The sequence below is a fragment of the Comamonas sp. GCA5 genome, from assembly GCF_036541385.1.
GTDB classification, from domain to species: Bacteria; Pseudomonadota; Gammaproteobacteria; order Burkholderiales; family Burkholderiaceae_C; genus Comamonas; species Comamonas aquatica.
This window is the reverse complement of sequence record NZ_JAZHFR010000014.1, coordinates 1-56,511: the sequence shown is the minus strand read 5'-3', so window position 1 is coordinate 56,511 and position 56,511 is coordinate 1. Positions and strand designations below refer to the sequence as shown.

General features: G+C 63.3%; 53 protein-coding genes and 3 pseudogenes (1 of these 56 only partly in view). 43 read left to right on the top strand and 13 right to left on the bottom strand.

What is annotated here, in order from left to right; translation table 11 throughout:
• The 9 genes from SJH88_RS05675 to SJH88_RS05635 form a co-directional block, all read left to right on the top strand.
• Positions 1-445 carry the 3' portion of a GNAT family N-acetyltransferase gene (locus tag SJH88_RS05675; protein WP_274753853.1) on the top strand. Its footprint begins 266 nt before the window's first position, so only the last 445 of its 711 coding nucleotides appear in the window; the start codon falls outside the window, past its left edge; the stop codon is at positions 443-445.
• Between the two features lie 115 nt (positions 446-560).
• Positions 561-1,445, top strand: coding sequence for an HlyC/CorC family transporter (locus SJH88_RS05670; RefSeq protein WP_274753852.1), 885 nt, complete (start codon positions 561-563; stop codon positions 1,443-1,445).
• Between the two features lie 2 nt (positions 1,446-1,447).
• Entirely contained in the window at positions 1,448-3,013 is a 1,566-nt protein-coding gene (gene lnt / locus SJH88_RS05665; RefSeq protein ID WP_274753859.1) for an apolipoprotein N-acyltransferase, read from the top strand.
• A 172-nt stretch (positions 3,014-3,185) separates the two neighbouring features.
• Complete coding sequence (gene fabA / locus SJH88_RS05660; RefSeq protein WP_043383086.1) at positions 3,186-3,710, top strand: bifunctional 3-hydroxydecanoyl-ACP dehydratase/trans-2-decenoyl-ACP isomerase; 525 nt, start codon at positions 3,186-3,188, stop codon at positions 3,708-3,710.
• Positions 3,707-4,927 (top strand): beta-ketoacyl-ACP synthase I, encoded by a 1,221-nt coding sequence (gene fabB / locus SJH88_RS05655; RefSeq protein ID WP_042417934.1) that lies wholly within the window; start codon positions 3,707-3,709, stop codon positions 4,925-4,927. The genes fabA and fabB overlap by 4 nt, the downstream gene beginning before the upstream one ends.
• 100 nt (positions 4,928-5,027) lie before the next feature.
• Entirely contained in the window at positions 5,028-5,588 is a 561-nt protein-coding gene (locus SJH88_RS05650; protein ID WP_274753851.1) for a D-glycero-alpha-D-manno-heptose-1,7-bisphosphate 7-phosphatase, read from the top strand.
• Positions 5,589-5,645: 57 nt separating this feature from the next.
• Positions 5,646-6,419, top strand: a complete 774-nt coding sequence (locus SJH88_RS05645; RefSeq protein ID WP_234686977.1) for a lysophospholipid acyltransferase family protein — start codon at positions 5,646-5,648, stop codon at positions 6,417-6,419.
• Entirely contained in the window at positions 6,416-7,168 is a 753-nt protein-coding gene (locus tag SJH88_RS05640; RefSeq protein WP_274753850.1) for a M48 family metallopeptidase, read from the top strand. The genes SJH88_RS05645 and SJH88_RS05640 overlap by 4 nt, the downstream gene beginning before the upstream one ends.
• Positions 7,169-7,322: 154 nt before the next feature.
• Complete coding sequence (locus SJH88_RS05635; protein ID WP_274753849.1) at positions 7,323-7,751, top strand: rhodanese-like domain-containing protein; 429 nt, start codon at positions 7,323-7,325, stop codon at positions 7,749-7,751.
• A gap of 138 nt (positions 7,752-7,889) precedes the next feature.
• Here SJH88_RS05635 and lysM read toward each other — a convergent pair.
• Positions 7,890-8,368, bottom strand: a pseudogene (gene lysM / locus SJH88_RS05630) (peptidoglycan-binding protein LysM).
• A gap of 182 nt (positions 8,369-8,550) precedes the next feature.
• Between lysM and SJH88_RS05625 the strand changes: the two are divergent.
• The 5 genes and pseudogenes from SJH88_RS05625 (at position 8,551) to rfbC (ending at position 12,859) form a co-directional block, all read left to right on the top strand.
• Entirely contained in the window at positions 8,551-9,324 is a 774-nt protein-coding gene (locus tag SJH88_RS05625) for a type III pantothenate kinase (RefSeq protein ID WP_274753848.1), read from the top strand.
• A gap of 74 nt (positions 9,325-9,398) precedes the next feature.
• Positions 9,399-10,469: a dTDP-glucose 4,6-dehydratase gene (gene rfbB, locus SJH88_RS05620; protein ID WP_274753847.1), complete on the top strand. Its 1,071-nt coding sequence runs from the start codon at positions 9,399-9,401 to the stop codon at positions 10,467-10,469.
• Positions 10,466-11,355 (top strand): annotated as a pseudogene (rfbD, locus tag SJH88_RS05615) (dTDP-4-dehydrorhamnose reductase). Before rfbB ends, rfbD begins: the two are co-directional and overlap by 4 nt.
• 65 nt (positions 11,356-11,420) lie before the next feature.
• Positions 11,421-12,308: a glucose-1-phosphate thymidylyltransferase RfbA gene (rfbA, locus tag SJH88_RS05610; protein WP_274753846.1), complete on the top strand. Its 888-nt coding sequence runs from the start codon at positions 11,421-11,423 to the stop codon at positions 12,306-12,308.
• On the top strand, positions 12,305-12,859 hold the full coding sequence (gene rfbC / locus SJH88_RS05605) for a dTDP-4-dehydrorhamnose 3,5-epimerase (RefSeq protein ID WP_210929531.1): 555 nt from the start codon (positions 12,305-12,307) through the stop codon (positions 12,857-12,859). The genes rfbA and rfbC overlap by 4 nt, the downstream gene beginning before the upstream one ends.
• Before the next feature lie 131 nt (positions 12,860-12,990).
• Here the strand turns inward: rfbC and SJH88_RS05600 are convergent, their stop codons facing one another.
• Entirely contained in the window at positions 12,991-14,139 is a 1,149-nt protein-coding gene (locus SJH88_RS05600) for a TFIIB-type zinc ribbon-containing protein (protein ID WP_274753845.1), read from the bottom strand.
• A gap of 112 nt (positions 14,140-14,251) precedes the next feature.
• Positions 14,252-15,382 carry an SPFH and helix-turn-helix domain-containing protein gene (locus tag SJH88_RS05595; RefSeq protein ID WP_274753844.1) on the bottom strand — a complete coding sequence of 377 codons (1,131 nt, stop codon included), beginning with the start codon at positions 15,380-15,382 and terminating at the stop codon, positions 14,252-14,254.
• Positions 15,383-15,738: 356 nt separating this feature from the next.
• On the opposite strand from SJH88_RS05595, the gene glyQ reads away from it, so the two are divergent.
• Positions 15,739-16,677: a glycine--tRNA ligase subunit alpha gene (glyQ, locus tag SJH88_RS05590; protein WP_274753858.1), complete on the top strand. Its 939-nt coding sequence runs from the start codon at positions 15,739-15,741 to the stop codon at positions 16,675-16,677.
• 87 nt (positions 16,678-16,764) lie between these two features.
• The gene (gene glyS / locus SJH88_RS05585; protein ID WP_274753843.1) at positions 16,765-18,879 is read left to right on the top strand and encodes a glycine--tRNA ligase subunit beta; all 2,115 of its coding nucleotides are present in this window, start codon (positions 16,765-16,767) and stop codon (positions 18,877-18,879) included.
• A 225-nt stretch (positions 18,880-19,104) separates the two neighbouring features.
• Here glyS and SJH88_RS05580 read toward each other — a convergent pair whose 3' ends face one another.
• On the bottom strand, positions 19,105-20,124 hold the full coding sequence (locus SJH88_RS05580; RefSeq protein ID WP_274753842.1) for an IS30 family transposase: 1,020 nt from the start codon (positions 20,122-20,124) through the stop codon (positions 19,105-19,107).
• A gap of 103 nt (positions 20,125-20,227) precedes the next feature.
• Between SJH88_RS05580 and SJH88_RS05575 the strand changes: the two genes are divergently transcribed.
• Both SJH88_RS05575 and SJH88_RS05570 read left to right on the top strand, forming a co-directional pair.
• Positions 20,228-20,881, top strand: coding sequence for a DUF2837 family protein (locus tag SJH88_RS05575; protein ID WP_274753841.1), 654 nt, complete (start codon positions 20,228-20,230; stop codon positions 20,879-20,881).
• Between the two features lie 153 nt (positions 20,882-21,034).
• Positions 21,035-21,781, top strand: coding sequence for a hypothetical protein (locus SJH88_RS05570; RefSeq protein ID WP_274753840.1), 747 nt, complete (start codon positions 21,035-21,037; stop codon positions 21,779-21,781).
• Here SJH88_RS05570 and SJH88_RS05565 read toward each other — a convergent pair.
• The 4 genes from SJH88_RS05565 to SJH88_RS05550 all read right to left on the bottom strand — a co-directional run bounded on the left by SJH88_RS05565 (position 21,767) and on the right by SJH88_RS05550 (position 24,559).
• Entirely contained in the window at positions 21,767-22,534 is a 768-nt protein-coding gene (locus SJH88_RS05565; RefSeq protein WP_274753839.1) for a glycosyltransferase family 2 protein, read from the bottom strand. The genes SJH88_RS05570 and SJH88_RS05565 overlap by 15 nt on opposite strands.
• Positions 22,531-23,103 (bottom strand): glycosyltransferase family protein, encoded by a 573-nt coding sequence (locus SJH88_RS05560; protein ID WP_274753838.1) that lies wholly within the window; start codon positions 23,101-23,103, stop codon positions 22,531-22,533. Before SJH88_RS05560 ends, SJH88_RS05565 begins: the two co-directional genes overlap by 4 nt.
• A 155-nt stretch (positions 23,104-23,258) precedes the next feature.
• The gene (locus SJH88_RS05555) at positions 23,259-23,450 is read right to left on the bottom strand and encodes a glycosyltransferase (RefSeq protein ID WP_274753837.1); all 192 of its coding nucleotides are present in this window, start codon (positions 23,448-23,450) and stop codon (positions 23,259-23,261) included.
• Positions 23,447-24,559 carry an MraY family glycosyltransferase gene (locus SJH88_RS05550; protein WP_274753836.1) on the bottom strand — a complete coding sequence of 371 codons (1,113 nt, stop codon included), beginning with the start codon at positions 24,557-24,559 and terminating at the stop codon, positions 23,447-23,449. The genes SJH88_RS05555 and SJH88_RS05550 overlap by 4 nt, the downstream gene beginning before the upstream one ends.
• A 137-nt stretch (positions 24,560-24,696) precedes the next feature.
• Here SJH88_RS05550 and argB point away from each other — a divergent pair, with 137 nt between their 5' ends.
• From argB to SJH88_RS05480, 14 genes and pseudogenes are all read left to right on the top strand, one after another.
• The gene (gene argB / locus SJH88_RS05545) at positions 24,697-25,587 is read left to right on the top strand and encodes an acetylglutamate kinase (RefSeq protein WP_274753835.1); all 891 of its coding nucleotides are present in this window, start codon (positions 24,697-24,699) and stop codon (positions 25,585-25,587) included.
• 199 nt (positions 25,588-25,786) lie between these two features.
• Positions 25,787-26,494, top strand: a complete 708-nt coding sequence (locus tag SJH88_RS05540; RefSeq protein WP_274753834.1) for a response regulator transcription factor — start codon at positions 25,787-25,789, stop codon at positions 26,492-26,494.
• Between the two features lie 117 nt (positions 26,495-26,611).
• Positions 26,612-27,685 carry an ATP-binding protein gene (locus tag SJH88_RS05535; protein ID WP_274753833.1) on the top strand — a complete coding sequence of 358 codons (1,074 nt, stop codon included), beginning with the start codon at positions 26,612-26,614 and terminating at the stop codon, positions 27,683-27,685.
• A 177-nt stretch (positions 27,686-27,862) separates the two neighbouring features.
• A pseudogene (gene slmA / locus SJH88_RS05530) lies at positions 27,863-28,465 on the top strand (nucleoid occlusion factor SlmA); the annotation flags it as partial.
• Between the two features lie 292 nt (positions 28,466-28,757).
• A complete protein-coding gene (locus SJH88_RS05525; RefSeq protein ID WP_420921720.1) occupies positions 28,758-29,330 on the top strand; it encodes a TetR/AcrR family transcriptional regulator in 573 nt (190 codons plus the stop codon).
• A gap of 44 nt (positions 29,331-29,374) precedes the next feature.
• On the top strand, positions 29,375-31,171 hold the full coding sequence (locus SJH88_RS05520) for an acyl-CoA dehydrogenase C-terminal domain-containing protein (protein WP_043383039.1): 1,797 nt from the start codon (positions 29,375-29,377) through the stop codon (positions 31,169-31,171).
• Between the two features lie 57 nt (positions 31,172-31,228).
• Entirely contained in the window at positions 31,229-31,663 is a 435-nt protein-coding gene (locus tag SJH88_RS05515; RefSeq protein WP_043383036.1) for a DUF2147 domain-containing protein, read from the top strand.
• 88 nt (positions 31,664-31,751) lie between these two features.
• The gene (locus SJH88_RS05510) at positions 31,752-34,154 is read left to right on the top strand and encodes a 3-hydroxyacyl-CoA dehydrogenase/enoyl-CoA hydratase family protein (RefSeq protein ID WP_274753832.1); all 2,403 of its coding nucleotides are present in this window, start codon (positions 31,752-31,754) and stop codon (positions 34,152-34,154) included.
• A 170-nt stretch (positions 34,155-34,324) separates the two neighbouring features.
• Complete coding sequence (locus SJH88_RS05505) at positions 34,325-35,518, top strand: acetyl-CoA C-acyltransferase (RefSeq protein WP_045266173.1); 1,194 nt, start codon at positions 34,325-34,327, stop codon at positions 35,516-35,518.
• Between the two features lie 4 nt (positions 35,519-35,522).
• Entirely contained in the window at positions 35,523-36,569 is a 1,047-nt protein-coding gene (locus tag SJH88_RS05500) for an alpha/beta hydrolase family protein (protein ID WP_274753831.1), read from the top strand.
• A complete protein-coding gene (locus SJH88_RS05495; RefSeq protein ID WP_420921719.1) occupies positions 36,547-37,404 on the top strand; it encodes an acyl-CoA thioesterase in 858 nt (285 codons plus the stop codon). The genes SJH88_RS05500 and SJH88_RS05495 overlap by 23 nt, the downstream gene beginning before the upstream one ends.
• 86 nt (positions 37,405-37,490) lie before the next feature.
• Positions 37,491-38,279: an enoyl-CoA hydratase gene (locus tag SJH88_RS05490; RefSeq protein WP_234686948.1), complete on the top strand. Its 789-nt coding sequence runs from the start codon at positions 37,491-37,493 to the stop codon at positions 38,277-38,279.
• 533 nt (positions 38,280-38,812) lie between these two features.
• Positions 38,813-39,271, top strand: coding sequence for a thioesterase family protein (locus tag SJH88_RS05485; RefSeq protein WP_274753830.1), 459 nt, complete (start codon positions 38,813-38,815; stop codon positions 39,269-39,271).
• A 196-nt stretch (positions 39,272-39,467) separates the two neighbouring features.
• Entirely contained in the window at positions 39,468-40,058 is a 591-nt protein-coding gene (locus tag SJH88_RS05480) for a bactofilin family protein (RefSeq protein WP_274753829.1), read from the top strand.
• A gap of 78 nt (positions 40,059-40,136) precedes the next feature.
• Here the strand turns inward: SJH88_RS05480 and SJH88_RS05475 are convergent, their stop codons facing one another.
• Positions 40,137-40,589 carry an acyl-CoA thioesterase gene (locus SJH88_RS05475; RefSeq protein WP_274753828.1) on the bottom strand — a complete coding sequence of 151 codons (453 nt, stop codon included), beginning with the start codon at positions 40,587-40,589 and terminating at the stop codon, positions 40,137-40,139.
• Positions 40,590-40,631: 42 nt separating this feature from the next.
• Here SJH88_RS05475 and SJH88_RS05470 point away from each other — a divergent pair, with 42 nt between their 5' ends.
• From SJH88_RS05470 to SJH88_RS05455, 4 genes are all read left to right on the top strand, one after another.
• The gene (locus tag SJH88_RS05470) at positions 40,632-42,449 is read left to right on the top strand and encodes an ABCB family ABC transporter ATP-binding protein/permease (RefSeq protein WP_045266178.1); all 1,818 of its coding nucleotides are present in this window, start codon (positions 40,632-40,634) and stop codon (positions 42,447-42,449) included.
• Positions 42,450-42,485: 36 nt separating this feature from the next.
• Positions 42,486-43,427 (top strand): 2-hydroxyacid dehydrogenase, encoded by a 942-nt coding sequence (locus SJH88_RS05465; RefSeq protein WP_274753827.1) that lies wholly within the window; start codon positions 42,486-42,488, stop codon positions 43,425-43,427.
• Between the two features lie 122 nt (positions 43,428-43,549).
• Positions 43,550-45,388, top strand: a complete 1,839-nt coding sequence (locus SJH88_RS05460) for a Na/Pi cotransporter family protein (protein ID WP_274753826.1) — start codon at positions 43,550-43,552, stop codon at positions 45,386-45,388.
• Positions 45,389-45,670: 282 nt separating this feature from the next.
• Positions 45,671-46,027, top strand: coding sequence for a DUF1304 domain-containing protein (locus tag SJH88_RS05455; RefSeq protein WP_274753825.1), 357 nt, complete (start codon positions 45,671-45,673; stop codon positions 46,025-46,027).
• A gap of 128 nt (positions 46,028-46,155) precedes the next feature.
• Here the strand turns inward: SJH88_RS05455 and SJH88_RS05450 are convergent, their stop codons facing one another.
• From SJH88_RS05450 to SJH88_RS05440, 3 genes are read right to left on the bottom strand one after another with little or no spacing between them, the layout of a single operon-like run.
• Positions 46,156-47,196, bottom strand: coding sequence for a DctP family TRAP transporter solute-binding subunit (locus SJH88_RS05450; protein ID WP_274753824.1), 1,041 nt, complete (start codon positions 47,194-47,196; stop codon positions 46,156-46,158).
• Positions 47,197-47,251: 55 nt separating this feature from the next.
• Entirely contained in the window at positions 47,252-48,550 is a 1,299-nt protein-coding gene (locus SJH88_RS05445; protein ID WP_274753823.1) for a TRAP transporter large permease, read from the bottom strand.
• Positions 48,547-49,092: a TRAP transporter small permease gene (locus SJH88_RS05440; RefSeq protein ID WP_043383008.1), complete on the bottom strand. Its 546-nt coding sequence runs from the start codon at positions 49,090-49,092 to the stop codon at positions 48,547-48,549. Before SJH88_RS05440 ends, SJH88_RS05445 begins: the two co-directional genes overlap by 4 nt.
• A gap of 197 nt (positions 49,093-49,289) precedes the next feature.
• Between SJH88_RS05440 and SJH88_RS05435 the strand changes: the two genes are divergently transcribed.
• The 5 genes from SJH88_RS05435 to SJH88_RS05415 all read left to right on the top strand — a co-directional run bounded on the left by SJH88_RS05435 (position 49,290) and on the right by SJH88_RS05415 (position 53,798).
• A complete protein-coding gene (locus SJH88_RS05435) occupies positions 49,290-50,240 on the top strand; it encodes a LysR substrate-binding domain-containing protein (protein WP_081770705.1) in 951 nt (316 codons plus the stop codon).
• Positions 50,241-50,587: 347 nt separating this feature from the next.
• Positions 50,588-51,487, top strand: coding sequence for an amino acid ABC transporter substrate-binding protein (locus tag SJH88_RS05430; protein ID WP_274753822.1), 900 nt, complete (start codon positions 50,588-50,590; stop codon positions 51,485-51,487).
• A gap of 107 nt (positions 51,488-51,594) precedes the next feature.
• Positions 51,595-52,350 (top strand): amino acid ABC transporter permease, encoded by a 756-nt coding sequence (locus SJH88_RS05425; protein WP_042418090.1) that lies wholly within the window; start codon positions 51,595-51,597, stop codon positions 52,348-52,350.
• Positions 52,351-52,353: 3 nt separating this feature from the next.
• Positions 52,354-53,025, top strand: coding sequence for an amino acid ABC transporter permease (locus SJH88_RS05420; protein WP_045266184.1), 672 nt, complete (start codon positions 52,354-52,356; stop codon positions 53,023-53,025).
• Positions 53,026-53,057: 32 nt separating this feature from the next.
• Positions 53,058-53,798 (top strand): amino acid ABC transporter ATP-binding protein, encoded by a 741-nt coding sequence (locus SJH88_RS05415; RefSeq protein WP_045266185.1) that lies wholly within the window; start codon positions 53,058-53,060, stop codon positions 53,796-53,798.
• 106 nt (positions 53,799-53,904) lie between these two features.
• Here the strand turns inward: SJH88_RS05415 and SJH88_RS05410 are convergent, their stop codons facing one another.
• Positions 53,905-54,684, bottom strand: a complete 780-nt coding sequence (locus SJH88_RS05410) for a siderophore-interacting protein (RefSeq protein WP_274753821.1) — start codon at positions 54,682-54,684, stop codon at positions 53,905-53,907.
• Between the two features lie 86 nt (positions 54,685-54,770).
• Here SJH88_RS05410 and pyrC point away from each other — a divergent pair, with 86 nt between their 5' ends.
• Both pyrC and SJH88_RS05400 read left to right on the top strand, forming a co-directional pair.
• The gene (gene pyrC, locus SJH88_RS05405) at positions 54,771-55,814 is read left to right on the top strand and encodes a dihydroorotase (protein WP_274753820.1); all 1,044 of its coding nucleotides are present in this window, start codon (positions 54,771-54,773) and stop codon (positions 55,812-55,814) included.
• 150 nt (positions 55,815-55,964) lie between these two features.
• On the top strand, positions 55,965-56,511 hold a 547-nt coding region (locus SJH88_RS05400), incomplete at its 3' end, for an NYN domain-containing protein (RefSeq protein WP_274753819.1).

The following is a 56,511-nucleotide window of genomic DNA, read 5'->3' as shown; positions in this document are numbered from 1 at the left end:
CCGTCGGCTGGAGCTGATCGCCATGGCGCACCTGGCCTATACCGACCTGGCGCACCACAGCAACTGCGCGGAATTCGGGGTGTCGGTGCTGAAGACCGCACGGGGGATGGGCCTGGGCACGCGCCTGTTCGCCCGCGCCGTCCTACATTCGCGCAACCAGGGGGTGGAGATGATGTTCATCCACGCGCTGAGCGAGAACACCGCCATGCTCAAGATCGCCCGCAACGCCGGCGCCCGCGTGCAGCGTGACGGCACCGAGTCCGAGGCCTACCTGCAGCTGCCCGCCGCCGGGCTGGACACCCATGTCTCCGAGCTGTGGGACAACCAGGTGGCCGAGGTGGACTACCAGCTCAAGAAGCAGGCCAAGCAGTTCTGGTCCATCCTGGCTGACGTGCAGGAAATCCGCCAGGACGTGCGCGAAGGCCGCCACAAATCGGCGCAGTAAGCCCTGTTCCCCGGGACCGCGCCGCCTAGGCGCGCGGCACCGAGGTTGGAGGCCCGCAGTGAATCCGCTATCCTTGGTGCCCTCTCCACAACTGCATGTCCTGCACTGAACGTCTGTGTCAGACCCGCACCCTGCGCGCCACCCGGAGCGCGAAGACAAGCGCAGCTTTCTGCAAAAGATTGTCGAATTCATCCACCCGGGGCTCGACTCCAAGGATGAACTCATCGAAACCCTGGCCGAAGCCGAGGACAACGAAGTCATCGGCACCGAGGCCCGCGTGATGCTGGAGGGTGTGATCCGCATGGCGGACCGCACGGCCACCGACATTATGGTGGCCGCCCCGCGCATCGACGTGCTGGACATCCACGCCCCCTACGACGAACTGCTGGGCCAGGTGATCCGCACGGCGCACTCGCGCTTCCCGGTCTACGAGGGGGAGCGGAACAACATCATCGGCATTCTGATGGCCAAGGACCTCCTCAAGCTGCAGCGCTCGCCGTCCTTGAATCTGCGCTCCCTGTTGCGCCCGGCGATCTTCGTGCCGGAGACCAAGGGCCTGTACGACCTGCTGCGCGAATTCCGCACCAACCGCAACCACATGAGCATCCTGGTCGATGAGTTCGGCAAGGTGTCGGGCCTGGTGACCATGGAGGACGTGCTGGAGGAAATCGTCGGGGAGATCGAGGACGAGTTCGACATCCCCGAAGAACACGGTGACATCTTCGCCCTGGCCGACAACACCTACCGCGTGGCAGGGCACACCCCGCTGGAGCGGCTGGCCGATGCTTTTGGGGTGCGCTTCGACCAGGAGGCCCAGGCTGAAGACTTCGAAACGATTGGTGGCTGGGTGAGCCATGCCATGGGGCGCCTGCCCAAGCGTGGTGAGTCCTGGGAGGTGGCCGGTCTGCAGTTCGTGGTGTTGCACGCCAAGGGCGGCGCGGTGCGCTGGTTCCAGGTGCGGCGCAGGGACGATGGAACGACGGAAAGTGTGAGCGAATGACGATGGCGCGGGCCCATGGGCTCTCTTTCAGGGCACCTGCCCGACCCGCCTGGGGGTGGTGGTGCGGGGTGCTGCTGGCCGGTGGGCTGCAGGCAGCAGCCCTGGCCTGGCCTGGCAGCGGACAACCGCTGTGGTGGCTGCAAATCCTGTCACTCAGCCTGCTGTGCCTGGGAGTGCAGCGCGCGCCCAGTGCCCGGCAGGCGGCATGGCGCGGCTGGCTGTTTGCCACCGCCTGGCTGTGCGGCACCTTCTGGTGGCTGTTCATTTCGATGCATACCTATGGCGGCCTGCCGGCGCCCCTGGCGGTGCTGGCCGTCCTGGCGTTGGCCGCCTTCCTGGGCAGTTACTACGCCGTGGCCGCCTGGATCTGGCGCCGCGCGGACTGTGCCGGATGGCGCGCCGTGCTGTTGTTTGCTGCGTGCTGGACCATCGCAGAACTGGCGCGTGGCACCTTGTGGACCGGTTTCCCCTGGGGGGCGGGCGGCTACGCCCATGTCGAGGGCCCATTGTCGGTCTGGCCGCGCTGGCTGGGGGTCTACGGCACCGGTGCGGTGGCTGCCGCCTTGGCGATGGCGCTGGTCCAGGTGGCACCGCTGTGGCAGCGCACCCGGGTGTTGCTGGGCGTGGGCGCAGTGGCGCTGGGCCTGTGGGCGGCTGCCGCCTGGGTGCAGCAGCAGGCCCAGGCTGTGCAGGGGCGCGCACCGGTGTCGGTGGCCTTGCTGCAGGGCAATATTCCGCAGGATGAAAAATTCATTCCGAGTGGCGGCATTGCGCGGGCTTTGGAGTGGTACGGGCTGCAACTGCTGCAAAAACCTGCAGCGCTGGTGGTGGCGCCCGAAACGGCGATTCCTGTACTGCCCCAGCAATTGCCGGCGGACTATCTGGCCGCCATCTCGGCCCCCTACCGGGAGCCGGGCAGCCCTTCTGCCGCCCTGATCGGCATGCCCTTGGGGAGTGAAACGCAGGGCTATAGCAATGCGGTGGTGGGTTGGGTGCCGGGGGAAATGACAGAATATCGGTACGATAAGCACCACTTGGTGCCCTTTGGCGAGTTCGTGCCGCCCTTGTTCCAGTGGTTCGTCCGCATGATGGACATCCCCCTGGGGAGTTTTGCCCGCGGCAGCGTCGGGCAGGCGCCGATGGCGTGGCATGGCGAGCGCTGGGCCCCGAATATCTGCTACGAAGACCTGTTTGGTGAAGAACTGGGGGCGCATTTCAGCCAGGCTGCGACCGCCCCCACCGTGCTGGTCAATGTGAGCAATATTGCGTGGTTTGGCGACAGCATTGCGGTGGAGCAGCATTTGCACATCAGCCGCATGCGGGCGCTGGAGTTCGAGCGTCCGATGCTGCGTGCCACCAATACCGGGGCCACCGTGGTGATCGATCACCGGGGGGCGGTCACGGCTTCGCTACCGTCGCACACCCAGGGGGTCCTGGTCGCCGAGGTGCAAGGGCGCGATGGCGTGACGCCGTTTGCCTTCTGGGTCTCGCGCCTGGGTTTGTGGCCGCTGTGGCTGGGCTGTATGGCGGTGGTGGTCTGGGGTGCCAGACCGCGCAGAAAAAATTGAGCAAACAGGGTGTGATTGACACGTTGTGCGGAGTTTGCAGGGACTTTCGGCCGAGAAACGGCCTGTGAACTTCCATAATGTGCGGCTGTACGCCGCGCATGTATAAACTCCTGCGATTACACACACGAGAAACCAAGCAGTGGCAAATGCCACTGCCAAGCAAGTTAGACAAATGGCTGATTCTTTTTCCTACGAACAACTGATCGCTTCCGGTGAGGGTAAGTTGTTCAAGCCCGACAGCGGGCGTTTGCCCCTGCCTCCGATGCTGATGTTCGACCGCATCACGCACATCGATACCGACGGTGGCGCGCACGGCCTGGGCAAGATCGTGGCGGAGCTGGACGTGAACCCCGATCTGTGGTTCTTCAAGTGCCATTTCCAGGGCGACCCCGTCATGCCTGGCTGCCTGGGCCTCGATGCCATGTGGCAGCTGATCGGCTTTTACCTGACCTGGCTGCAACTGCCCGGCCGTGGCCGCGCGCTGGGTGCCGGCGAAGTCAAGTTCACAGGCGAAGTGGGTCCGAATGTGAAGCTGGTGCGCTACGAGATCGACATCAAGCGCGTGATCAAGCGCAAGCTGAACATGGCGATTGGGGATGCACGTTTGCTGGCCGACGGCCAGGAAATCTATGTGGCCAACGATCTGCGCGTGGGGCTGTTCCTGCGTGAAGGCGACGGCCAAGGGACAGCGGCATGAAAAAGCGCGTAGTCATCACGGGCGCGGGCATTGTCTCGTGCATTGGTAACGATCTGGCCACCGTAGAGACCTCCCTGCGGGAAGGTCGCTCTGGCATCAAGGCCATGCCACAGTTCACCGAACTGGGCATGCGCAGCCAGGTTGCCGGTATTCCCGAGATCGACATCGAAGCGCGCATTGACCGCAAGCAGCTGCGTTTCATGGGCGATGCGGCAGCTTATGCCCAGATCGCTCTGGAAGACGCGATTGCCCAGGCGGGCCTGACGCCCGAGATGGTTAGCCATCCGCGCACTGGTCTGATCATGGGTTCGGGCGGCGGTTCGCCGGCCAACCAGATCGAGGCGGCCGATACCCTGCGCGAGAAGGGCATCCGCCGCGTGGGGCCGTACCAGGTCACGCGCTGCATGAGTTCCACGGTCTCGGCCTGTCTGGCGACCAACTTCAAGGTCAAGGGCATCAACTACTCCATCACCTCGGCCTGCTCCACCTCGGCCCACTGCATCGGTGCCGCGGCCCAGCAGATCGCCTGGGGCATGCAGGACGTGATGTTTGCCGGCGGCGGTGAAGAGCTGTCCTGGGGCATGTCCCTGCTGTTCGACGGCATGGGCGCCATGTCCAGCAAGTACAACGAGACGCCCGAGAAGGCCTCGCGTGCCTACGACGCCCATCGCGATGGCTTTGTGATCGCCGGCGGCGGCGGTGCCGTGGTGCTGGAGAGCCTGGAGCATGCGCTGGCGCGCGGTGCGACCATCCTGGCCGAAGTGGTGGGCTTTGGCGCCACCAGCGATGGCGAAGACATGGTGGCGCCTTCGGGCGACGGCGCCATCGCCTGCATGAAGCAGGCCATGGAAACTGTGGATGGTCCTATCGACTACATCAACACCCATGGCACCTCGACCCCGGTGGGCGACATGCAGGAAGTGCGCGCGATGCAGGTGCTGTTTGGCGACCAGGTGCCACCTTTCTCGTCCACCAAGTCGCTGACCGGCCATTCGCTGGGGGCGACCGGTGCGCAGGAAGCCATCTACTGCCTGATCATGCTGAACAAGGGCTTCATCGCCGGGTCCGCCAACGTGGACACGCCCGATGACAGCCTGGGCGCCATGCCGCTGGTGACGAAGACGCGCGATGCGCAGCTGACCACGGTGTTGTCCAACAGCTTCGGCTTTGGCGGCACCAATGCCAGCCTGGTGCTGCGTCGCTGGACGGGGGCCTAAAGCTGCACCATCATAGAAGCGGCGCGCACGGGCGGCACAAGCTGTGGCCCGTGGCGCCGCTGGCAGTTGCCCTCTCTCACGTTTGCTGCGATTCACACCTATGAAGCTGGCCATCCTGGATCGGATCGGGACCCTCCATGCCGAGGGCGAGGATGCACTTGTCCCTCTCAAGGACTGGCAGCCCCAGCCCGGCGTGCTGGAGGCGATTGCGCAGCTTAACCGGGGTGGCTGGCACGTGGCGCTGGCCACCAACCAGCCCGGTCTGGGGCGTGGGAGCTTCGATGTGACGGAACTCAACGCCCTGCATTTGCGCATGCAGCGCGAGCTGGCGGCGGTGGGTGCCCGGGTCGAGGCTGTGTTCTTCTGCCCGCACACCCCCGACGAAGCCTGCCAGTGCCGCAAACCGGCACCCGGTTTGCTGCAGCAGATCGCCAGCCGCTATGGGGCTGAACCCCACCAGGTGTGGGTCATCGGCCAGGACGCTGTCCACCTGGAAGCCGGCGAGGCGATGGGCGCCCGCCTGGTGTGGGTGGGCACCGATGCCGCCCAGACTGTTATCCCCCCCGTGGCGCAGCCGGTGGCCTGCTACCCAGACTGGGCCGCGGTGGCGGATGCGCTGGCCCCGGATGCCCAGGCGTCGCCCCCCTTGCAGGTGGCATGAGACCGGATTGCAACCGTTTGGCAACGCCGGCCTCTTTGCATTTTTAGGATTGTTCCCATGTCATTTCTGCGCTCCCTGGTCCACATGCTGTGGATGGGCATCACCGTCATCCCCTACACGCTGCTGATCTTGCTGGTGCGTGTGTGCGGCGGCTCGCCGGCGGCCCGCTGGACGATTGCGCGCGCCTGGCTCAAGCTGAGCGTGGACAGCGCGGGCTGGTTCTGCGGCGTCAAGTACCGCGTGCAGGGCATGGAGCACCTGCCCACCGACCCGCAGCAGGGCGTGGTGCTGCTGTGCAAGCACCAGTCCACCTACGAGACCTTTCTGATGCCGGCCATCATGCCGCGCGCCTTGGCCTATGTGTTCAAGAAGGAGCTGCTGAGCATTCCCTTCTTCGGCTGGTCCATCGGCAGCCTGGACATGATCCACATCGACCGCAAGCACGGCTCGCGCGCCTTCCACAAGGTGGTGGAGCAGGGCAAGCGCCTGCTGGCCCAGGGCATCTGGGTCATCATGTTCCCCGAAGGCACGCGCGTGGCGCGTGGCGAAGTGGGCGAGTACAAGACCGGCGCCACGCGCCTGGCCATCATGACCGGTGTGCCCGTGGTGCCGATTGCCGTCACCTCGGCCAAGTGCTGGCCGCGCAAGTCCTTCGTCAAGACCCCTGGCGTGGTGGATGTCTCCATCGGCCCGATGATCCCCAGCGCGGGGCGCAAGCACGAAGAGCTGATGGAAGAGGTGCAGGCCTGGATCGAAGGCGAGATGCGCCGCCTGGACCCCGCAGCCTACCCTGCGGCACTGCCCGACAGCTCCAGCACGCCCACCACTTGAACGCTCCGGCATACGCCCACCCGCAAGCCACGCACACCGTCCCTCTGGGCGGTGCCCGCGTGGCTTATTTGCTGGTGCGCAGCCGTCGGCGCAGCATCGGGCTGGAGGTGGGGGCCAGCGGCCTGACCATCCGCGCGCCCTTGCGCGTCAGCGTGGCTCAGATCGAATCCGCCCTGCAGGACAAGGCCCAGTGGGTGCTGGACAAGCTGGCCGCCTCGGCCCTGCGCGTGCAGCAGACCCCGCAGGTGGACTGGGGCCAGGGCGCGCAGCTGCCGTATCTGGGCGGGCTGCTGACCTTGCAGTTGCACCCGGCAGCCGCGCGCGGCTGTGAGCTGCTGGCCGTGGGCGAGGGGCGCTGGGTGTTGCACGTGCCGCTGCCGGTCGATGCGCTGCCCGCCAGCGTGCGCGGCCAGGTCCATGCCTGGTGGTTGCGCCATGCGCGCCTGCTGTTGACACAGCGTCTGCAGCGCTTCGCCCCGGACTTGGGCGTGCAATGGCGCAGCCTGCGGCTGACGAATGCGCGCACCCGCTGGGGCAGTGCCAAGCACGACGGCGGCATCATGCTGAACTGGCGCCTGCTGCACTTTCGCCTGCCGGTGCTGGACTATGTGGTGGTGCACGAGCTGTCCCACCTGCGCGTGATGGACCACAGCCCGCGTTTCTGGGCGGTGGTGGCCACGGTGTGTCCGGACTACACCCGCCTGCGTGCCGAGCTGCGCCAGCAGCCGATTCCGGAGTGGGATCTGTAAAAAGTGAGCGCTTGGCGCACGGTTGGCTAAGCTTTGAAAGCTATTTGTATTTGAAGTCATCGTTGGGTAGGCGCAAGCAGCTATGCTTTTTGCTGCGCCTGGATTGGCAGCCCATGCCCGCTGTGCCACACTGGCGGGCAGTTTTTCCCCAAGGATGGCCATGACCACACCCCAAGATTTGACCGTGATTCCCGCTGCCGCCTATGCCGGCGATATTCCGGCAGCGCTGGCCTGGCAGTGGGTGCAGGCCGGTTCGGCCGTGCTGGTGGATGTGCGCACGGACGCCGAGCGGGCCTGGGTGGGCCAGGTGCCCGGTGCCGTGCCGGTCGAGTGGAAGCAATGGCCCGGCATGGCCAACAACCCACATTTCGACGCCCAGTTGCAGGCGGCGGTGCCGCCGGGCGGCAAGGTCGTGCTGCTGTGCCGCAGCGGCGTGCGCTCGGTGGCCGCAGCCACGCGGGCGGCGCAGTTGGGCATCGAGGCCTACAACATCCTCGAGGGTTTCGAGGGCGACATCGACGCCAACGGCCACCGTGGCCAGCTCGGCGGCTGGCGCAAGCAGGGCCTGCCCTGGCGCCAGTGACCAGGGCATGAGCGGCCGTGCAAGGCGGCCCCTTTCCCGTTGCGAGCGCGTTGTGCGGACGTCTCTGGGACGTCATGGCATGACCCCATGCATGCAAAAAGGCGCCCGAGAGCGCCTTTTTGCTGGGAGTACCGACGGTCACAGCGCCGGAATGCGCAGCTTCTGTCCCGGGTAAATCTTGTCCGGGTGGGACAGCATGGGCTTGTTGGCCTCGAAGATGGCGGGATACTTGTTGGCATCGCCGTAGTACTTCTTGGCAATCGCCGACAGCGTGTCGCCGCGCACCACGTCGTGGTACTGGGCCTCGGGCTCCGGCTGGGTCACGGTCATCTGGTTGTCCACGGCGGTCACGCTGGCCACGTTGCCGCAGCACAGGGTGACCTTTTCCTTGATGGCCTGGGTGGGGGCCTCGCCGGTCACGGTGACCTTGCCCTGGTTGCCGTCGTAGTGCACTTTGAGCTGGCTGACGCCCAGCTTCTGCACCCCGATGTAGGTTTCAATCGCCGCTGCCGCCTTGGCATTCAGCGCCTCCTGGGAGGTGTCGGGCGCGCGGCGTGGGCATCCTTGCCGCCGAACAGCTTTTCGCCGGCTTCCTTGATGAAACTGAACAGGCCCATGCGTGTACTCCTGAAAAAGGGTGGGGATGGAACTGGCACTGTAGCGGCAAGGTGCGGGGGGACTGGGTCAGACCGTTCCTACGTGGAATTTTTTGACAATCTGTGGCGTGCCATGGGCGGGTGAAGGGCTGAATCGCCAAAAGCACAGAGGTGGCCGGGCAAAAATCTTGATAATGCCGCCCATGACTTTTTTGGCCATCGATATCGGCAACACCCGCTTGAAGTGGGCGATGTATGACTCTCCCCGTCACGGCGCGGCCTTGCTGGCGCATGGCGCGGAGTTTCTGGAGCACATTGAGCGCCTGGCGGAAGGCCCCTGGAGCAAGCTGCCGCCGCCGACGCGCATGCTGGGCTGCGTGGTGGCCGGCGAGACTGCGCGCCGCCGGGTGCACGATCAGATGGAGCTGATGCTGGGCTGGGAGGTGGAGCCGCGGTGGGTGGTGCCGGCGCTGCAGGAGGCGGGCGTGACCAATGGCTACGACCATCCCTCGCGCCTGGGCGCCGACCGCTGGGTGGCCATGATCGGGGCGCGCCACCACATCCTGCAGCGTGGCAATGAGCGGCCCCTGATCGTGGTCATGGTGGGCACGGCCGTGACGGTGGATGCCCTGGATGCCCAGGGCCACTTCCTGGGCGGGCTGATCCTGCCGGGCCACGGCATCATGCTGCGCGCGCTGGAAAGCGGCACCGCCGGCCTGCATGTGCCGACCGGATCGGTCACCCCGTTTCCCAGGAACACCAGCGATGCGCTGACCAGCGGCGGCACCTATGCGATCGCCGGGGCGGTGGAGCGCACCTACCAGCACTTGTACCTGCACTGCAGCATGGAGCCGGCCTGCATCATGGCCGGTGGTGCGGGCTGGAAGATGGTGCCCAGCATGACGCGCCCGTTTGAGCTGGTGGACAACCTGATCTTCGAAGGCCTGCTGGTGATGGCGCAGCAGCGCTGGGGCTGAGGCCGGCAGCGCCAGGGGGATGGCGGCTGTCCGATAATGCAGCCTCTGTCTTTTGCAACCCTGGACCCTCATCCATGATTTTTGTCACCGGCGGCGCCGGCTTCATTGGCGCCAACTTCGTGCTCGACTGGCTGGCCACCACGGGCGAGCCCGTGGTCAACATCGACAAGCTGACCTATGCCGGCAACCTGGAGAACCTGGCGTCGGTGCGCGATGATGCGCGCCACAGCTTCGTCCAGGCCGACATCGGTGACAGCGCCGTGATCGCGCAGCTGCTGGCCCAGCACCAGCCGCGTGCCGTGCTGAACTTTGCGGCGGAAAGCCATGTGGACCGCTCCATCCACGGCCCGGAAGATTTCATCCAGACGAATGTGGTGGGCACCTTCCGCCTGCTGGAGGCCGTGCGTGCCTATTGGAGCGGTTTGCCGGCGGACGCCAAGTCGGCCTTCCGCTTTCTGCACGTGTCCACGGACGAGGTCTATGGCACGCTGGGCGCCACCGACCCGGCCTTCACCGAATCGCACAACTACGAGCCCAACAGCCCGTACTCGGCCAGCAAGGCGGCTAGCGACCACCTGGTGCGCGCCTGGCACCACACCTATGGCCTGCCGGTGCTGACCACCAATTGCAGCAACAACTACGGCCCGCTGCATTTCCCCGAAAAGCTCATCCCGCTGATGATCGTGAATGCCCTGGCGGGCAAGCCCCTGCCCATCTATGGCGATGGCCAGCAGATCCGCGACTGGCTGTATGTGCGCGACCATTGCAGCGCCATCCGCCGCGTGCTGGAAGCCGGCCGGCTGGGCGACACCTACAACGTCGGGGGCTGGAACGAGCAGGCCAACATCGACATCGTGAAGACCGTGTGTGCCCTGCTGGACGAGCTGCGCCCGCGCACCGATGGTCAGTCCTACGCCGAGCAGATCCGCTTTGTGCAGGACCGCCCTGGCCACGATCGCCGCTATGCCATCGATGCGCGCAAGCTGGAACGCGAGCTGGGCTGGAAGCCCGCCGAAACCTTCGACACCGGCATCCGCAAGACTGTGCAGTGGTACCTGGACCACCCCGAGTGGGTGGCCCACGTGCAGTCCGGCAGCTACCGCGACTGGGTGCACCAGCAGTACAGCGCGCAGGAGCCGGCATGAAGATCCTGCTGCTGGGCTGCGCGGGCCAGGTTGGCTGGGAGCTGCAGCGCAGCCTGGCGGTGCTGGGCGAGGTGGTAGCCCTGGACCGCCGCAGCACCGCGCTGTGCGGCGACATCGGCCAGCTGCAGGCCCTGGCGCAGACCGTGCGCACGGTACGCCCGGACGTCATAGTCAATGCCGCGGCCCACACGGCCGTGGACCGCGCCGAAGGCGAACCCGAACTGGCCCGCCTGCTGAACGCGGCGGCCCCGGGCGTGCTGGCGCACGAGGCACGGGCCCTGGATGCCCTGCTGGTGCACTACAGCACCGACTATGTGTTCGATGGCAGCGGCACGGCGCCGCGTGACGAACAGGCCCCGGTGGCGCCACTGTCGGTGTACGGCCAGACCAAGCTGGAGGGCGAGCAGGCCATTCAAGCCAGTGGCTGTCGGCATCTGATCTTTCGTACCAGCTGGGTCTACGCCGCGCGCGGCGGCAACTTTGCCAAGACCATGCTGCGCCTGGCCCAGGAGCGCGAGCGGCTGACGGTCATCAACGACCAGTGGGGGGCCCCACGGGCGCAGACCTGCTGGCCGATGTGACGGCGCATGCCATCCGCCATGTGCAGCGCCACCCCCAGGACCAGGGCCTGTACCACTGCGTGGCCGGCGGCGCGACCACCTGGCATGCCTACGCCGATGAGGTCATTGACCAGGCGCGGCAGCTGCGCCCGGACCTGCACTGGCCGGTGCGCGAGGTGGCGCCGGTGCCGACCAGCGCCTTTCCCACACCGGTGCGGCGCCCGGCCAATTCGCGGCTGTCGTCCGATAAGCTGCAGCGTACGATGGGCCTGTACCTGCCGCCGTGGCAGCAGGGCGTGGCCCGCATGCTGCGCGAGATTTTGTAGTAAACCGTTAAAACCGGCTCCAGCCCTGATCCAGCAAGCGCTGATAGCTCCTTATTTTTTGAACCATGACCACACCACGCAAAGGCATCATTCTGGCGGGCGGCTCGGGCACACGCCTGCATCCGGCCACGCTGGCCATCAGCAAGCAACTGCTGCCGGTCTATGACAAGCCCATGATCTATTACCCGCTGAGCACCCTGATGCTGGCGGGCATCCGCGACATCCTGATCATCAGCACCCCTCAGGACACGCCGCGCTTCACGCAGCTGCTGGGCGACGGCAGCCAATGGGGCCTGAACCTGCAGTACGCCGTGCAACCCAGTCCGGACGGGCTGGCCCAGGCCTTCCTGATTGGCGAGCAGTTTCTGGATGGCGCACCCAGCGCCCTGGTGCTGGGCGACAACATCTTCTATGGCCACGACTTCCAGAAGTTGCTGCGGGATGCGGATGCGCAGCAGACCGGCTCGACCGTGTTTGCCTACCACGTGCAGGACCCCGAGCGCTACGGCGTGGCCGAGTTCGATGCCCAGGGCCGCGTGCTGTCGCTGGAGGAAAAACCGAAGGTGCCCAAGTCCAACTACGCGGTGACCGGCCTGTACTTCTATGACGCGCAGGTGGTGGAGCTGGCCAAGTCCCTCAAGCCCTCCGCGCGCGGCGAGCTGGAGATCACCGACCTGAACACGCTGTACCTGCAGCAAGGCCAGCTGAATGTGCAGCTCATGGGGCGTGGCTATGCCTGGCTGGACACCGGCACGCACGACAGCCTGCTGGAAGCGGGGCAGTTCATCGCCACGCTGGAGCAGCGCCAGGGCCTGAAGGTGGCCTGCCCCGAGGAGATCGCGTTTCGCAGCGGTTGGATCGATGCCGCCCAGCTGGAGCAGCTGGCCCAGCCGCTGCTGAAGAACGGCTATGGCAAGTACCTGGTGCAATGCCTGAAAGGCAGCATGCGATGAAGGCCACGCCCACCCGCATTCCCGACGTCATGGTGGTGGAACCCAAGGTCTTCGGGGATGCCCGCGGCTTCTTCTACGAAAGCTTCAACCAGGCGGCGTTCAATGCCGCCACGGGCACGGCGTTCACGTTCGTGCAGGACAACCACAGCCGCTCCAGCCAGGGTGTGCTGCGCGGCCTGCACTACCAGTTGCCGCCGCACGCCCAGGGCAAGCTGGTGCGCGTGGTGCGTGGTGCGGTCTGGGACGTGGCGGTGGACATTCGCCAGGGTTCGCCCACCTTCGGTCAGTGGGTGGGTGAAGAGCTCACCGAATACAGCCACAAGCAGTTCTGGATTCCGCCGGGCTTTGCGCACGGCTTCGTGGTGCTCAGCGAGAGCGCGGATTTCCTGTACAAGACCACGAACTACTACGCACCGCAGGCTGACCGGGGCATCGCCTGGAACGACCCGGACCTGGACATTGCCTGGCCGAACCTGGGCATGGACTTTGTGCTGTCGGACAAGGACCGGCAGCAGCCGGCCTTGCGGCAGGCCGAGGTGTTCACGCTGTAAGAGGCATCCAGCGCGGCGCACACGCGCCTCGGGCGACGTGGTGCGTCCTCGTGCCGCTGGGCCACCACTCCTTCCAGGGCTGCCGTGGCAGCCTTTGGGCTGTGCGGGGCGACGGCGGGGGTGCCACGCCGTCAGGCGTTCTGGGCCACGCTCCACACCAGCATGGCGACGATCAGGGCGGCCACCACGGCCAGGGCGATCTTCACCCAGCTGTAGGGCCGCTCGCCGGCGATCGCACCGGTGTAGCCATTCGCCACGATCTGGTAGTTCTGGCTGCCGTAGGTGTAGCCCACCAGCCACACCGGCACCAGCACGTGCTTGAAGGTGCGGCCGCTGTACGTGCGTTGCACCTGCAGGTTGCGGTAGGTGTCGCCAGGGATCTGGCGTGCGCACAGGGCGCGCACCTCGGCGTCCATGTCCTGCTCGTTGCGCTGGGCGGCCTTGCGCAGGTCCACCTGGTAGCGTTCCACCGTCCAGCCGCGCACGAATTCGGGGGTGTAGGGCTGCAGGTCCGTGGTGGTGGGAAAGGGCTCGACCTGGCGCAGCAGTTCGGTGTGCACGCCCACGGTGCCTGGCACCAGGGCATCGTCGAAGAAGTGGCGCAGGCTGCCGGAGGCCGATTCCCAGCGCACATGGCGCACCTCGCGCGTCTGCGTGTTGCCGCTTGCGTCGCGGTAGGTCTCGGTGGTGTAGTAGTAATAGCCGGCCTCGGCCTGCCAGCGGGCGCTGACGTGGGCGTCAAACGTCCAGTAGGGCAGGTAGACGCCGTGCAGCGTGTCCGTCAGCGCGGCGTGCTTGAGCTTGTTGGGCGCAAACCAGCGGCTGCCGTACCACTGGCGGATGCGGTCACGGATCTGGCCGTCGCTGACCTTGAAGGGCAGGATGCTTTGCGGCGTGATGGCGTCGCTGCGTTCTTCGTGCGCGACGATGGATGGTGATCCGCAGAAGTCGCAGCGCTGGGCCACGCGCCCGTCGACGAAGACTGAAATCGCACGGCAATTCTGGCATTGCACTTCGTAGCGCTGCGGCCCCCAGCCGCGCCCGTTCTGCGGGTTGCGCAGGGCCTCGGCCAGGTCCTGTTCGACCACGGTCTGGCCCAGCTCCTCGCGCAGCTCCTCGCTCCACGGCACCACGGTGCCGCAATACGGGCATTTCAGCGATTGCGCGCGGGCATTCCATTCCAGGTTGGCGCCGCACTCCGGGCAGGGGTGCTTGCCCACCATGGAGGGCGGGGCCGCATCAGGGGCTGCAGTGTAGGCAGAGGCGGGGGTATCGGTCACGGCAGGATGGCCACAGGGCGCGGAAAACAGCGGGGGCACCGCGCAGGGCGGGCCGCCACGCTGCGGTTCACGATAGGAACGCCGCGCAGCGGCAGTGCGGTGCAGGGTGGGCTCAGCCCTGGAGGAATTCGTCCAGGGCGGCCTGCGCAATGCGCCAGTTGGCGCCGATCTTGCGGCCCTTGAGGTGGCCGGCCTCCAGCTCGGCCAGCACGTCGGCCACGTCCACGCCCAGCAGTTGGGCGGCCTGCTCTGGCGTGTAGACCTGCAACGCCGGGGCAGCACCGGCTGGCATGGCCTGGGCAGCTTGGGCGGCCTGGGCCGCGGCGGGCGAGAAGGCATCGTGCGCCCCCTGTGCCCCCAAGGCCGGCTGGCCGGCAGCCGTCGCGGGCTGCTGCATCTGTTTCATCATCTCCTGGGCCATGCCAAAGCCCATGGCCATGGTGGCCGGCATGGTGGCTGCTGCCGCGCCTTCGCCGCCGCTGGCCATGGCCTGGCCCATCTGGTACTTCACATAGTCGTTGAGGTTGCCGATGGCGCCCATGCTGGAGCGTTTGTCGATGGCCTGTTCCACCTCGGGCGGCACGGAGACGTTCTCCAGCACAAAGCTGGTCACCTCGATGCCGTACTTCTCGACCATCGCCGGGTTGATGATCTGCACCAGCGCCTGGCCCAGGTCGCCATAGCGCGTGGCCACGTCCAGCACCGGCACCTGGGCCTTGGCCAGGGCCTCGGTGAAGACGCTGACGATGCGCGAGCGCATGGTGTCGGCAAACTCGTCGATGCGGAAGTTCTGGTCTGTGCCCGCCACTTCCTTGAGGAACAGCGCGGGCTGCACGATGCGGAAGTCGTAGGTGCCGAAAGCGCGGATGCGCACCACGCCAAAGTCCTTGTCGCGCATCAGCACGGGGTTGGAGGTGCCCCACTTGTTGCCCGTGAACAGGCGCGTGTTGATGTAGTAGACGTCGCACTTGAAGGGCGACTGGAAACCGTACTTCCAGCCCAGGATGGTGGACAGCACGGGCACGTTCTCGGTGCTCAGCGTGTGCTTGCCGGGGCCGAACAGGTCGGCGTACTGGCCGGCGGCCACGAACTGCACCTGCTGCGATTCGCGCACGATCAGCTGGGCGCCGTTCTTGATTTCCTTGTCGTCGTCCGGCCAGCGGTAGGAGAGCGTGTCGCGCGAGTCATCGGTCCATTCGATGACCTCGATCAGTTGGTTCTTGATGATGTTGAACAGGTTCATGCCACGCCTCGCCCGCAGGGTTACAGGAAAAAGATGGAAAACATTGTAGGGGCCGGATACACCGCCCCTGGCGGGGGCGTTTTCAAAAAATGTAGCTGTTTGCGTACGTCTGCCGCGTGTTTTGAAGTCATTTCGATTGAAAACCTTCGAAAAACAAGCGCTATCAGCTCACTTTTTGATGCAAGCCGGCCTGCCGGGCGCTGCACCGCCGAGGCCGGCTGCGTCAAACCCCGGCCCGCGGGCCTAAAATCGCTGTTTTGCGCGCCCGTGCGCGGCACCCCGCGTGCCCGTTGGCCGAGCGCATCCACACCGACCCCAACGCGCCCGCGCCGCGCACCAAGACACCTTCTGAAGTCATGCTGACCTTCCAACAAATCATTCTGAAACTGCAGTCCTACTGGGCCGAACACGGCTGCGCACTGCTCCAGCCCTATGACATGGAAGTCGGCGCCGGCACGTCGCACACCGCCACCTTCCTGCGCGCCATCGGCCCCGAGCCCTGGAAGGCCGCCTACGTGCAGCCCAGCCGCCGCCCCAAGGACGGCCGCTACGGCGAGAACCCCAACCGCCTGCAGCACTACTACCAGTTCCAGGTGGTCCTCAAGCCCGCGCCCGACAACATCCTGGAGCTGTACTTGGGCTCGCTCGAAGCCCTGGGGTTCGATCTGAAGAAGAACGACATCCGCTTCGTCGAAGACGACTGGGAAAACCCCACGCTGGGCGCCTGGGGCCTGGGCTGGGAAGTCTGGCTCAATGGCATGGAAGTGACCCAGTTCACCTACTTCCAGCAGGTCGCTGGCATCGACTGCAAGCCCGCCACGGGCGAGATCACCTACGGCCTGGAGCGCCTGGCCATGTACCTGCAGGGCAAGGAATCGGTGTACGACCTGGTCTACACCGACGGCCTGAGCTACGGTGACGTGTTCCACCAGAACGAGGTGGAGCAGTCCACCTACAACTTCGAGCATTCGAATGCCGAGTTCCTGTTCAGCGCCTTTGCGGCCCACGAAGGCACGGCCAACCAGCTGATCGACGCGCAACTGGCGCTGCCTGCGTATGAGCAAGTCCTCAAGGCTGCCCACACCTTCAACCTGCTGGACGCGCGCGGCGCCATCTCGGTGACCGAACGTGCCGCCTACATCGGCCGCATCCGCAACCTGGCGCGTGCCGTGGGCAAGAGCTACCTGGACAGCCGTGCGCGCCTGGGCTTCCCCATGGCCCCCAAGGCCTATGCCGAGGAAGTGCTGGCCGAGCTGGCTAAGGCCGCCGAGCAGCAAGCCAAGAAGGCCGCCTGAGCGCGTCGTGCGCCCCGTGTCCATCGATTAACGCATTAATTGGCTGTTAGCCCTTATCCAGTAAGCGCTGGCAGCTATCAAAACACCATGAACGCATCCAATCTGCTTGTTGAACTGTTTGTCGAAGAGCTGCCCCCCAAGGCCCTGCAAAAGCTGGGCGAGGCCTTTGGCGCCGTGCTGTTCGAGCAACTCAAGGCCCAGGGCCTGCTGGCCTCCAGCGAATCGCGCCTGACCGCCTACGCCTCGCCCCGCCGCCTGGCCGCCCACATCACCGAAGTGCTGCCCCAGGCCGAAGACAAGGCCGTGTCGCAAAAGCTGATGCCCGTGGCCGTGGGCCTGGACGCCGCAGGCCAGCCCACGCCCGCGCTGCTCAAGAAGCTGGCGGCCCTGGGCGCCGATGCCTCCGCCGTCGCCGGCCTGCAGCGCCAGGGCGAGGGCAAGGCCGAAGCCCTGTTCTACGCCTCCACCGTCAAGGGCGTGGTGCTGACCGATGGTCTGCAAAAAGCCCTGGACGACACCATCGCCAAGCTGCCCATCCCCAAGGTCATGCGTTACCAGCTGCAGGACGGCTGGACCAGCGTCAACTTCGTGCGCCCCGCGCACGGCCTGGTGGCCCTGCATGGCACGCAGGTGCTGATCGGGGTGAAGGCCCTGGGCCTGAGCGCCGGCACCGCCACCCACGGCCACCGCTTTGAAGCCAAGGTGGACCCCGTGGTCATCCGCGATGCCGACAGCTATGCCGAGCAACTGCGCGAAGAGGGCGCCGTGATCGCCAGCTTCGCCGAACGCCGTGCCGAGATCGTGCGCCAGCTGCAGGCCGCGGCCGACCGCGTGGGCGGTGGCGTGCGCCCCATCGACGACGAGGCCCTGCTGGACGAGGTGACGGCCCTGGTCGAGCGCCCCAACGTGCTGGTCTGCGAATTCGAGAAGGAATTCCTGGCCGTGCCGCAGGAATGCCTGATCCTGACCATGAAGGCCAACCAGAAGTATTTCCCGCTGCTGGACACCCAGGGCAAGCTGACCCACCAGTTCCTGATCGTCAGCAACATCACGCCCCAGGATGCCAGCGCTGTCATCGGCGGCAATGAACGCGTGGTGCGCCCCCGCCTGGCCGACGCCAAGTTCTTCTTCGACCAGGACCGCAAGAAAACCTTGGCCAGCCGCGTCGAAGCCCTGGGCAAGGTGGTCTACCACAACAAGCTGGGCACCCAGGGTGAGCGCGTGGACCGCGTGCGCGCCATCGCCAAGGGCATCGCCCAGCAACTGGGCAACACCGCCCTGGCGCAGCAGGCCGATCTGGCCGCCATGCTGGCCAAGACCGACCTGATCACCGACATGGTCGGTGAATTCCCCGAGCTGCAAGGCACCATGGGCCGCTACTACGCCCAGAACGACGGCCTGGATGCCGCCGTGGCCGATGCCATCGAAGACCACTACAAGCCCCGCTTCGCCGGCGACGAACTGCCGCGCGGAGATGTCGGCGTGGTCGTGGCCCTGGCCGACAAGCTGGAAACCCTGGTCGGCATGTTCGGCATCGGCAACCTGCCCACCGGCGACCGCGACCCGTTTGCCCTGCGCCGCCACGCCCTGGGCGTGATCCGCATGCTGGTCGAAAAGGACCTGGCGCTGGACCTAGACACCTTGCTGGCCAGCACCCTGCCGGCTTTCGGCGACAAGATCACCGATGCGACCGCCCAGCTGCAGGAATTCTTCTACGACCGTTTGGCGGTCAGCCTGCGCGAACAAGGCTTCAGCGCCCAGGAGATCGACGCCGTGCTGGCCCTGCGCCCACAGCGCCTGTCCGACGTGCAAAAACGCCTGGAAGCCGTGCGTGCCTTCGCCGCCCTGCCCGAAGCCCCCGCCCTGGCCGCCGCCAACAAGCGGGTGGGCAACATCCTGAAGAAGGCCGAAACCGCAGTGCACGCCCAGGTGAACGCAGCCTTGCTGGCGGAGCAGGCCGAAAAGGACTTGTTCGCCGCCCTGCAGACCGTGGCCCCCAAGGCCGAGCAACTGCTGGTAGCCGGTGACTACACCGCCAACCTGCAAGCCCTGGCGGCCCTGCGCACCCCCGTGGATGCCTTCTTCGAGCACGTCATGGTGAATGCTGAAGATCCAGCGCTCAAAGCCAATCGGTTGGGTCTGCTGGCCACCCTGCATGCGGCGATGAACCGCGTGGCGGATTTGGCGAAGTTGGCGGCGTGAGCTGATCAATGCTTCTTGTTTTGGAGGGCACGCCAAAGAATTAACGTTAGAACTTCTAACGCAACCATTGACACGTCATTGCCTTGTCGTACTGAAATACTGCCTAGGATTTCGTCTTAATCGCAATGTTGGATTGTGTTAGCAGTTCTTCGTATGTGTCGCGCACTCAAACTAATCTATTATTTGGCGGTTTCAACTACGAAGTGCAACGCCGCTGGTTGATATTCAATGAATGGTAGCGTGCTTACTCTGGGCGATGGCTTGCATGAACTGCGCAAACGCCTGATAGGGATATCGCCAATCCAATGTCTGCCTGGGCCGGTTGTTCAGCAGATCGGCGATGGCGTCCAGCGCATCCTGCTCATGGACACTCAGATCGGTGCCCTTGGGCAAGAACTGACGCAGCAGCCCGTTGGTGTTCTCGCAGCTTGCACGCTGCCAGGGGCTGTGCGGGTCGCAGAAGTACACACGCATGTTCGTGGCCTTTGCCAACTCCCTGTGACAGGCCATCTCCTTGCCCTGGTCATAGGTGAGCGTCTGGCGCATGGGAGCGCTCACCTGGTTGAGCTTGGCGGTGAAGGCCGCAAGAGCCGATTCGGCTGTGGCATCAGGCATCTTGCACAGCAGCACCAGCCGGCTGCTGCGCTCGACAAGAACTCCCACTGCGGACTTGTTGCCTGCGCCCTTGATCAGATCCCCCTCCCAATGCCCCGGCATCAGTCGGTCATGAACCTCGGGTGGTCGCACATGGATGCTGACCATCTCGGGAATTTGTCCTCGCCTGTCCTGGCCCGCCGAGCGGGGTCTGCGGCCGCTGCGCCCCTGGCGCAGCAGGGCAATCAACTGCTTCTTGAGCTCGCCTCGCGGATAGGCATAAATGGCGTTGTAGATGGTCTCGTGGGACACGTGCCAGCGGAGGGCATCGGGATGCATACGCCGCAGTGTGCGGGCAATTTGCTGCGGCGACCAACGCCACAGCAGCAGATCGCATACAACGCGCCACAGCGCGCCCTCGGTATGCAGCTTTGCAAGTGGCCGCGCCGCCTGGCGTTGCGCTTCGCACGCAGCCTGCGCCGGCCTGAAGGCATAGCCGTCGCTGCTGCGGTTACGCTTGAGTTCGCGGCCAATGGTGCTGGGGATGCGCCCGAGCAGCCGCGCCATCGCGCGCTGACTGAAGCCTTGTTGGTGCAGCGACGCCAGCGTCAGGCGATCTTCTGGCTGCAAGTGCGTGTATCGGGCGGTCATCTGTGCAACTTACCTGGAGTTCAGGCATTGCACTTCGGAGTTGAAACCGCCTTTTATTTTATACAGGCGAATTTGTTTAAAGATTCTAAAAATATTTAGATATATGAATGTTGAATATATAATATTTTTTTTGTGTTTTGCACTAGCTATTTTTTATGTCATTGAGACATCCTCTTGGCTCATTAAATCTGTTGGTTGTCGGGAGGAGGTAGGAAGATTGGTTGCATTAACTAATATTTATCTTTACATGGGGAGAATGTTTTTTGTATTTTTTTCAGTAGGATCTTCTTACTTGGTCGATAAATTTAATCATAATGAATTAATTTATAGAGTAGCATTTCTAAGTTTATTTTTTGCAGCATTTATACAGCTATTCATTGTGAAATTCAGAATTCATATACAAAAAATAATAATAAGACTTTTGAAGAAAACGGTAGAAGAAAAAATTAAAACACAAGTTTGGTCAAAACAAGTATTTTTTTCATCTTTTGTCGCTACTTTAGTTTTATCTTTTGGGTATGTGTTCCCATTTTTAGCAGCTTCTATATTTTATGATCTTAGAATGACGATGGCAAGTATCGGTCAGTTTATTAATGCTTTTGCTGGAGTTGTATTGTTGTTTTTACTAGATCCTTTGCTATATAAATCTATGGACAAAGGTGATTTGTACTTGTACATGAATAGTTATTTATTTGGCAGATTTTGCGGAGTTGGACTTGCTTCTTTGATTGTGGGTCTTTTTTGGGGATGGCAATGATACCTATTGTTATTATGCATAGAAATGAGTTTGATAATTTATTTCTTATGATTGATTCAATTTTTAAAAATACAAAACCCCATATAAATTGTTTGTTGTTGATAATAATTCTTCAGTAAAAAATAAAGAGGAAAATATTGAAATTTTAAAAAAATGAATTTAGTATTAATTGAATCCAATAAAAATAACTGGATTTTGGGGTTTAATTTGGCTTTAAAGAGTAAATTTTGGCCTAAAAATTCTCTATATTATATTTTTTCTGATGCAGATATTTTAGTTCCACCCATAGATCATCATGGTTGTTGGTTGAGGCAGATGGTTGACATCATGGATAATAACGTTTGCATCGGAAAGCTAGGAATGTCACTAAAAGTCGATGATATTGATTTTTGGAATAAAGAGGTAATTGTTGCGCAGAGAAAAAGATTTGAATCTAATTCAAAAATTTCTGGAAATTATGTGGCTCCTGTTGACACAACGCTAGCAATCTACAGGAATGATTTTTTTATAGGGAAAGAATTTAAATTCTCAATAGGACATGCTAGTTTAGCAAAACCTTTTTATTATACTTGTCGGACAAATTCAAGGTTGGAGGCTAAGCATTTAGGTTGGTATGATAAACATAGAATGAAGCAAGAAAATTCGGCATTTTCCGAAAAAATTCGATGCTTTGCAAGGTTGGGATGCTTTGTTGATAAGGAAACATTACGAAATTCTGAGTTATTTGATAGGATGTTTTACAGAATAGTAAGGCCATCAATGTATTTATTTTTTGGTGTTGTTGTGATAACAAAAATTTTTTTCTACTTATTAAGTAATTTCCCAAGAAAAATTAATATCATACAATTTAATTCCAAGGGTAATTTGTTTAATGTTTTAAATTTCTTAATAAGTATTTAATTTCTTCGATAAGCGAAGAAATTTTATAAAATACATATGATATTTTTTCTCTTTATAAAGTATATTCAAAGCATTCTTGCAGTCGTTGTGCATTTTTTTTATGGAGCCAGAGAGTCCAGAGTCTCCGATAGGCTTTTTGAATCCAAAACAAAGTGTGGATTTTATATGGTGAATATCATGGATTAGATTGTTTTCTATCCAGCATTTATAATCCTCCATTCTTTGAAGGCGTTCATCAAAGTTGATAAAAGTTTCTCGGTCTACCATGACTGTAGGGGTGCAAATAAAATTGCCAAAAATAAATCTTATTGGGTTGATTTTTTTTGTGAGGTTATGAGATATTTCTTGAGGGTTAATATTCATTTTATTGTTTGCTGAATAAGAGTGATAGCTGAATTTTAAATTTTTACACTCCATTTCACGATACTGAATTTCGATTTTTTGAGGATGCCATTGGTCATCTGCATCAAGAAAGGCTATATATCTTGAAGTTGCTGCAGCGATGCCTTTGTTTCTGCTGTGTGATGCTCCTTGGTTGGTTTTATTTTTTATAATTGTGGTGATTTTTGCTATGTGTCGGTGATGTGCTGTGATATATGCGGTGGAGAGCGGTTCTTCACTGCAATCATCAATAATAATGATTTGTTTGACTGGGAAGGTTTGCTGGTTGATCGATTCCAAGCAGCGGTCGATGGTTGCCCAGTCGTTAAAGAATGGTATGATTACGCTGACATCGGCAGATTTGATTTTCATTTTTTGAATAAGTAAAAATAAAAGAAAAGAAATTTTAAAAACAAAGATTCGGTATACTTCCTTCTCAATTCTCGACTGTGCTTGCTTAATATAAAATAATCAATATTTTCTTGATTAAGAATGTTTTTAAGAAATTCTGATTTTTCGTTTTTGGTGGCGTTGTAAATACGTTGTACTTGGGTGATCCATTCACCATTCGCAATTTTATGAAATCTTCTTATTTTTGCTGTTAATCCTTTGTTGGCGCCAACGACATTGGCAGTATGCTGGGTGTAGAGCATATGGCTTTGGTGATCGATGATCCATTTTTTTTGATGTGTTCTCGCATAAGCATAAATCAGCCAGTCATGGGCTTCGATGGCGTTGATTTCATTCCGTTTCTGGACGATGAATTTTTGAATTTCTTCAAAAAATTCTGATGTTAGTACATAGGTGCAGCCCGGGCCAGCAGATTCAAAAAGATAATCGTATTTTCTTTGTGGTTGTGACTTTTTAATATATGCACGATTTTGTGTTTGCGGCCAATATGCTGTGATGTCCGAGGAGTAGCCATCTGCTTGCTGCTGCATTAAAATGGTGGCAGCACGATTTAATTTTTCCGCATGCCATAAATCATCCTGATCGGCCAGTGCTACAAAATCGTAATTTTTCTCATTAAAATTTTCGAGCAGGTGGTAGAAATTTTTTCCAGCGGAACCAAAGCAAATATCATGGCTAAATATTGTCAGTCGTGATGTTTTTTTTGAATGGCCTTGAGTATGTCAATCGTTTTGTCTGTAGATTTATCAAGACTGATAAATATATCTACGTGCACACACTCTTGAGAAAGAATGCTGGCGATTTGTTGTTCTATATATTTTTCGCCATTGTAGGCTGCCAGTAGAACGGCTATTTTTGGGAGTTGAATGGCGTTCATTTGCTAGAACTCCACTTCAGGAGTGACAGTTTGTTGTACACGAATAGATAAATCAAAGAGCTTGCCAATATTGTCAGCATGCATTCCAAGGTTTTCGGGTAAAAAAATACGGCGGCGGTGCAGGGTAGGGCGGCATACAACCACAAAAATGGCGATGTCATTCCGTTCTGGGTCGTCTTTGAAGCATTGGGGAATAGCTTCTTTGTCCAGCGTTTGTTGGCCAGGTTGTGCAGGTGCTGGGCATCGGGTTGTGTGGCATCGCACTTGTCGCTCAAAAATTTGCGGCGATAAATGCTGAACAACACTTCAATAATCGGATAAGAGCACACCAGCAAGCTGGCCCAAGGCGAAACCTGGGGGTTGCGCTCTGGCAGCAAAATTGCAATCCAGGCAAGGGTGAAGCCTAGAAAATATGCTCCACCATCGCCTAGAAATATTTTTCCGAAGGGCCAGTTCACCAGAAAAAATCCTAATACTGCGCCTGCAATAATCAGACAGGTGAAGGCCAGCGGTATATCGCCCACTTGTCGTGCGATCAGGCCAAAAGCGGCCAGCATGAGCAGGGCGACGCCCGCCGTCAATCCGTTGAATCCATCAATGATATTGATGGCATTCGCCACGCCACCGACTGCAAATGCGGTGAATATGACGGAGATGAAGGTGAATCCAAGTAACCAGTCCACGCCCGGGATATCGACACGGGTGAGTGAGACGCCGGTGATGCCCCAGCCCAGCACGCCGGATGCCATGGTGGCCAACAGTCGGGTTTTGACCGAGACCTTTTTGGTGACATCTTCCAGTAGGCCGAAGATGAAGGCGGGCATTCCGGCCATCAGAATGGCGCTGAGGATGGCGCGTTTTTCTGCGGCGATGGCTTCTGGACTGGATGCGGCATACCCCGCCAGCACGCCGATGGCCAGGGCAATGCCGCCGATGCGTGGCGTGGGGTGGGTGTGAAACTTTTGCACGCCCGTGGTGCTGTCCATTGACAGGCTGCCGTGCCATGACTTGGTCAGCACCAGAAGGATACAGGTGAGAAAAGATGCCAAGCCTGCGACCAAAGCGTCAAAGCGCAATAGCTCCAGGGGAATGTAATGGTGTGGCTGCATGGGGCTTCAAGCGAAGAGCTTGTATGGGTCCAATACCTTGAGATGCGCTGGCGCCCTGTCTGTTGCAATCTAGTTGCGGCACAATGCAGGGCTTTATTTTGCTACCTATTGTCCCATGTGACTGAGGGATTGAATTCATGACCACCATCACCCACATCGCCCCCCGCGACAAAGCCGAAATCCTCGCCCAGGCGCTGCCCTACATCCGCAAGTTCCATGGCAAGACCATGGTCATCAAGTATGGCGGCAACGCCATGACCGATCCTGCGCTGCAGGCGGACTTTGCGGAAGACGTGGTGCTCTTGAAGTTGGTGGGGATCAACCCGGTGGTGGTGCATGGCGGGGGGCCGCAGATTGAGACCGCATTGAACCGATTGGGCAAGAAGGGCGAGTTCATCCAGGGCATGCGCGTGACCGACGCGGAGACCATGGAAGTGGTGGAGTGGGTGCTGGCCGGCGAGGTGCAGCAGGACATCGTGGGTCTGATCCACCAGGCGGGTGGCAAGGCCGTGGGCCTAACCGGGCGTGACGGGGGTCTGATCCGTGCCAAGAAGCTGAAGATGCTCGACAACAAAGACCCTTCGATCGAGCACGATGTGGGGCAGGTGGGCGATATCGTGGCGATCGACCCCAGCGTGGTGCGCGCGCTACAGGACGATGCCTTCATTCCCGTGATCAGCCCCATCGGATTTGGCGAAGAGAACGAGAGCTACAACATCAATGCCGACGTGGTGGCCAGCAAGCTGGCGACGGTGCTGCAGGCCGAAAAGCTGGTGCTGCTGACCAACACCCCCGGTGTGCTGGACAAGGGCGGCAACCTGCTGACCGATCTGACCGCACGTGAGATCGACGGGCTGTTTGCCGACGGCACCATCTCGGGCGGCATGCTGCCCAAGATCAGCGGTGCGCTGGATGCCGCCAAGGCGGGCGTGAACGCCGTGCACATCATCGACGGCCGTGTGCCGCATGCCATGCTGCTGGAGATCCTGACGGACCAAGCCTATGGCACCATGATCCGCAGCCACTGACCGCGCGACACCCCAACGCCGAGATTGTTGACAGTCTCGGCGTTTTTTTATGGGCGAACGGAGGGAGCGCATGCCGAGGGGGGCTCGGAAAAGCTTCTAATATTTCAGCATAGACCGGTGGAGCGGGGGCGAGGCGTCGCTCCACCGCAAGCCATGGAGCGCTCTGCAGACCAAGAAGCGCACACAAAGGGGACATCTGATGCGGTTGTTGTTGGTGGAAGACGATTTGATGGTGGCCAGCGGGATCAAGCTGGGCCTGACCGATGCGGGCTATGCGGTGGATTGGGTCAGCAGCGCCGAGCGTGCGATGGACGTGCTGGAGCACGAGTCGTTCGATATCGCCATCCTGGACATCGGACTGCCTGGCATGGATGGGCTGGAGTTGCTGCACCGCATGCGTGCCAAAGGCATGGCCTGCACTGGCATGCCGGTGCTGATGCTGACGGCGCGCGATGCCTTGCACGACCGGGTGCGCGGCCTGGACCTGGGAGCGGACGACTACATGGTCAAGCCCTATGAGCTGCCCGAGCTGCTGGCGCGGCTGCGCGCCTTGTTGCGCCGCTCGCAGGCGGCGAACTCCGCCGTGCTGAGCTTTGGGCCGCTGGTGCTGGACACGGCGGCGCGCAGTGCCGGGGCCCGGCTGGGCGGGCTCGACGGCGAGGGGGAGCTGCATTCCATCGACCTGGGACCGCGCGAATGGACGGTGCTGGAGTACCTGCTGATCCATGCGCCCAAGCCGGCCAGCAAGGACAAGCTGCTGCAGGCCTTGACCGGCTGGGACAAGGAGATCACACCGAATGCGGTCGAGGTCTATGTCTCGCGCCTGCGTGCCAAGCTGGAGCCCTACGGGGTGGCGTTGCGCTCCATCCGCGGCTTTGGCTACCGGCTGGATGTGCAGACGCAGTAAACCGAAGCTGCTTGATTTTTGATAGCTTGCTGCGCAGCTACATTCAGCAATACCGATAGTTTGTAGTGAGAAGTGCGCAGCATCGCTGCGCAACGCGCTCACTTTTTTGAGAAGACCATGTCTTTGCCGGTCCACAAGCGTTTGTTGGCATTGCTTCTGCCCATGTTGTTGCCGGTGCTGGGGCTGGTGCTGGCGGCCGTGTGGCTGGGCTACAGCGTGGCGGCGCAGATTGCCCGGTCGCCGGAGCAGTCGCCCGATCTGGCCGAGATCGGGCTGGCGGTCCTGCCGGCCTTGCTGATGCTGCTGTTGCTGGGCGTGATGGCCCACATGGCAGCGCGCAAGGCCCTGATGCCCTGGGTGCTGCTGGCGCAGACGGTGCAGGCCCGCTCGCCCAAGGACCTGCGGCCCATCCCGATTGCCCCGCACACACCGGCGGACGTGCAGGTCATGGCCGAGGCGCTGAACCGCCTGTTCGCGCGTGCGAACGAGGAAAGCGATGCCCAGCAGCGCTTCATCGCCGATGCGGCGCACCAGTTGCGCACGCCGCTGGCCGCATTGCAGTCGCAGGTCGAAGCCTGGGCGCTGATGGCGCAGTCGGCCCCGGACAAGAGCATCCACCTTTCCGTGACCCAGGTCGAACGCCTGCGCCAGGCCTCGCGCCGCACCACGCAGGTGGCCAACCAGTTGCTGGCCTTGTCGCGGGTCGAAAGTTCATTGGGGCAGGCGGCGGGCACGCAGCGCGTGGACATCAAGAACCTGTGCGAGACCGTGCTGGAGTCCTTCCTGGATGACGCCCTGGCCAAGCAGCTGGACCTGGGGCTGGAGGCCGAGGCGGCGCATGTCACCGGCCACGAATGGCTGTTGCGCGAGTTGATCGCGAATGTGCTGGACAACGCCATCAAGTACACCCCGCAGGGCGGGCGGGTCACCTTGCGCTGCGGCCGCAGGCTGTCGCCGCAGCGACAGATCCGGGTGTATGTGGAGGTGGAGGACGATGGCCCCGGCGTGCCCGTGGGTGAGTACGCACGCCTTACGCACCGCTTTTACCGAGGGCCTGGCACCACGGTGGAAGGCACGGGATTGGGCCTGGCGATTGCCCAGGAAATTGCCCAGGGCCATGGTGCGCACCTGCAGTTCGCCCCCGGTGCCCTGGGCCGTGGCATGCGGGTGACCCTGATGTTTGGCGAGTGACGGCGGCGGATTTTGTTGGCCGGACAAACGGTTACTTCTGCATATGTCTGTGAGAGAATGAATCGATTTACCTGTTGATTTGTCTGCCTTATGTCCGTATCTGAAGTTCTGACCCCTCCGACCAAAACAGCCGAGACTGTCGTTGCTAACGCCACATTGGAGGAGTAGCCCCGCACGCGTAAACGCCCCAAACCGGGCGAGCGCCGCGAGCAGATTCTTCAGGCACTGGCCTCCATGCTGGAGAAGCCCGGCAGCGATCGCATCACCACGGCGGCCCTGGCCGCCAACCTCTCCGTCAGCGAAGCGGCCCTGTACCGCCATTTCGCCAGCAAGGCGCAGATGTTCGAGGGGCTGATCGACTTCATCGAGCAAACCGTGTTCGGCCTGGTGCAGCAAGTCGCAGGCCGTGAAGGCGAGCCCCTGGAGTGCACCCCCGAGGACGGCGCCCGCCGTGCGGCCCGCATCGTGGCCCTGTTGCTGCAGTTTGCCGAGCGCAATCCCGGCATGGTGCGCGTGCTGGTGGGCGACGCCCTGCTGCTGGAACACGACCGCCTGCAGGCACGCATGAACCAGTTCTTTGACCGCATCGAATCCACGCTGCGCCAGTGTCTGCGCCCGGCGGCTGGCGCGCTGGGCTCCAGCACCCCGACGGTGGATGCCCAGGTGGCCGCCAGTGTGCTGATGTCCTTCGTGCAGGGGCGCCTGCAGCGCTATGTGCGCACGGGCTTCCGCCGCCAGCCCACCGAGCACCTGGATGCCAGCCTGGCCATGCTGATCTGAGCGGGCCACACGACCACCAAAAACCAGGGCGACTGCACAGTCGCCCTTTTTTATGCACGGTCGGGGAGGCATGACTAAATCGGGGGCGCAAGGGTTTGCACCTATGCTCAAAGTCCGAGGAAGTTTTTACGATCCAAAAAAGAACGAACGTTCGTTTTTATTGGTGATGCATGCCCTCGACCCCACACATTTTCCCCGCCGTCCCCAGCAGCCCGACCGCCGATCGTAAACCGCGCGCGCGGCAGCCGGGCACCGCATTTCTCCCAAAGGCCTGCAGACCAAGGCCCACATCGTGGATGTGGCCCTGCAACTGGCCATGCACAACGGGCTGGAAAGCCTGTCGATCGGTGGCCTGGCCGAAGCCACGCAGATGAGCAAATCCGGTGTGTTTGCCCATTTCGGTTCCCGCGAAGAGCTGCAGATTTCCGTGATCCGCGAGTACCACCACCGCTTCGAGCAGGAGGTGTTCTACCCCGCGCTGCAGGCCGAGCGCGGGCTGCCCCGTCTGCGCGCCCTGTTCGACCACTGGATGAAGCGCACCACCATCGAGCTGGACTCTGGCTGCATCTACATCAGCGGCGCGATCGAGTTCCACGACAACATCGGCCCCGTGCGCAACGCGCTGGTGGAGTCGGTCAGCATCTGGCACGCCGCCATGCGCCGCACCATCAACCAGTGCAAGGAACTGGACGACCTGCGGCCCGATGCCGACGAGAACCAGATCCTGTCCGAGATCCATGCCCTGATCCTGGTGTTGCACTACGAAGCGCGCTTCCTGCGCAGCCCGGGCGCCATGCAGCGTGCCCTGACCGGTTTCGACAACATCCTGTGGCGCTATGGCGCCCCGGCCTCAGCAAAGAACTGAGACCGCCTCCCACCCCCTTGATTGCTGATTTACAGGAGACAACCATGCCCAGCTACACCCCGCCTCTGCGCGACATGCAATTTCTGATGCATGAAGTGTTCAAGATCGAAGAAGAATTCAAGGCCCTGCCCAAGCATGCCGAGGTGGATGCCGACACCATCAATGCCGTGCTGGAAGAGGCCGGCAAGTTCGCCGCCAACGTCACCTTCCCGCTGAACATCAGCGGCGACGAAGAGGGCTGCCAGCTGGACAAGACCACGCACGAGGTCACCACCCCCAAGGGCTACAAGGAGGCCTACCAGCAGTTCGTCGAGGGCGGCTGGCCCGCGCTGTCGTGCGACCCCGAGTATGGCGGCCAGGGCCTGCCGTTCGTGGTGAACTCGGCGCTGTACGAAATGCTCAACAGCGCCAACCAGGCCTGGACCATGTACCCCGGTCTGTCGCATGGCGCCTATGAAGCCCTGCACGCCCATGGTGCCCCGGCATTGAAGGCCAAGTACCTGCCCAAGCTGACCAGCGGCGAGTGGACCGGCACCATGTGCCTGACCGAGCCCCACTGCGGCACCGACCTGGGCCTGCTGCGTACCAAGGCCGAGCCCCAGGCTGACGGCACCTACAAGATCACCGGTAACAAGATCTTCATCTCCGCCGGGGAGCACGACTTCACCGACAACATCGTCCACCTGGTGCTGGCACGCCTGCCGGACGCACCGGCCGGCTCCAAGGGCATCAGCCTGTTTGTGGTGCCCAAGTACCTGGTGAATGCTGACGGCAGCCTGGGGGCGCGCAACGGCATCTACTGCGGTGGGCTGGAGCACAAGATGGGCATCAAGTCCAACGCCACCGCCCAGATCGTGATGGAAGACGCCGTGGGCGAGCTGGTGGGCCAGCCCCACAAGGGCCTGCAGGCCATGTTCGTGATGATGAATGCCGCCCGCCTGGGCGTGGGCAACCAGTCCCTGGGCCTGACCGAAGTGGCGTTCCAGAACGCGTTGGCCTATGCCAAGGACCGCCTGCAGATGCGCAGCCTGTCCGGCACCAAGGCCAAGGACAAGCCCGCCGACCCCATCATCGTCCACCCCGATGTGCGCCGCATGCTGCTGACGGCCAAGGCCTATGCCGAAGGTGGCCGCGCGCTGTCGACCTTCTGCGCGCTGCTGATCGACAAGGAACTGAACCACCCCGATGAGAAAGTGCGCAGCGACAGCGCCGATTTGGTGGCGCTGCTGACCCCCATCGTCAAGGCCTTCCTGACCGACAACGGCTGGATCGCCACCACGCAAAGCCAGCAGGTGTTTGGCGGCCATGGCTTCATCAAGGAATGGGGCATGGAGCAGTTCGTGCGCGACAACCGCATCAACATGATCTATGAGGGCACGAACGGCGTGCAGGCGCTGGACCTGCTGGGCCGCAAGGTGCTGGGCAACCAGGGCGCCACGCTGAAGAAGTTCGGCAAGCTGGTGGCGCAGCTGGTGGAAGAAGAAGGCGTCAACGAAAAGATGGCCGAATTCATCAACCCCATCGCCATGCTGGGCGACCAGATGACCAAGTTCACCACCGAGATCGGCTTCAAGGGCATGCAGAACCCCGACGAAGTGGGCGCGGCATCCGTCGACTACCTGCGCGTGGCCGGCCACCTGGTGTTCGGCTATCTGTTTGCCCGCATGGCCCAGGTGTCGCTGCGCGCCATCGCCGCCGGCAGCACCGATCCGTTCTATACCGCCAAGCTGCAGGTGGCGCGCTTCTACTTTGCCAAACTGTTCCCCGAGACCGCCACCCTGATGCGCACCGCCCGTGCGGGCAGCAAGGTGCTGATGGACTCGGATGCTGCTCTTGCTTAAGTAGCGGCTAGCGCACGCATTTCCCTGAATGTAGAAGCCTTTGAGACGGAGATTCTTATGAAGCAAGCGTTGGCAGCTCTGTTTTTCGTAGTGCTTGGTGCCCCCGCGATGGCACAGATGACCCCCGTGGGGGTGTGGAAGAGCCTGGACGACAAGACCGGCGCACCCAAATCGCAGGTGCGCATCAGCGACCACGGTGGGGTGCTGACCGGCCAGGTCGAGCGCGTCCTGCGCGAGGGGGCCGATCCCCAGGCCGTGTGCGACAAGTGCACGGACGACCGCAAGGACAAGCCCATCGTGGGGCTGGAGATCATCCGCGGCGCCAAGCAGGCCGAGGGCAAGACCGTCTGGGAGGGCGGCAAGATCCTCGACCCCGAGAACGGCAAGACCTACACCCTGCGCCTGACGCCGGTGGAGGGCGGCAGCAAGCTGGAAGTGCGTGGCTCCATCGGTCCCTTTGGCCGTACCCAGACCTGGGTGCGTGTGCAGTAACGAACAACCTTGCTGACCCTGCCCGTATGGCGCCATCCTGGTGGGGCGCCATGCGGGCGTCTGGGCAGCATTCCATGGAAACCATCCCATGTCCCGATTCAATGTGAAGAAAGTCGCCGTGCTGGGTGCCGGCGTGATGGGCGCGCAGATTGCCGCCCATCTGGTCAACGTGAAGGTGCCGGTCATCCTGTTTGACCTGCCCGCCAAGGAAGGCCCCAAGAGCGGCATTGCCGAGCGTGCCATCGCCAACCTGAAAAAGCTCAAGCCCTCGCCGATCGGCGTGGCCGAGGATGCCGACCTGATCCAGGCCGCCAATTACGAAGAGCACCTGAAGCTGCTCAAGCAGTGCGACCTGGTGATCGAGGCGATTGCCGAGCGCATGGACTGGAAGCTGGACCTGTACACCAAGATTGCGCCGTTTGTGGCCAAGCACGCGCTGGTGGCATCCAACACCTCGGGCCTGAGCATCACCAAGCTGTCCGAGGCGCTGCCCGAAGCCATCCAGCCGCGTTTTTGCGGCATCCACTTCTTCAACCCACCGCGCTACATGCCGTTGGTGGAGCTGATTGCCACCCCCACCACCGAACCCCAGGTGCTGGACCAGCTGGAAGCCTTTGTCACCAGCGGCCTGGGCAAGGGCGTGGTGCGCGCCAAGGACACGCCCAACTTCATCGCCAACCGCATCGGCATCGCCGGCATGCTGTCGACCATGAAGGAGGTCGAGAACTTCGGCCTGACCTACGACGTGGTGGACGACTTGACCGGCAAGAAGCTGGGCCGGGCCTCCAGCGGCACCTTCCGCACCGCCGACGTGGTGGGCCTGGACACCATGGCCCACGTCATCAAGACGCTGCAGGACAACCTGAGCCTGGAGACCGACCCCTTCTACGGCAGCTTCGGTACGCCGCCCGTGCTGGCCAAGCTGATCGAGCTGGGCCGCCTGGGTCAAAAGACCAAGGCCGGCTTCTTCAAGAAGGTGGGCCGCGACATCCTGCAGTTCGAGCTGGACAGCGAGGACTACGTGCCCGCCGGCGGCAAGGCCGACGAGGTGTATGCGCGCATGCTCAAGAAGCCTGCGGCCGAACGCCTGCGCCTGCTGCGCAATGCCGAAGGCGCACCCGGCCAGTTCCTGTGGGCCATCCTGCGCAACAGCTTCCATTACGCCGCCCTGCACCTGGCCACGATTGCCGAGTCCGCGCGCGACGTGGACCAGGCCATGCGCTGGGGCTTTGGCATGAAACAGGGCCCGTTCGAGCTGTGGCAAGAAGCCGGCTGGCTGGAGGTGGCCAAGATGATCCAGGAGGACATCGACGCCGGCAAGGCGCTGTGCCAGGCGCCCCTGCCGAAGTGGGTGTTCGAAGGCCCCGTGGCCGAGGCCGGTGGCGTGCACACGGCCCAGGGTTCGTGGAGCCCGGCGCTGCAAAAATTTGTAGCGCGCCGCGTCCTGCCCGTCTACGAAAGACAGCTTTTCCCTGAAAAACTGCTGGGCGAGGACAACCTGCCCGACTGGAAGACGGCCGGCACCACGGTGTTCGAATCCAAGGCGCTGCGCACCTGGACGCTGGATGGCGAGATCCTGATCGCCAGCATCAAGAACAAGATGCACGCCATCAGCCCCGAAGTCATGGAAGGCCTGATGGAGGCCGTGGACACGGCCGAAAGCGACTTCCAGGGCATGGTGATCTGGTCCGGCGATGCGCCGTTCAGCGTGGGCGCCGACCTGGAAGCCACCATGCCGGCCTTTGTGGTCGGCGGTGCCGATGCCATCGACAGCATCGAAAGCGAACTGCAGAACCTGATGCTGCGCATTCGCTATGCGCAGGTGCCGGTGGTGGCAGCCATCCACGGCATGGCGCTGGGTGGTGGTTGCGAGCTGGCTGTCTACAGCGCGCGCCGCGTGGCCCACATGGAAAGCTACATCGGCCTGGTGGAAGTGGGCGTGGGCCTGGTTCCCGGCGCCGGCGGCCTGACCTACATCGCCCGCCGTGCGGCCGAGAACATGGCCAGCTCCACCGGCAAGGACGTGCTGCCCTTCCTGACCGAAGGTTTCACCGCGGCCGCCATGGCCAAGGTGGGCACCAGCGCCATCGAGTCGCGCAAGCTGGGCTACCTGCTGGACAGCGACCTGATCGTGCCGCACAAGGACGAGGTGCTGTTCACCGCCATCAACGAGGCCCGCAGCATGGCCGCCGGTGGCTGGCGCCCCCCGCTGCAGCGCCCCTTCCCCGTGGCGGGCCGCAGCGGCCTGGCCACCATCAAGGCCCAGTTGGTGAACATGCGCGACGGCGGCTTCATCAGCGCCTACGACTTCAAGATCGCCGCCATGATCGCGGAAGTGGTCTGCGGTGGCGAGGTGGATGCCGGCTCGCTGGTGAACGAGGAATACCTGCTCAAGCTGGAGCGCAAGGTGTTCTGCCACCTGATCGGCCAGCCCAAGACGCACGAACGCATCCTGGGCATGCTCAACACCGGCAAGCCGGTTCGGAATTGATGCATCCCCCTGCGTCGCTGCGCGCCTTCCCCCTTCTCTCGCTTCGCGGGAAGGGGAACGCCAGCCACGCTGCGGGGCGGCCCTTGCTCGCTGGCTCTGACATGCGCCGCGCAGCGAGGTAGGCCCCACACACAGGTTAAAGAGCGAAGAGACAACCAAGGAATTTGGTCATGAAGCAAGTACAAGACGCCTACATCGTTGCCGCCACGCGCACGCCCATCGGCCGCTCGGGCCGGGGCTATTTCAAGAACACCCGCCCCGACGATCTGCTGGTGGCCAGCATCCGTGCCGCCATGGCCCAGGTGCCCACGCTGGACCCCAAGGCCATCGAGGACGCCATCATCGGCTGCTCCTTCCCCGAGGGCGAGCAGGGCATGAACATGGCGCGCATCGCCGTGGGTCTGGCGTTCGACCATCCCATCGGCGGCGTGACGGTGAACCGTTTCTGCGCCTCGGGCATCACCGCCATCCAGATGGCGGCCGACCGCATCCGCGTGGGCGAGGCCGATGTGCTGATCGCCGGGGGCGCCGAGTCCATGAGCATGGTGCCCATGGGCGGCAACAAGCCCTCGTTCAACCCCGAGGTGTTCGCCCGTGACGAGAACGTGGGCATCGCCTACGGCATGGGGCTGACGGCCGAGAAGGTGGCCCAGCAGTGGAAGGTGAGCCGCGAGCAGCAAGACGCCTTCGCGCTGGAGTCGCACCTGCGTGCCGTCAAAGCCCAGCAGGCGGGCGAGTTCACCGATGAAATCACGCCCATCGAGATCGTCGACCGTTTCCCCAACCTGGCCACCGGCGAAGTTGGCACCCGGACCCGCACCGTGCACCTGGACGAAGGCCCGCGCCCCGACACCACGCTCGAAGCCCTGGGCAAGCTGCGCCCGGTGTTTGCCGCGCGTGGCAGCGTGACGGCCGGCAACAGCTCGCAGACCAGCGACGGCGCCGGCGCGCTGATCCTGGCCAGCGAAAAGGCGGTCAAGCAGTTCGGCCTGACCCCGCTGGCCCGCTTTGTCAGCTTTGCCGCCCGCGGTGTGCCGCCGGAAATCATGGGCATCGGCCCCATCGAAGCCATTCCCGCAGCCCTGCGCTACGCCGGCATCCACCACCAGGACATCGGCTGGTTCGAGCTGAACGAGGCCTTTGCCGCCCAGTCGCTGGCGGTGATCAACACCCTGGGCCTGGACCCCGCCAAGGTCAACCCCATGGGTGGTGCCATCGCCCTGGGCCACCCGCTGGGGGCCACCGGTGCCATCCGCGCCGCGACCGTGGTGCACGCGCTGCGCCGCCACAACCTGAAGTACGGCATGGTGACCATGTGCGTGGGCACCGGCCAGGGCGCGGCCGGCATCATCGAGCGCGTCTGAGCCCATGACGCAGGCGCGCGCAGCCAACCCGGGTGTGGAGGTGCGCTGGCAGGCCGGCACGCTCGAGGTGCCGGGCACCGCAGGGCCGTTGGCCCTGCGCCAGTGCCAGCCTGTCAGTCAGGCTGTCTGTGCCCAGGTGGTGATCGCGGCCGCGATTGGCGTGCCGCAGCGTTTTTACGCTGCGTTTGCGCAGTGGCTGGCGGCCCATGGCTATGCCGTCACCACCTTCGACTACCGAGGGCATGCCGAGTCCCTGCATGGCCCCTTGCGCCAGGTCCGCGCCGATTTGCGCGACTGGACGGCCGACTGCGCCGCCGTGGCCCAGCATGTGCGCGCCCAGGCCCCCGGCCTGCCGGTGCTGTGGGTGGGGCACAGCGTGGGCGCCCAGTTGCCGGGCATGAGCGCGCAGCCCCTGCCCATCGACGGCATGCTGTGCGTGGCCAGCGGCAGCGGCTACTGGCGTGACAACGCACCGCCCACGCGGCGCAAGGTCTTGCTGTGGTGGTACGGCATTGCGCCGCTGCTCACGGCATTGCATGGCTGCCTGCCGGGGCGGCGCTGGGGCCTGGTGGGGGACCTGCCCGCCGGTGTGCTGTGGCAGTGGCGCCAGTGGTGCCTGCACCCCAACTATGGCATCGGGGTGGTGGGCGAACCGCTGCGCACGGCCTATGCCGCGGCGCGCTATCCGCTGCATGCCTTTTCGATCGACGACGACGAGATGATGTCCTGGCGCTCGACCACCTCCCTGGTCAGCTGGTACCGCGATTGCCCGTCGCGCGTGGAGCGCCTGCATGCCGTGCACGTGCCGGCCGGGCGCATCGGGCATTTCGGCTTTTTCCGTACCGAGATGGAGGGCGCGCTGTGGCCGCGCGCCCTGGCGGTGCTAGAGCGCTGGCGCGACCGTGCGCAGGCCATGACGCCTAGGGGTCAGCCATATCCGGAGCGGCGCTCTACAGTCACTAAGATGGACCCTGGTGCGGGCTCGCCACAGCCCGGACAAGGTGAGCTTTTCTCGGAGACCGCATGCTATGAACACCCCGCAAGCCCCTGAGCCGGGCGCCACACCCGGCGCCCACCCTCTGGATATGGCCCTCAGACTGATTCCCGAACACGACGGCAGCGCGCGCGGTGTGGCACCGGCTGCGTACTGGAACATGGTGGGGCCGTATGGCGGCATCACCGTCGCGCAGATGCTGCAGGCCGTGCTGCAGCACCCCGAACGGCTGGGCGACCCGCTGTCCATCACCGTGAATTTTGCCGGGCCGGTGGAGGCGGGCGATGTCCGCATCGAGGCCGTGCCCGTGCGTACCAACCGCTCGACCCAGCACTGGACCGTGTCCATGGGCCAGCGCGATGCGCAGGGGGCCTTCGTGGTCAGCACCACGGCCACGGTGATCACGGCCGTGCGCCGCGACACCTTCAGCGTGGACGACCTGCCGCGCCCCGCCATGCCGGACCCGATGCGTTGCGAACGCTTCGACACGCGCGGCGCCATGGAATGGCTGCAGCGCTACGACATGCGCGTGGTGCAGGGCGCGATCCCCAAGACCTGGGATGACAGTGGCCATGAAAGTCTGTCCCAGCTGTGGGTGCGCGACGATCCACCGCGTCCGCTGGACTTCGTGGCGCTGTCGGCGCTGTGCGATGTGTTCTATCCTCGCGTCTGGCTGCGCCGTGCGCGCCGGGTGCCGGCAGGCACCGTGGGGATGACCATCTATTTCCACGCCGATGCCGCACAACTGGCACGCCAGGGCGACAAGCACCTGCTGGCGCAGGCCAGCGCCCAGGCCTTTCGCAACGGCTTCTTCGACCAGACCGCCCAGCTGTGGGACAGCGAGGGCGTGCTGCTGGCCACCAGCCACCAAATCGTTTACTACAAGGAGTGACAGGCGCCGGTTGCGCCACCGGCCCGCAAGACCGCGGGTGGGGCGCAGCCTGGCCTGGTGCTGCTTGGTTTTTTGCAGGAAATTTCATGACCACGACCGACTCCCCCGACATCCTGGTGCACACCGAAGCCGGTGTGCGCACCATCACGCTCAACCGCGTGGACAAGAAGAACTCCATCACCCAGGCCATGTACAGCCGCATGGCCGAGGCACTGACCAGCGCCGCCACCGACGAGGCCGTGCGCGTGGTCGTGCTCCAGGGTGACGCCACCGTGTTCAGCGCGGGCAACGACATCGGTGACTTCCTGGCGCGCCAGGGCGGCCAGGGCCTGCCCGAGCAAAGCCCGGTGTTCCAGTTCCTGCACGCGCTGGCCGACTTCCCCAAGCCGCTGATCGCGGCCGTGGCCGGCCCCGCCGTGGGCATTGGCACCACCATGCTGCTGCACTGCGACCTGGTCTATGCGGGTGACAACGCGGCCTTCTCCATGCCCTTCGTGAACCTGGGCCTGTGCCCCGAAGCCGCCTCCAGCCTGTTGCTGCCCCGCCTGATGGGCTACCAGCGTGCGGCCGAGGCGCTGCTCCTGGGCGAGCCCTTCATGGCCGAAGCGGCCCTGGAAGCCGGCCTGGTCAACCGCGTGGTGCCGCCCACCGAAGTCAACGGTGTGGCCCAGGCCCAGGCGGCCAAGCTGGCGGCCAAGCCGCTGTCGGCGCTGATGGCGACCAAGCGCCTGATGAAGGCCGGCCAGCGCGCCGAGATCAAGGCCCAGATGGCCGAGGAAGGCCAGAGCTTTGGCCGCATGCTGACCGAGCCCGCGGCCCGCGAAGCCTTCACCGCGTTCATGGAAAAGCGCAAGCCCGATTTCAGCCAATGCTGAAGCATGCCGTGCCGCATGAGCGGCACGCACTGCGCGGCCAGCGAGCGTTTTCACCCCAAGAGACACGCGGATGGCAGGCCGTGTGGAAACCGTGGCCTGGCGGGTCCCGACCTGGGGACGGTGCAGTTGGCGCTCTCACCCTCAACGCCAGCCCGATGTCGGCCCACGCTGAAGTGGGGCGGTCCGTGGGAGTGCTACCAGGGCCGCAGACGGCAGGTGTTGCCGTGTGAAGCGCACGCCTGGCCTGCAACCGGGGCCGGCGCTTGCCAGCGCTGTGGGCACAAGCAGGGCGGTGGGGCTTAGCGCGGGAGCGGCCCCAACGCCCGCGAGCCGTCACGCCGTGCCGCAACCGGCGCAGACACCGTGACAGGTCGCACGGTGGGTGAGCGTGGGGAATCCTGTTTCATGAGCTTGCTGCGCACGTATTTCAAGGGTTTCAGCGTGTTTTCTATCTGAAATCCTTTTTTATCGTGCGTAACCAGCTCTTCTTTTTGAAGTGTTGCCATGCATGCCAAAAAACCGAAGCCGCGCCCGTGGCGTTTGAGCCGGAGTTCATCGCCGCCATCAAGCAGCTGTCTGAGGAGCTGATCTGCTTCAACCAGGTGCTGGGCCTGAAGCTGGACCACATCACCCCGACCGAGGTCACGGCGCACATCGACATGCGGCCGCAGCTGGTGGGGCACTTTGCCTACAACCGCATCCACGGTGGTGCGATCAGTGCCGGGCTGGATGCCATGGGTGGCATCGCGCTGATGGTGGCCCTGGCTGCCAAGCACATGGACGAGCCGGTGCTGCAGCGCATGCAGCGCTTTGCCAAGATCGGCACCATCGACCTGCGCGTGGACTACCTGCGCCCCGGCATCGGCGAACGCTTCACGCTGCGGGCCGAGGTGCTGCGCCTGGGCTCGCGCGTGGGCACGACGCGCATGGAGTTTTTGGGCGCCGATGGCGCGCTGCTGTCGGCGGGCATGGCCGCCTACATCGTCTCCTGAATTTTTTCATAGCACGCCCCGCTGCGCTGCCGGCCTGCGCAGGCCTGAACGCGCCAGCGCGGCCCAGGGGTGTGTGCGCAGGCAACAGCGGTAAGCAGACGCCACGGTCGTAGTCTTTGCTTACGCATGTTGCGAAACGAGGGATGGTGTGGCGCGCGGTGCTTTCTAAGCTCATGGCTTTCTATCAGGAGGATGCATGGCCGTGAACAACCCCTTTTTCACCAAGCGCGACACACAGAACTTTGCGACCCGCCCTGGCACGGTCGGCAGCTTGAACAGCACCCCCGGCAACGGCCTGAATAGCCACACCCCGGTGGCCGAGCCGCAGCAGCCCCGTGCCGTGGCCCCCGAGGTCAGCACCGCACCAGCAGCCACCACGGACAGCCCCGTGGCCGAGCAGGGCGGCAGCAAGCTGACCGTGGGCCCCAACATCAAGCTCAAGGGGGTCGAGATCACGGACTGCGACACGCTGGTGGTGGAAGGCACGGTGGAGGCGACCATGGACTCGCGCGTCATCCACATCGCGCAGCAGGGGGCTTTCCACGGTTCGGCCGAGATCGACATCGCCGAGATCCATGGCGAGTTCACCGGCAGCCTGACCGTGCGCCAGAAGCTGGTGATCCACAGCACCGGCAAGGTCAGCGGCAAGATCCGCTACGGCAAGCTGGTGGTCGAAGAGGGTGGCCAACTGGCCGGTGAGGTCGAGGTGGGCGTGGGCAGCCGCACCGAGCGTGCACCCGTCAGCGCACCGGCCGCCAAGCCGGCCGCGCAGATCGCCGTCGCCTGAGCGGCGCCTGGGGCCATGCCAGCCCCATGCACAAAGCCCGGTGCGGTCACGTACCGGGCTTTTTTGCGGGGTGGGGCGTCAGCCCTGGGGTGCCAGGCTGGCGGGCGCGAGGTCGGCCGCGGGCAGGTCCAGCGGGCGCGAGTTGCCGTGCGCGTCGATGGCCACGTAGGTCAGCACGGCTTCGGTCACCTTCACGTACTCGCCCTGGTGGGTCATGCGTTCGGCAAACACCTCGACATCCACCGTCACCGAGGTGCGGCCCACGCGCGTGACGCAGGAGTAGAACGACAGCACGTCGCCCACGCGCACGGGCTGCTTGAAGATGAATTCCTTCACGGCCACGGTGGCCATGCGGTTGCCGCCGGCCAGGCGCATGGCCAGCACGCAGCCGGCCAGGTCGACCTGGGACATGACCCAGCCGCCAAAGATGTCCCCGTTGGCATTGCAGTCCCCGGGCATGGGAACGACCTTGAGCACCAACTCTTTGTCCGTGGGCAGTGCAACGCTGGGTAAGTCTGGGGAACGGGGCATGGGAGACAATCCGGGAACAAAAACAACCCGGAATTGTCCCCCATGCGTCGCAGCGGTGAAACAGCCTCCCCACAACCCTCAGCTTCCAACGTGGCTAATGCGGCCGAATGGTCCGCCCTGCGCCGTTTGCTGCCCTACCTGTGGCAGTACAAATGGCGCGTGCTGGCTGCGCTGCTGTTCATGGTGGGCGCCAAGCTGGCGAACGTGGGCGTGCCGCTGCTGCTCAAGCAGCTGGTCGACGCCCTGGGCGTGCGCCCCGGCGATGCCAGCGCACTGCTGGTGGTGCCGGCGGGCCTGCTGCTGGCCTACGGCGCGCTGCGCTTTTCCACCTCGCTGTTCACCGAACTGCGCGACCTGGTGTTCGCCAAGGCCACGCAGGGCGCGGCGCGTTCCATCGCCCTGGCCACCTTCCGCCACCTGCATGCCCTGAGTCTGCGCTTTCACCTGGAGCGCCAGACCGGCGGCATGACGCGCGACATCGAGCGCGGCGTGCGCAGCACCGAATCGCTGGTCTCGTACTCGCTCTACAGCATCCTGCCCACGCTGATCGAAATGCTGCTGGTGCTGGGCATTCTGGCGTTCACCTTTGACTGGGGCTTTGCCGCCATCACGGCCGTGGCACTGCTCACCTACATCACCTTCACCGTCAAGCTGACGGAGTGGCGCACCCAGTTCCGCCGCGCGGCGAATGTGCAGGACTCGGCCGCGCACACCAAGGCCGTGGATGCGCTGCTGAACTACGAGACCGTCAAATACTTCAACAACGAGGACTTCGAGGCCCGCCGCTACGACGAGAACCTGCAGGAGCTGCGGCGCGTGCGCCTCAAGAGCCAGCGCTCGCTGAGTCTGCTCAACGGCGGGCAGCAGCTCATCATCGCCACGGCCCTGGTGGCCATGCTGTGGCGCGCCACGCAGGGCGTGGTGGCCGGCGAGATGACGCTGGGCGACTTCGTCATGGTCAACGCCTTCATGATCCAGCTGTACATCCCGCTGAACTTCCTGGGCACGCTGTACCGCGAGATCAAGCAGAGCCTGGCGGACCTGTCGCGCATGTTCGTGCTGATGGACCAGGCCCGCGAGGTGGCCGATGCGCCGGGCGCGGTGCCCCTGCAATTGCAGGGCCAGCCCGAGCTGCGCTTTGACGACGTGCAGTTTGCCTACGACCCGGCACGGCCCATCTTGCAGGGCGTGAGCTTCACCGTGCCCGCCGGGCGCACGGTGGCCGTGGTGGGGGCCTCGGGCGCGGGCAAGAGCACCCTGGCGCGGCTGCTGTACCGCTTCTATGACGTGCAGGCGGGCCGCATAACCATCGCCGGCCAGGACATCCGCCAGGTCACCCAGGACAGCGTGCGCCGTGCCATCGGCATCGTGCCGCAGGACACGGTGCTGTTCAACGACACGGTGGCCTACAACATCGCCTATGGCCGCCCCGGCGCCACGCAGGCCGAGGTGGAGGCCGCCGCCCGGGCCGCGCGCATCCACGACTTCATCCAGTCCACCCCGCAGGGCTATGCCACCAAGGTGGGTGAGCGTGGCCTGAAGCTGTCGGGCGGCGAAAAGCAGCGCGTGGCGATTGCGCGCACCCTGCTGAAGAACCCGCCCATCCTGATTTTTGACGAGGCCACCTCGGCCCTGGACAGCCACACCGAGCGCGCCATCCAGCAGGAGCTGGCCAGTGCCGCCCAGGGCAAGACCACGCTGGTGATCGCACACCGTCTGTCCACGGTGGTCGATGCCCACGAGATCCTGGTGATGGACGCGGGCCGCATCGTCGAGCGCGGCACGCATGCGGCTTTGCTGGCGCAAGGGGGGCGCTATGCCCAAATGTGGGCGCTGCAACAAAGCGCGGAGCACCAATAATGCTGGTTTTCCCCTGACTGCTGATTGCGATTGCCCATGTCTGCCTCCAAGCCGCTGTTGTTGGTGCTGCACGTTCTGTCCGATGCCCACCTGTCCCAACTTGCCCAGTCCTTCGACGTGCTCTATGCCCCGGATGCAGCGCGCTGCGCCGAGGCGCTGGCCGCCCACGGGCCCCGGGTGCAGGCGGTGCTGACCGTGGGTGCCATCGGCCTGAGCGCGGCGCAGATGCAGGCCATGCCCCAGCTGCGCTGGGTGGGGGCCCTGGGGGCCGGCTATGAAAACATCGATGTGGCCTACGCCCGGGCCCACGGCATCGCCGTGAGCAACGGTGCCGGCACCAACGACCAGTGCGTGGCCGACCACGCCTTCGGGCTGGTGATCGCCGCCGTGCGTGGCCTGGTGCGGCTGGACCGCCTGACGCGCCAGGGCGTGTGGCGCAACGACATCCCGCTGCCGCCTAACGTCTCCGGCAAGCGCCTGGGCATTCTGGGCCTGGGCACCATCGGCCAGAAGATTGCGCGGCGCGCGCAGGCCTTCGACATGCCCGTGGGCTACCACAACCGCCGCCCCAAGGACGGCGTGGACTTCACCTATTTCGACAGCGTGCTGGCGCTGGCGCAGTGGGCCGATGTGCTGCTGGTGGCCACCCCGGGCGGCGCCGGAACCCGGCACCTGGTCGATGCCCCGGTGATCGCGGCGCTGGGGCCGCAGGGCTATGTGGTGAACATTGCGCGCGGCTCGGTGGTGGATACCGCGGCCCTGGCGCAGGCCCTGCGCACCGGGGCGCTGGCAGGTGCCGGCCTGGATGTGTATGAAAGCGAGCCGCTGCCGCCCGCCGAGTTGCTGGACCTTGACAACGTGGTGCTGACCCCGCACGTGGCGGGCTGGTCGCCCGAGGCGGTGCAGGCCACGGTGGATTTGTTCCTGTACAATGCGCACCGTCATTTCGCCGGCCAACCGCTGGTGACGCCGGTGTAAGCCCCTGCGCCCACCTACACTGCGCAGTTGGCCGCCACCGCCCGCCTGTGCGGCGCCCGGGCCTGCCGGGGCGCCCGGCGGTTTCCGGGGCGGAACCCCAAAACGACTGCCCAAGGTGTGATGTGCTCAGTCCTCCCGCTTATTGCAAACATTCGCTGATCGTCCTGGCTTTTGCGGCGCTGGCCTGGTCGTTCTGGTTCAGCCACGGCTGGCTGGTGCTGTGCGCGGGCCTGGCCCTGTTCCTGTTCGGCATGCAGAACCTGGAGCAGGGCCTCAAAAGCCTGGCCGGGGGCAAGCTGGAAGGCTGGCTGTCGCAAAGCACGGCCACGCCGTTCAAGGGGCTGCTGTTCGGCACCGCCGCCACCTTTGTGCTGCAGTCCAGCACTCTGGTGTCGCTGCTGACGATCGCCTTCCTCAGCGCCGGGCTGATCACGCTGGCGGGCAGCATTGCCGTGCTGTTCGGCGCCAATCTGGGGGCCACCAGCGGCATCTGGCTGTTGGCCATGGCCGGGCAGAACCTGAGCATGGCGCCGCTGGCCATGCCCCTGCTGGTGTTTGGCGTGCTGCTGGGCTTTGCCGGCGACAAGGGTAAGGCCATCGGCCGCTTCCTGCTGGGCATTTCGCTGATCTTCCTGGGGATTGACGAGATCAAGCAGGGCTTCTCGAGCTTCGGGGATCTGCAGCTGAACCGCTACAGCGCCGAAGGCGTGCGTGGCGCGCTGCTGTTCGTCGGGGTGGGCACGCTGATCACGGTGGTGCTGCAGTCCAGCCACGCAACCCTGATGCTGACCCTGGCCGCCCTGGCCAACCAGCAGTTGGAGCTGCCCCAGGCCCTGGCGATCGCGATTGGCTCCAACGTCGGCTCGGCCGTGTCCACGGCCGTCATGGGCATGATCGGCAGCGCGCGCCCCGGCCAGCGGCTGGCCGTGGCGCACGTGGTGTTCAACTGCACCACGGCGGTGATCGCTTTTCTGCTGCTGGCGCCCATGACCTGGGGGGTGCAGCAGACGGCCGCGGCCGTGGGTCTGGGCGACAACCCGCTGATCCAGCTGGCCATGTTCCACACCCTGTTCAACGTCATGGGGGTGCTGGTGTTCTGGCCCCTGCAGCGCCAGCTGGCGCGGGCGCTGGAGCGCTGGCTGCCGGACCTGCAGGAGCCCGAGGTGCTGATTGCCACGCACACCGAGCAGGTGGCGCAGACCACGCGCGCCCGCTACCTGCAGCCTGCCGCGCTGCAGTCGGTCGAGAGTGCCTGCAGCGCGGTGTCCAAGGAGCTGCAGCACATGGGCCGCCTGGGGCTGGAAGTGGTGGCCCACGCGCTGTACGCACCGGTGCAAAGCCTGCAGGCGCCGCTGGAGCGCGAGGACCCCGAGCTGCGCCTGCGCCTGCAGCAGCAGGCCATCAATGCCGACCTGCTCTACAAGGCCCACATCAAGGGGGTGTACGCCGATTTGCTGGAGTTCATGGGCAGCATGGTCCTGCCCATGGATGGCGCGCAGCAGGACTACTGGCACAACAGCCAGGTCGCGGCCTTCCAGCTGGTGGAAGCCGTCAAGGACGCCCACCGCCTGCAGCGCAACATGCACCGCTATCTGCAAGGGCCCGACGATGCCCCGGCCCGCAGCAGCTACCTGGAGCTGCGCCTGCACATGCTGCAGACGCTGCGGGACATGCGCATGCTCAGCGTCTCCGACATGCCCGAGCCCGAATGGGCCGCGCAGTTGCAGGCCATGGACGAGCGCATCACCGCCTTCGACGCCCAGTTCCGCAAGCACCTGTTCGCGGCCATCCGCGGCGGGCTGCTGGACAGCCTGACGGTCAGCTCGCTGATGAACGACCTGGGCTTTTCGCACAGCATCATCCAGGGCCTGCGCCATGTGCTGCTGCTGGGTGAAGGCCATGAAGCGGCGCGCCAGCAGCAACTGCTGATGGGGGAAGCGCCGCTGATCCAGGCGGCCTGAGGATAGGCATCCAAAAGGCCGCTGGACCAGGTCCATCCTGCGCAGACAGCTATGCTTTTTCTGCGGCCTTCAGGTCTTGCCGGGCTCTGTGGCGGCGGTCCCCAGTCCCGACTGCGCGGTGCGCGGGCCGCATGCTCCGTGGCAACCCGGCTGGTGCTGCGCAGGCGGCGCCCCTAAGATGGCGGACCCCGGCGCCAGCGTGCGCCCGTTGCCCCATGGGCGCCCCTGCGGGGCAAAGCCCAGGGGCCTCCACCATCACTACCCACATCGGGAGCCTCACACATGCAATGGCTGGCCAGTTTCCTCGTCGCCGCGGTGGCGATCTTGCACCTCTACATCCTCGTGCTGGAGATGTTTCTGTGGACCAAGCCCCAGGGCCGCCGGGCATTCGGCATGACGCAGGAGCAGGCCCAGCAGACCAAGGTGCTGGCGGCCAACCAGGGGCTGTACAACGGCTTCCTGGCCGCGGGGCTGATCACGGGCCTGTGCATGGGCGCCGAAGGGTTGACCTTCCAGGTCTTCTTTCTGGCCTGCGTCATGGTCGCCGGGGTCTATGGCGCGATGACGGTATCCAAAAAGATCCTGTTCATCCAGACCGTACCGGCCGCCCTGGCCCTGACTGCCGTGCTGGCGGCGTGAGCCGGCGCATGCCCCGGCCTGCGCTGCCCCTGCGGGCACAGGTGCGTGCGGGGCGGGCATAAAAAAACGGCGCAGACCGTGCGTGGGTCTGCGCCGTGCAAGCGGGGCCGGTCAGGCCCCGGAATGCATCACTGCTTGCGTGCGGCAATCGCCTTTTCGGCCATGTCCACCAGGTTGGTGCCGATCTGCGGCTTCCACTTGGTGTAGACGCTCTTGGTGGCGTCGGCAAACACCTTGCGCTGCGCGGGGCTCAGGTCGGTCACGGTCACGCCCTGGGCAGTCAGCTCCTTGACCAGGGGCTTGTCGGCCTCGCTCATGCCCTTGCGGGAGATGGCGATCTGCTCCTTGGCGGCATCCAGCGCGGCCTGCTTGACGATGGCCTGGTCGGTCGGGGTCCAGCTGGCCCACACGTCCTTGTTCACCACGTAGATGAGCGGGTCGTTCATGTAGCCCCACAGCGTCATGTACTTCTGGCCCACGGTGCTCAGCTTGGCGGCCATGTACACGGACACGGGGTTTTCCTGGCCGTCCACGGCGCCGCTGGCCATGGCGGGCTGGGCATCGGCCCAGCTCATCTGCGTGGGGTTGGCACCCAGGGCGGTGAAGGTGTCCAGGAACAGCGGCGAGCCGACCACGCGGATCTTCATGCCCTTGAGGTCTTCGGGCTTGCTGATGGCCTTCTTGGAGTTGGAGATCTCGCGGTAGCCGTTCTCGCCCCAGGCCAGGGGCAGTACGCCGGCCTTGTCGATGGTCTTGAAGATTTCCTGGCCGACCTGGCCCTGGACCACGGCATCCACGGCCGCATAGTCGGGGAACAGGAAGGGCAGCGAGAACAGGTTCAGCGCCTTGACCTGGGGCGACCAGTTGATGGTGGAGCCCACGGCCATGTCGATCACGCCCTGGCGGATGGCGCTGAATTCGCGCGTCTGGTCGCCCTGGACCAGCGAGGTGCCGGGATAGAGCTTGATGTTGATGCGACCCTGGGTGCGCTCGCGCACCTTGTCGGCCCAGATTTCCGCGCCCTTGCCCCAGGGGAAGGCCGTGCCCAGCACCACGGACAGGCGGTACTCACTCTTGTAGTTGGCGGGCGCCTGGGCGTGCGCAGGCAGGCCCAGGGTCAGCAGGGTGGCGGCAGCGGCCGAGGCCGTCAGAAAGGTACGCAGTTGCATGGGTTGTCTCCTCTTGGGTTGGGTTTTTGCAAGCACTCGGGGGAAAGCGGGGGGCTCAGTAGCCCAGTCGGGCCGGCAGCCATAGCGCCAGTTGCGGGAAGGCAATCACCAGCAGCATGACCAGGAACATGGCGATCAGCATCGGGATGACCCAGCGCACGGTGGATTCCATGGGCACGCCGGCGATGCGACAGGACACCATCAGGTTCACGGCCAACGGCGGCGTGAACTGGCCCAGGGCCACCTTCAGCGTCAGGATCACACCGAACCACACGGGGTCCCAGCCGTAGTGCTGCATGATGGGCAGCAGCAGCGGCACGAAGATCAGGAAGATGGAGATGCCGTCCAGGAACATGCCCACGGTGATCAGCAGCAGGATCAGCAGCATCAGCACGCCGTACTCGCCCAGGCCCGACTGCACGATGGCCTTGGCCACCGGATCGATCACGCCCAGCGTGGACAGCGAGAAGGCGAAGATGCCCGCCAGCGACACCACCAGCAGGATCACGGCCGACAGCTCGCCCGCCTCGCGCAGGATGGGGAACAGGTCGCGCACGCCGATGGTGCGGTGGATGCACATGCCCACGAACAGGCCGTAGAACACGGCGACCACGGCCGCCTCGGTGGGGGTGAACCAGCCGGCGCGCATGCCGCCCAGGATCAGCACCGGGGCCGCCAGACCCCAGATGGCCTCCTTGAAGCTTTGCCACAGCGCGGGGCGCGGCAGATCGGCTTCGAGGTGGCCCATCTTGTGGCGGCGTGCCATCCACACAGCGGGCACGACCAGGGCCAGGCCGGCCAGGATGCCGGGGATCATGCCGGCCGCAAACAGCGCTGGCACCGAGGCGCCGGGCACCAGCACCGAGTAGATGATGAACGCCACAGAGGGCGGGATCAGGATGTCCGTGGCGGCGGCGGCGCCGACCACGCTGGCCGAGAAGCTGCCGGGGTAGCCGGCCCGGTACATGGCCGCAATCATCACCCCGCCCACGGCGGCGGCATTGGCCGGGCCGGAGCCCGAGATGCCACCCAGGAACATGGCCACGGCAATCGCCACCAGCGGCAGCATGCCGGGGCCACGGCCGACGATGGCGATCGCAAAGTTCACCAGCCGCGCGGCCACGCCGGAGCGGTCGAAGATGGACCCCACCAGCACGAACATGGGGATGGCCAGCAGCGGGTACTTGCCCAGGCCGGCATAGAAGTTCTGCGGCACGGCCAGCAGGCCGAACCATTGCACATCCAGGTTGGCCAGCGCAATGCAGGCCGCACCCGCCAGGCCCAGGGCCGCTCCAATCGGCACGCCCAGGATCATCAAGGCCAGGAAGGCCACGAACAGCAGCGTGGCGATCATGCAGACTCCTGCTCGTCGGTGGCCACTGCCTCGAACTGCGCCAGGCGGCCTTGGCGCCGGAACAGGCCGATGGCCCGCGCCGTGATGGCCAGCGAGCAGATCGGCAGCCACACGGAATACCACCACTGCGGCACACCGATGCCGGGCGAGGTTTCCTCGTAGCGCCAGTCGTCCCAGACGACGCGCGCGCTGAGCGCCGCAATCAAAGCAAAAAGCAGAGCTACTGACGCAGACCCCAGGCGGGCTAGCAGCTGTTTTCGTGCAGCAGTGCCGCGGCTGGTCAGGAATTCGATGCGGATGTGCTGGTCGCGGGCGACGGCGGCACTGCCGGCCACCATGGCCAGCAGGATCATCAGGAAGATGGAGATTTCCTCGGTCCAGGCAAACGAGGCGTCGGTGAAATAACGCACCAGGACGTTGGCAAAGGTGATCAGGGCCAGCAAGGCCATGATGATGACGGTGAGCCAGTCTTCAATGCGCAGGGCACGTGGCTGCTCGGGGCCTTCGGCCTGTGGGGCCGGGCTGTGGGAAGGTTCGGACATGTCGCGGAATCGTGAACAAAAGCAAGGCAAACGCTAGTGCGATTCCGGTCCTGTCGGTGTTGTGCACGCACAGCCGGACGCTGAGCCCTAGCACGGATGGCAGCGAGAACTCGAAACGCATTATTGAGACTTTCGCAGCCCTTGGCTATGCGGGTGGCCCTAGGGTGTCAGGCTACGGCAAGGCGATAATCAGGGGCATGGAAACCAAATGGCTTGAAGATTTTGTCAGTCTGGCTGAAACGCGCAGCTTCAGCCGCTCTGCCCAGTTGCGCCACGTCACACAGCCAGCTTTCTCGCGCCGTATCCAGGCGCTGGAGGCCTGGGCCGGGACCGACCTGGTGGATCGCAGCTCTTACCCCACGCGTCTGACGTCGGCGGGCAAGACCATGTACGACCAGGCGCTGGAGATGCTGCAGTCCCTGCAGAGCACGCGCTCCATGCTGCGGGCCCATGCCAGCAGCGACAAAGGCATGGTCGGCTTTGCCGTGCCGCACACCCTGGCCTTCACCTTCTTTCCGGCCTGGGTGTCGCAGGTGCAGGAGCAGTTCGGCTCCTTCAAGAGCCGGCTGATCGCCCTCAACGTCCACGATGCGGTGATGCGCCTGGTCGAAGGCGGCTGTGACCTGCTGATCGCCTACCACCACAGCTCCCAGCCTTTCCAGCTGGACATGGCGCGCTATGAAATGGTGCGCCTGGGTGAAGAGTTGCTGGCGCCGTATGCCAAGCCTGATGCCAATGGCAAGCCCCTGTTCATGCTGCCGGGCCATGCCAGCGAACCCTTGCCGTTTCTGGCCTACGGCCCGGGCGCCTACCTGGGGCGCCTGACCGAATTGCTGCTCAAGGAGGCCTCGATGCCGGTGCACTTGGAGCGGGTCTATGAAACCGACATGGCCGAAGGCCTCAAGGCCATGGCCATCGAGGGCCACGGCGTGGCCTTTCTGCCTTACAGCGCGGTGCGCAACGAGCTGCAGTCCGGCCGCCTGGTCAGTGCCGTGCCCGAGGGGTCGCAGAAGTTCCAGCTGCCCATGGATGTGCTGGCCTACCGGGAAAAGCCCACCGGCAAGGACGGCGCCAAGAGCGTGGTCCAGGCCCTGTGGAGCTTCCTGCAATCCCAGGCCGAAGGGCTGGAGAAAGCCAAGGCGCAGTGAGGTTCTTGCCCTAAGAGTTGGCACAGGTATTGCTTGCATTTGCGGCAGTGCCTCCCGAGAAAAAAAGCGACTTTCCCGAGGCCGGGAACGTCGCTTTTTTTCATTGGTCCGCGGTCTGGACGCAAGAAAACTGCCTGTTCTAGGTGTTTCTCCGCATCAAACTTCTTCTTCAAATTGGTGCATACCTTTTAGGATGGAAGTCATTCCGCTTGGCTATGCCGGGTGGCGGAAAAGTCTGTCGCGTAGCTGACAAGTTGTGGCAGATTATGTACATTGTGCATGACCTCATGCGTAAGCTATCGGCTGCATGAGATTGCGTTGTCTCTAGTAAATCTGAGGAGCACTGAATGAAGAAACATTTGCTGGCCGTGGCTGTGATGGCATTGGCTGCTGGTAGCGCCATGGCGCAAGCCAACGACACATTGGCCAAGGTGAAATCGTCGGGCAGCATCACCCTGGGTGTGCGCGAATCTTCGGGTGCACTGGGTTACACCCTGGGCGATGGCAAGTACGTGGGCTTTCACACCGAGATGGCGGAAAACATCGCTTCCGACCTGCGCAAGCAACTGGGCCTGCCCAAGCTGGAAACCAAGTACCAGCCCGTGACGTCGCAGAACCGTATCCCCCTGGTGGTGAACGGCACCGTGGACCTGGAGTGCGGCTCCACCACCAATGACCTGAACCGTCAAAAGGACGTGGACTTCGCCAACACCACCTACGTGGAGCAGGTGCGCATCGCCGTGAAGGCCAACTCCGGCATCAACGATGTCAAGGACCTGAACGGCAAGACCGTGGCCACCACCACGGGCACGACCTCGGTGCAACTGCTGCGCCAGAACAAGCGCGCCGAAGGCATCGAGTTCAAGAACATCATGGGCAAGGACCACGCTGACAGCTTCCTGCTGCTGGAAACTGGCCGCGCCGATGCGTTCGTGATGGACGGCTCCATCTTGGCGGGCAACATCTCCAAGTCCAAGAATGCCAAGGACTTCAAGATCGTGGGCGAACCCCTGTCCACCGAGCCGATCGCCTGTATGGTGCGCAAGAACGATCCCGCCTTCCTGAAGGCCGTGAACGACTCGATCGCCCGCCAGGTCAAGGATGGCACGCTGGCCAAGCTGTGGGACAAGTGGTTCATCCAGCCTATTCCTCCCGCCAACGTGGCAGTGGGTCTGCCCCTGTCGGACGCCACCAAGAATGCGTGGAACAACCCCAACAACAAGCCTAAGGAAGATTACAACAAGTAATTCTTAGCCGACGGGATGCGCCCCACCTGCATCTTGCGGGCCGGGGCGTTTTCCGTTGGAGGGCCTGTCATAGACGGGCATAAGGTGGTTAACTGGAAGGAAATCCTATGAATTGGGATTGGCAAATGTTCTGCGAGGACACGCTGGACCGCACGGTGCGCGAAGGCTGTTTTGGCAAGGACGGCGACATCACCTACCTGGACTGGATGCTGTCGGCCTGGGGCTGGACCGTGTCCGTGTCCCTGCTGGCGCTGGTGCTGGCTTTGGTGGTGGGTGTGGTGATCGGTACCTTGCGTACCTTGGAAAACCGTCCCTGGACGGTGCGTTTCGGCAATGCGTGGGTGGAGTTTTTCCGCAATATCCCGTTGCTGGTGCAAATTTTTATCTGGTACCACGTGGTGCCATCCATCTTCCCGGCGATGAAGTCCGTCTCGGGCTTTGTGCTGGTGGTGTTGGCCTTGGGTTTTTTCACTTCGGCGCGGATTGCCGAGCAGGTGCGCTCCGGCATCCAGGCGCTGCCACGCGGGCAGCGCTATGCGGGCATGGCCATGGGGTTCACCACCTGGCAGACCTACCGCTACGTGCTGCTGCCGAATGCCTTCCGCATCATCATTCCGCCGCTGACCAGCGAGACGATGAACATCTTCAAGAACTCGTCGGTGGCGTTTGCGGTGTCGGTGACCGAGCTGACCATGTTCGCTATGCAGGCACAGGAAGAAACGGGTCGCGGCATCGAGGTCTATCTGGCGGTGACCGGTCTGTACATCGTGTCGGCCTTCACCATCAACCGCATCATGGCCTTCATTGAAAAGCGCGTGCGTGTGCCCGGTCTCGTGGCGCCCGGTGCGGCGGGAGGGCACTAAACCATGAATTTCTCTTTGGACTGGTCGTTTTACAACTGGGACCTGATCTCCAACTTTGTGATCAAGGGCCTGGGTTTCAGCCTGATGCTGACCGTCATCGCCACCCTGGGCGGCATCTTCTTCGGCACGGTGCTGGCGTTGATGCGGCTGTCGGGCAAGAAGTGGCTGGATCTGCCTGCCACCATCTATGTCAATGGCATGCGCTCCATTCCGTTGGTGATGGTGATCTTGTGGTTCTTCTTGCTGGTGCCGCTGGTCATTGGCAAACCGATTGGCGCCGAAATGTCGGCCATCATCACCTTCATCGCGTTTGAGGCCGCCTATTTCTCGGAAATCATGCGCGCGGGTATCCAGTCGATTCCACGGGGACAGGTGTTTGCAGGGCAGGCTATGGGCATGACTTACGGCCAGAACATGCGCCTGATCATCTTGCCACAGGCGTTCCGCAACATGCTGCCTGTGCTGCTGACGCAAACCATCATCTTGTTCCAAGACACCTCGCTGGTGTATGCGATTGGCGCTTACGACATGCTCAAGGGCTTTGAAGTGGCGGGCAAGAACTTTGGTCGCCCCATGGAAGCGTATTTGGCGGCGGCTGTTATTTACTTTGTGATCTGCTTTGCCCTGTCGTATATGGTCAAGCGGCTGCACAAAAAGATCGCCATCATTCGTTGATGCGCACGGTCTGAAAGATTGAGGATTTATTCATGATCGAACTCAAGAACGTCTCCAAGTGGTATGGCAGCTTCCAGGTGCTCAACGACTGCTCCACCCGCATTAAAAAGGGTGAAGTGGTGGTGGTGTGCGGCCCTTCGGGCTCTGGCAAGTCCACGCTGATCAAGACCATTAACGCGCTGGAGCCCATCCAAAAGGGTGAGATTTGGGTGAATGGCACGGCCGTGCACGACACCAAGCACACCAACTTGCCCAAGCTGCGTTCCACCGTGGGCATGGTGTTCCAGCACTTTGAGCTGTTTCCCCACCTGACGGTGACCGAGAACCTGACGATCGCACAGATCAAGGTGCTGGGCCGCAGCCCCGACGAAGCCAAGGTGCGCGGCCTGAAGATGCTGGACCGCGTGGGCCTGATGGCGCACAAGGACAAGGTGCCCGGCCAGCTGTCGGGTGGCCAGCAACAGCGCGTGGCGATTGCCCGTGCGCTGTCCATGGACCCGAACGTGATGCTGTTTGACGAGCCCACATCGGCACTGGACCCCGAAATGGTGGGCGAAGTGCTGGACGTGATGGTGAGCCTGGCCAACGAAGGCATGACCATGATGTGTGTGACGCACGAAATGGGCTTTGCCAAGAAGGTGGCCAGCCGCGTGATCTTCATGGACGTGGGCGGCAAGATTTTGGAGGACTGCACCAAGGAAGATTTCTTTGGCAACCCCGATGCGCGCCAGCCGCGTACCAAGGACTTTCTGGGCAAGATCCTGCAGCACTGAGCGCAGGCCCCAGGCACCCCAAAAGCCGCTGTCACCAGCGGCTTTTTCATGACCTCAAAGGCCTGCAGTGCTTATGCAGACTGCGCTGGGTGCTATGGTTGCTGCATCAGTCTTGGTCGGCCAGTTCGGCGTGGTGCGCGGCTTCGCCGTGCTTCCAGTAGGCGGCGATGCGCATGCGCTTGGGCGCGGCACCCTTGGCCAGTGCGATCTTGCGCAGGGCGGCCATGTCGCTGTGTTCGCCGGCGGCCCAGACAAAGCCGCTGCCCTCGGGCAGTGCCAGTGCCTCGGCCGCGTCGGTCAGCGCATCGACCCATTGCAGGTCGACCTGGGCCTGCGAGGGCAGGGCGCGGCGGTCGGCCTCGGGCACGGCCAGGCGCACCGTCACCTGGGCGCTGGCGGGCAGCTCGGCCAGGGCGCGCTCGACGGCCGGCAGGCCGCTGGCATCGGCCAGCATCCAGTACCAGTCAAAGTCCTTGCGGATCACCAGCGAGCCACGCGGGCCGGCCGCGCCCACCCACGAACCCATGGCGGCGGTGCGTGCCCATTCGGTGGCAGGGCCGTGGTCGTGCAGGGCAAAGTCCACGGTCAGGGTGTTGGTGGTCCAGCGCATCGGCGTGTAGTCGCGCATGGTGGGGCGGGGGCCGTCGACCATGGGCTTGCCGTCCACCAGCTGGGGCAGCAGGGGTTTGTCCAGGCCCGGCTGCGGCAGGATGAGCTTGAAGTGGTCGTCAAACCCCGCGCTGGCGAAGTCGCGCAGCTCGCCCACCAGGGTCAGGCGCAGAAAGCCGGGGCTGATCTGCTCGCGCGACAGCAGTTGCAGGTGGCGGGCCTTGAAGGGGTGGCGCACGCGTTCAAAAGCAGGGGCAGAGGTCACTTCGTTGGTCATTGTGTTGTGTTTTTAAATGAGAGTACTTCTCATTATGCACATGCGCAGGATTTCTGCAGGACCGCAGTCAATGGGACAATACGGCCATGACTGCCCCCACGACCCTCACCCTGACCCGTCCCGATGATTGGCACCTGCACGTGCGCGATGGCGATGCCATGCGCTGCGTGGTGCCGCACAGCGCCCGCCAGATGGGCCGCGCCATCATCATGCCGAACCTGAAGCCGCCCGTGACCACGGCCGAGATGGCGCTGGCCTACCGCGCGCGCATTCTGTCGGCCGTGCCCGCCGGCAACCAGTTTCAGCCGCTGATGACGCTGTACCTGACGGACAATCTGGGCCCCGAGGAGATCGTGCGCGCCAAGGCGGCCGGCGTGGTGGCCTGCAAGCTGTACCCCGCAGGTGCCACGACCAATTCCGACCATGGCGTGACCGACCTGCGCAAGATCTACCCCACGCTGGAAGCCATGCAGCGCGAGGGCCTGGTGCTGCTGGTGCACGGCGAAGTGACCGACCCCAGCATCGACCTGTTCGACCGCGAGGCGGTGTTCATCGAGCAGCAGCTCCGGCCCCTGCGCCAGGATTTCCCCGAGCTCAAGATCGTCATGGAGCACGTGACGACCAAGGAAGCGGCCGAGTACGTGGCCGCTGCCGACGACTTCCTGGGCGCCACCATCACGCCCCAGCACCTGCTGTTCAACCGCAACGCCATCTTCCTGGGCGGCGTGCGCCCGCACTTCTACTGCCTGCCGGTGCTCAAGCGCGAAACCCACCGCCTGGCCCTGGTGCAGGCCGCCACCAGCGGCAGCAAGAAGTTCTTCCTGGGCACCGACAGCGCGCCCCATGCCGCCCACCTGAAGGAAGCGGCCACGGGCTGCGCCGGCTGCTACAGCGCCCACGCGGCGATCGAGATGTACGCCGAGGTGTTTGACAACGCGGGCGCCCTGGACAAGCTGGAAGCCTTTGCCTCCTTCCATGGCGCGGACTTCTACGGCCTGCCGCGCAACACCGACACCATCACCCTGGTCAAGGAAAGCTGGACCCCGCCCGCCAGCTTCGAGTACGGCGAAGGTGCCCAGCTCAAGCCGCTGCGCTTCGGCGAAGCCCTGCCCTGGAAGCTGCTGGACTGAAAAAAGAGAAGCGGCCTGCGCTGGATTTGCAAGGAATTCAGGCGCAAAGCATGCTGAAAACCAGCAAGGAGCTGCGCAAGCAGCTCCTTTTTTGTGTTGGCAAGCCGCGGTGGCTCGGGTAGGCTGTGCAGCAGTCCAAGGAGTGCCTGCATGCCCACCGATGTCCAGCCGCGAATCGCCCTCTTGATCGATGCCGACAACGCCCCGTCGGAGATGATCGATGAAATCCTGACCGAGCTGTCCACCTTCGGCGTCATCAACACCCGCCGCGCCTATGGCAACTGGACCAAACCCGGCCTGCACGGCTGGCAGTCCAAGCTGCTGGAGTACGCCCTGCGGCCCATGCAGCAGTTCGACTATTCCAAGGGCAAGAACGCCACCGACATGGCCATGACCGTGGACGCCATGGAGCTGCTGTACACCGAAAAACCCGATGCCTTCGGCATCGTCTCCTCCGACGCCGACTTCACCCCGCTGGTCATGCACCTGCGTGCCAAGGGGGCGGCCGTCTATGGCTTTGGCGCCAGCCAGACGCCCAAGGCCTTCGTCAACGCCTGCTCGCGCTTTCTGTACTTCGATGCCCTGTCGGAGCTGGGCGACGGCGTCACCAGTCGCGCCGAGCGCCGCAGCCTGGCGCAGGAGGCGGAGGCCGGCGACAGCCTGGACCTGCCCGGCGTGCCGGTGCCCGAGCCGGCTG

Excerpts from the sequence above, each read along its gene's own strand:
- SJH88_RS05510 (WP_274753832.1), top strand. The coding sequence starts at position 31,752 with ATGTCCCGATTCAATGTGAAGAAAGTCGCCGTGCTGGGTGCCGGCGTG.
- SJH88_RS05410 (WP_274753821.1), bottom strand. The coding sequence starts at position 54,684 with ATGACCAACGAAGTGACCTCTGCCCCTGCTTTTGAACGCGTGCGCCAC.
- SJH88_RS05455 (WP_274753825.1), top strand. The coding sequence starts at position 45,671 with ATGCAATGGCTGGCCAGTTTCCTCGTCGCCGCGGTGGCGATCTTGCAC.
- SJH88_RS05555 (WP_274753837.1), bottom strand. The coding sequence starts at position 23,450 with ATGAACGCCATTCAACTCCCAAAAATAGCCGTTCTACTGGCAGCCTAC.
- SJH88_RS05550 (WP_274753836.1), bottom strand. The coding sequence starts at position 24,559 with ATGCAGCCACACCATTACATTCCCCTGGAGCTATTGCGCTTTGACGCT.
- rfbC (WP_210929531.1), top strand. The coding sequence starts at position 12,305 with ATGAAGGCCACGCCCACCCGCATTCCCGACGTCATGGTGGTGGAACCC.
- SJH88_RS05480 (WP_274753829.1), top strand. The coding sequence starts at position 39,468 with ATGGCCGTGAACAACCCCTTTTTCACCAAGCGCGACACACAGAACTTT.
- SJH88_RS05535 (WP_274753833.1), top strand. The coding sequence starts at position 26,612 with ATGTCTTTGCCGGTCCACAAGCGTTTGTTGGCATTGCTTCTGCCCATG.
- SJH88_RS05420 (WP_045266184.1), top strand. The coding sequence starts at position 52,354 with ATGAATTTCTCTTTGGACTGGTCGTTTTACAACTGGGACCTGATCTCC.
- SJH88_RS05575 (WP_274753841.1), top strand. The coding sequence starts at position 20,228 with ATGAATGTTGAATATATAATATTTTTTTTGTGTTTTGCACTAGCTATT.
- SJH88_RS05635 (WP_274753849.1), top strand. The coding sequence starts at position 7,323 with ATGGCCATGACCACACCCCAAGATTTGACCGTGATTCCCGCTGCCGCC.
- SJH88_RS05625 (WP_274753848.1), top strand. The coding sequence starts at position 8,551 with ATGACTTTTTTGGCCATCGATATCGGCAACACCCGCTTGAAGTGGGCG.
- SJH88_RS05475 (WP_274753828.1), bottom strand. The coding sequence starts at position 40,589 with ATGCCCCGTTCCCCAGACTTACCCAGCGTTGCACTGCCCACGGACAAA.
- SJH88_RS05440 (WP_043383008.1), bottom strand. The coding sequence starts at position 49,092 with ATGTCCGAACCTTCCCACAGCCCGGCCCCACAGGCCGAAGGCCCCGAG.
- SJH88_RS05570 (WP_274753840.1), top strand. The coding sequence starts at position 21,035 with ATGAATTTAGTATTAATTGAATCCAATAAAAATAACTGGATTTTGGGG.
- argB (WP_274753835.1), top strand. The coding sequence starts at position 24,697 with ATGACCACCATCACCCACATCGCCCCCCGCGACAAAGCCGAAATCCTC.
- SJH88_RS05645 (WP_234686977.1), top strand. The coding sequence starts at position 5,646 with ATGTCATTTCTGCGCTCCCTGGTCCACATGCTGTGGATGGGCATCACC.
- SJH88_RS05435 (WP_081770705.1), top strand. The coding sequence starts at position 49,290 with ATGGAAACCAAATGGCTTGAAGATTTTGTCAGTCTGGCTGAAACGCGC.
- fabB (WP_042417934.1), top strand. The coding sequence starts at position 3,707 with ATGAAAAAGCGCGTAGTCATCACGGGCGCGGGCATTGTCTCGTGCATT.
- SJH88_RS05595 (WP_274753844.1), bottom strand. The coding sequence starts at position 15,382 with ATGAACCTGTTCAACATCATCAAGAACCAACTGATCGAGGTCATCGAA.
- rfbB (WP_274753847.1), top strand. The coding sequence starts at position 9,399 with ATGATTTTTGTCACCGGCGGCGCCGGCTTCATTGGCGCCAACTTCGTG.
- lnt (WP_274753859.1), top strand. The coding sequence starts at position 1,448 with ATGGCGCGGGCCCATGGGCTCTCTTTCAGGGCACCTGCCCGACCCGCC.
- SJH88_RS05515 (WP_043383036.1), top strand. The coding sequence starts at position 31,229 with ATGAAGCAAGCGTTGGCAGCTCTGTTTTTCGTAGTGCTTGGTGCCCCC.
- SJH88_RS05505 (WP_045266173.1), top strand. The coding sequence starts at position 34,325 with ATGAAGCAAGTACAAGACGCCTACATCGTTGCCGCCACGCGCACGCCC.
- SJH88_RS05450 (WP_274753824.1), bottom strand. The coding sequence starts at position 47,196 with ATGCAACTGCGTACCTTTCTGACGGCCTCGGCCGCTGCCGCCACCCTG.
- glyQ (WP_274753858.1), top strand. The coding sequence starts at position 15,739 with ATGCTGACCTTCCAACAAATCATTCTGAAACTGCAGTCCTACTGGGCC.
- SJH88_RS05470 (WP_045266178.1), top strand. The coding sequence starts at position 40,632 with ATGCGTCGCAGCGGTGAAACAGCCTCCCCACAACCCTCAGCTTCCAAC.
- SJH88_RS05540 (WP_274753834.1), top strand. The coding sequence starts at position 25,787 with ATGCGGTTGTTGTTGGTGGAAGACGATTTGATGGTGGCCAGCGGGATC.
- SJH88_RS05650 (WP_274753851.1), top strand. The coding sequence starts at position 5,028 with ATGAAGCTGGCCATCCTGGATCGGATCGGGACCCTCCATGCCGAGGGC.
- SJH88_RS05565 (WP_274753839.1), bottom strand. The coding sequence starts at position 22,534 with ATGAAAATCAAATCTGCCGATGTCAGCGTAATCATACCATTCTTTAAC.
- SJH88_RS05415 (WP_045266185.1), top strand. The coding sequence starts at position 53,058 with ATGATCGAACTCAAGAACGTCTCCAAGTGGTATGGCAGCTTCCAGGTG.
- SJH88_RS05490 (WP_234686948.1), top strand. The coding sequence starts at position 37,491 with ATGACCACGACCGACTCCCCCGACATCCTGGTGCACACCGAAGCCGGT.
- glyS (WP_274753843.1), top strand. The coding sequence starts at position 16,765 with ATGAACGCATCCAATCTGCTTGTTGAACTGTTTGTCGAAGAGCTGCCC.
- SJH88_RS05495 (WP_420921719.1), top strand. The coding sequence starts at position 36,547 with ATGAACACCCCGCAAGCCCCTGAGCCGGGCGCCACACCCGGCGCCCAC.
- SJH88_RS05445 (WP_274753823.1), bottom strand. The coding sequence starts at position 48,550 with ATGATCGCCACGCTGCTGTTCGTGGCCTTCCTGGCCTTGATGATCCTG.
- SJH88_RS05425 (WP_042418090.1), top strand. The coding sequence starts at position 51,595 with ATGAATTGGGATTGGCAAATGTTCTGCGAGGACACGCTGGACCGCACG.
- rfbA (WP_274753846.1), top strand. The coding sequence starts at position 11,421 with ATGACCACACCACGCAAAGGCATCATTCTGGCGGGCGGCTCGGGCACA.
- SJH88_RS05500 (WP_274753831.1), top strand. The coding sequence starts at position 35,523 with ATGACGCAGGCGCGCGCAGCCAACCCGGGTGTGGAGGTGCGCTGGCAG.
- SJH88_RS05430 (WP_274753822.1), top strand. The coding sequence starts at position 50,588 with ATGAAGAAACATTTGCTGGCCGTGGCTGTGATGGCATTGGCTGCTGGT.
- SJH88_RS05465 (WP_274753827.1), top strand. The coding sequence starts at position 42,486 with ATGTCTGCCTCCAAGCCGCTGTTGTTGGTGCTGCACGTTCTGTCCGAT.
- SJH88_RS05560 (WP_274753838.1), bottom strand. The coding sequence starts at position 23,103 with ATGCAGCAGCAAGCAGATGGCTACTCCTCGGACATCACAGCATATTGG.
- SJH88_RS05520 (WP_043383039.1), top strand. The coding sequence starts at position 29,375 with ATGCCCAGCTACACCCCGCCTCTGCGCGACATGCAATTTCTGATGCAT.
- pyrC (WP_274753820.1), top strand. The coding sequence starts at position 54,771 with ATGACTGCCCCCACGACCCTCACCCTGACCCGTCCCGATGATTGGCAC.
- fabA (WP_043383086.1), top strand. The coding sequence starts at position 3,186 with ATGGCTGATTCTTTTTCCTACGAACAACTGATCGCTTCCGGTGAGGGT.
- SJH88_RS05580 (WP_274753842.1), bottom strand. The coding sequence starts at position 20,124 with ATGACCGCCCGATACACGCACTTGCAGCCAGAAGATCGCCTGACGCTG.